This is a genomic window from Arthrobacter sp. S2(2024) (assembly GCF_036662515.1).
In the GTDB taxonomy this organism is placed as follows: Bacteria; Actinomycetota; Actinomycetes; order Actinomycetales; family Micrococcaceae; genus Arthrobacter.
In genome coordinates, this window is the sequence record NZ_JAYKZI010000007.1 from 55,291 (window position 1) to 112,961 (window position 57,671).

The 57,671-nt window shown below is 63.4% G+C and carries 50 protein-coding genes and 2 pseudogenes (2 of these 52 only partly in view); 18 read left to right on the forward strand and 34 right to left on the reverse strand.

Annotation, left to right across the window (positions count from 1 at the left end; genetic code table 11):
* The 5 genes from allB to VLA65_RS14840 all read right to left on the reverse strand — a co-directional run.
* A protein-coding gene (allB, locus tag VLA65_RS14820) for an allantoinase AllB (RefSeq protein WP_306962000.1) crosses the window boundary here: on the reverse strand, positions 1-453 show its beginning. It extends 909 nt beyond the left edge of the window; 453 of the gene's 1,362 nt are visible here — the first part of the coding sequence; it begins with the start codon at positions 451-453; its stop codon lies beyond the left edge, outside the window.
* Positions 446-1,684 (reverse strand): glycerate kinase, encoded by a 1,239-nt coding sequence (locus VLA65_RS14825; protein ID WP_332602952.1) that lies wholly within the window; start codon positions 1,682-1,684, stop codon positions 446-448. Before VLA65_RS14825 ends, allB begins: the two co-directional genes overlap by 8 nt.
* Before the next feature lie 22 nt (positions 1,685-1,706).
* Positions 1,707-3,485 (reverse strand): glyoxylate carboligase, encoded by a 1,779-nt coding sequence (gene gcl / locus VLA65_RS14830; protein WP_307055490.1) that lies wholly within the window; start codon positions 3,483-3,485, stop codon positions 1,707-1,709.
* Between the two features lie 132 nt (positions 3,486-3,617).
* Entirely contained in the window at positions 3,618-4,496 is an 879-nt protein-coding gene (locus tag VLA65_RS14835) for a 2-hydroxy-3-oxopropionate reductase (RefSeq protein WP_284991930.1), read from the reverse strand.
* Between the two features lie 122 nt (positions 4,497-4,618).
* Complete coding sequence (locus tag VLA65_RS14840; RefSeq protein ID WP_284752973.1) at positions 4,619-5,422, reverse strand: hydroxypyruvate isomerase family protein; 804 nt, start codon at positions 5,420-5,422, stop codon at positions 4,619-4,621.
* Positions 5,423-6,695: 1,273 nt separating this feature from the next.
* Here VLA65_RS14840 and VLA65_RS14845 point away from each other — a divergent pair.
* The 4 genes from VLA65_RS14845 to VLA65_RS14860 all read left to right on the forward strand — a co-directional run bounded on the left by VLA65_RS14845 (position 6,696) and on the right by VLA65_RS14860 (position 10,927).
* Complete coding sequence (locus VLA65_RS14845; RefSeq protein ID WP_306961992.1) at positions 6,696-6,872, forward strand: hypothetical protein; 177 nt, start codon at positions 6,696-6,698, stop codon at positions 6,870-6,872.
* A 695-nt stretch (positions 6,873-7,567) separates the two neighbouring features.
* Positions 7,568-9,067: a hypothetical protein gene (locus VLA65_RS14850; protein WP_332602953.1), complete on the forward strand. Its 1,500-nt coding sequence runs from the start codon at positions 7,568-7,570 to the stop codon at positions 9,065-9,067.
* Complete coding sequence (locus VLA65_RS14855; RefSeq protein ID WP_284991933.1) at positions 8,998-9,726, forward strand: ABC transporter ATP-binding protein; 729 nt, start codon at positions 8,998-9,000, stop codon at positions 9,724-9,726. The genes VLA65_RS14850 and VLA65_RS14855 overlap by 70 nt, the downstream gene beginning before the upstream one ends.
* A gap of 331 nt (positions 9,727-10,057) precedes the next feature.
* Positions 10,058-10,927: an ABC transporter permease gene (locus VLA65_RS14860; RefSeq protein WP_332602954.1), complete on the forward strand. Its 870-nt coding sequence runs from the start codon at positions 10,058-10,060 to the stop codon at positions 10,925-10,927.
* A gap of 289 nt (positions 10,928-11,216) precedes the next feature.
* Here the strand turns inward: VLA65_RS14860 and VLA65_RS14865 are convergent.
* From VLA65_RS14865 to VLA65_RS14890, 6 genes and pseudogenes are all read right to left on the reverse strand, one after another.
* Positions 11,217-11,321: pseudogene (locus VLA65_RS14865) on the reverse strand (type II toxin-antitoxin system Phd/YefM family antitoxin); the annotation flags it as partial.
* Between the two features lie 94 nt (positions 11,322-11,415).
* Positions 11,416-12,507 carry a type I restriction endonuclease gene (locus VLA65_RS14870; protein ID WP_307053944.1) on the reverse strand — a complete coding sequence of 364 codons (1,092 nt, stop codon included), beginning with the start codon at positions 12,505-12,507 and terminating at the stop codon, positions 11,416-11,418.
* Positions 12,508-12,587: 80 nt separating this feature from the next.
* On the reverse strand, positions 12,588-13,730 hold the full coding sequence (locus VLA65_RS14875) for a glycerate kinase (protein WP_332602955.1): 1,143 nt from the start codon (positions 13,728-13,730) through the stop codon (positions 12,588-12,590).
* Between the two features lies 1 nt (position 13,731).
* A complete protein-coding gene (gene dctA / locus VLA65_RS14880) occupies positions 13,732-15,138 on the reverse strand; it encodes a C4-dicarboxylate transporter DctA (protein ID WP_332602956.1) in 1,407 nt (468 codons plus the stop codon).
* Positions 15,139-15,232: 94 nt separating this feature from the next.
* Positions 15,233-16,378 (reverse strand): tartrate dehydrogenase, encoded by a 1,146-nt coding sequence (locus VLA65_RS14885; protein ID WP_332602957.1) that lies wholly within the window; start codon positions 16,376-16,378, stop codon positions 15,233-15,235.
* 140 nt (positions 16,379-16,518) lie between these two features.
* Positions 16,519-17,409 carry a LysR family transcriptional regulator gene (locus VLA65_RS14890; RefSeq protein ID WP_306961977.1) on the reverse strand — a complete coding sequence of 297 codons (891 nt, stop codon included), beginning with the start codon at positions 17,407-17,409 and terminating at the stop codon, positions 16,519-16,521.
* A gap of 190 nt (positions 17,410-17,599) precedes the next feature.
* Between VLA65_RS14890 and VLA65_RS14895 the strand changes: the two genes are divergently transcribed.
* Both VLA65_RS14895 and VLA65_RS14900 read left to right on the forward strand, forming a co-directional pair.
* Positions 17,600-19,108 (forward strand): HNH endonuclease, encoded by a 1,509-nt coding sequence (locus VLA65_RS14895; protein ID WP_332602958.1) that lies wholly within the window; start codon positions 17,600-17,602, stop codon positions 19,106-19,108.
* A 26-nt stretch (positions 19,109-19,134) separates the two neighbouring features.
* Positions 19,135-19,566: pseudogene (locus VLA65_RS14900) on the forward strand (homocysteine S-methyltransferase family protein); the annotation flags it as partial.
* A gap of 59 nt (positions 19,567-19,625) precedes the next feature.
* On the opposite strand, the gene mctP reads toward VLA65_RS14900, so the two are convergent.
* From mctP to VLA65_RS14915, 3 genes are all read right to left on the reverse strand, one after another.
* Positions 19,626-21,323 (reverse strand): monocarboxylate uptake permease MctP, encoded by a 1,698-nt coding sequence (gene mctP / locus VLA65_RS14905; RefSeq protein ID WP_332602959.1) that lies wholly within the window; start codon positions 21,321-21,323, stop codon positions 19,626-19,628.
* Positions 21,320-21,601 (reverse strand): DUF3311 domain-containing protein, encoded by a 282-nt coding sequence (locus VLA65_RS14910; RefSeq protein WP_284992064.1) that lies wholly within the window; start codon positions 21,599-21,601, stop codon positions 21,320-21,322. Before VLA65_RS14910 ends, mctP begins: the two co-directional genes overlap by 4 nt.
* 217 nt (positions 21,602-21,818) lie before the next feature.
* A complete protein-coding gene (locus tag VLA65_RS14915) occupies positions 21,819-24,308 on the reverse strand; it encodes a bifunctional YncE family protein/alkaline phosphatase family protein (protein ID WP_332602960.1) in 2,490 nt (829 codons plus the stop codon).
* A gap of 161 nt (positions 24,309-24,469) precedes the next feature.
* On the opposite strand from VLA65_RS14915, the gene VLA65_RS14920 reads away from it, so the two are divergent.
* Positions 24,470-26,275, forward strand: a complete 1,806-nt coding sequence (locus tag VLA65_RS14920) for a molybdopterin-dependent oxidoreductase (protein ID WP_332602961.1) — start codon at positions 24,470-24,472, stop codon at positions 26,273-26,275.
* Positions 26,276-26,301: 26 nt separating this feature from the next.
* On the opposite strand, the gene VLA65_RS14925 is transcribed toward VLA65_RS14920, so the two are convergent.
* The 4 genes from VLA65_RS14925 to VLA65_RS14940 all read right to left on the reverse strand — a co-directional run bounded on the left by VLA65_RS14925 (position 26,302) and on the right by VLA65_RS14940 (position 29,653).
* On the reverse strand, positions 26,302-27,498 hold the full coding sequence (locus VLA65_RS14925; RefSeq protein ID WP_332602962.1) for a type II toxin-antitoxin system HipA family toxin: 1,197 nt from the start codon (positions 27,496-27,498) through the stop codon (positions 26,302-26,304).
* Positions 27,498-27,695 carry a helix-turn-helix transcriptional regulator gene (locus VLA65_RS14930; protein WP_284992068.1) on the reverse strand — a complete coding sequence of 66 codons (198 nt, stop codon included), beginning with the start codon at positions 27,693-27,695 and terminating at the stop codon, positions 27,498-27,500. Before VLA65_RS14930 ends, VLA65_RS14925 begins: the two co-directional genes overlap by 1 nt.
* A gap of 192 nt (positions 27,696-27,887) precedes the next feature.
* Complete coding sequence (locus tag VLA65_RS14935; protein WP_332602963.1) at positions 27,888-28,211, reverse strand: DUF6221 family protein; 324 nt, start codon at positions 28,209-28,211, stop codon at positions 27,888-27,890.
* Between the two features lie 47 nt (positions 28,212-28,258).
* Positions 28,259-29,653, reverse strand: coding sequence for an ammonium transporter (locus VLA65_RS14940; RefSeq protein ID WP_307053934.1), 1,395 nt, complete (start codon positions 29,651-29,653; stop codon positions 28,259-28,261).
* A 383-nt stretch (positions 29,654-30,036) separates the two neighbouring features.
* Here VLA65_RS14940 and VLA65_RS14945 point away from each other — a divergent pair, with 383 nt between their 5' ends.
* The 3 genes from VLA65_RS14945 to VLA65_RS14955 all read left to right on the forward strand — a co-directional run bounded on the left by VLA65_RS14945 (position 30,037) and on the right by VLA65_RS14955 (position 32,232).
* On the forward strand, positions 30,037-30,774 hold the full coding sequence (locus VLA65_RS14945) for a glutamine amidotransferase (protein ID WP_059389389.1): 738 nt from the start codon (positions 30,037-30,039) through the stop codon (positions 30,772-30,774).
* Positions 30,775-30,802: 28 nt separating this feature from the next.
* Positions 30,803-31,108, forward strand: coding sequence for a putative quinol monooxygenase (locus tag VLA65_RS14950; RefSeq protein WP_059389390.1), 306 nt, complete (start codon positions 30,803-30,805; stop codon positions 31,106-31,108).
* Between the two features lie 173 nt (positions 31,109-31,281).
* Entirely contained in the window at positions 31,282-32,232 is a 951-nt protein-coding gene (locus VLA65_RS14955) for a serine hydrolase (protein WP_332602964.1), read from the forward strand.
* A gap of 296 nt (positions 32,233-32,528) precedes the next feature.
* Here VLA65_RS14955 and VLA65_RS14960 read toward each other — a convergent pair whose 3' ends face one another.
* The 8 genes from VLA65_RS14960 to VLA65_RS14995 all read right to left on the reverse strand — a co-directional run bounded on the left by VLA65_RS14960 (position 32,529) and on the right by VLA65_RS14995 (position 41,099).
* The gene (locus VLA65_RS14960; protein WP_332602965.1) at positions 32,529-33,161 is read right to left on the reverse strand and encodes a hypothetical protein; all 633 of its coding nucleotides are present in this window, start codon (positions 33,159-33,161) and stop codon (positions 32,529-32,531) included.
* 334 nt (positions 33,162-33,495) lie between these two features.
* On the reverse strand, positions 33,496-34,959 hold the full coding sequence (locus VLA65_RS14965) for an aromatic amino acid ammonia-lyase (protein ID WP_332602966.1): 1,464 nt from the start codon (positions 34,957-34,959) through the stop codon (positions 33,496-33,498).
* Between the two features lie 115 nt (positions 34,960-35,074).
* On the reverse strand, positions 35,075-36,817 hold the full coding sequence (locus VLA65_RS14970) for a urocanate hydratase (protein ID WP_332602967.1): 1,743 nt from the start codon (positions 36,815-36,817) through the stop codon (positions 35,075-35,077).
* Positions 36,818-36,862: 45 nt separating this feature from the next.
* On the reverse strand, positions 36,863-37,777 hold the full coding sequence (locus VLA65_RS14975; RefSeq protein WP_332602968.1) for an ABC transporter substrate-binding protein: 915 nt from the start codon (positions 37,775-37,777) through the stop codon (positions 36,863-36,865).
* 115 nt (positions 37,778-37,892) lie between these two features.
* Entirely contained in the window at positions 37,893-38,621 is a 729-nt protein-coding gene (locus VLA65_RS14980) for an ABC transporter permease (protein ID WP_332602969.1), read from the reverse strand.
* Positions 38,618-39,268 (reverse strand): ABC transporter permease, encoded by a 651-nt coding sequence (locus tag VLA65_RS14985; RefSeq protein ID WP_332602970.1) that lies wholly within the window; start codon positions 39,266-39,268, stop codon positions 38,618-38,620. Before VLA65_RS14985 ends, VLA65_RS14980 begins: the two co-directional genes overlap by 4 nt.
* Positions 39,265-40,371, reverse strand: coding sequence for an ABC transporter ATP-binding protein (locus VLA65_RS14990; protein WP_284989879.1), 1,107 nt, complete (start codon positions 40,369-40,371; stop codon positions 39,265-39,267). Before VLA65_RS14990 ends, VLA65_RS14985 begins: the two co-directional genes overlap by 4 nt.
* Positions 40,368-41,099: an IclR family transcriptional regulator gene (locus VLA65_RS14995; RefSeq protein WP_284989880.1), complete on the reverse strand. Its 732-nt coding sequence runs from the start codon at positions 41,097-41,099 to the stop codon at positions 40,368-40,370. The genes VLA65_RS14990 and VLA65_RS14995 overlap by 4 nt, the downstream gene beginning before the upstream one ends.
* 202 nt (positions 41,100-41,301) lie before the next feature.
* Between VLA65_RS14995 and VLA65_RS15000 the strand changes: the two genes are divergently transcribed.
* Positions 41,302-42,501, forward strand: a complete 1,200-nt coding sequence (locus VLA65_RS15000; RefSeq protein WP_332602971.1) for an allantoate amidohydrolase — start codon at positions 41,302-41,304, stop codon at positions 42,499-42,501.
* Positions 42,498-43,856 carry a formimidoylglutamate deiminase gene (locus VLA65_RS15005; protein ID WP_442880312.1) on the forward strand — a complete coding sequence of 453 codons (1,359 nt, stop codon included), beginning with the start codon at positions 42,498-42,500 and terminating at the stop codon, positions 43,854-43,856. The genes VLA65_RS15000 and VLA65_RS15005 overlap by 4 nt, the downstream gene beginning before the upstream one ends.
* Positions 43,857-44,084: 228 nt before the next feature.
* Here the strand turns inward: VLA65_RS15005 and VLA65_RS15010 are convergent, their stop codons facing one another.
* The 3 genes from VLA65_RS15010 to VLA65_RS15020 form a co-directional block, all read right to left on the reverse strand.
* Complete coding sequence (locus VLA65_RS15010; protein WP_332602972.1) at positions 44,085-44,318, reverse strand: hypothetical protein; 234 nt, start codon at positions 44,316-44,318, stop codon at positions 44,085-44,087.
* Positions 44,319-44,457: 139 nt separating this feature from the next.
* Positions 44,458-44,931, reverse strand: a complete 474-nt coding sequence (locus tag VLA65_RS15015; protein ID WP_332602973.1) for a sensor histidine kinase — start codon at positions 44,929-44,931, stop codon at positions 44,458-44,460.
* A gap of 140 nt (positions 44,932-45,071) precedes the next feature.
* On the reverse strand, positions 45,072-45,908 hold the full coding sequence (locus tag VLA65_RS15020) for an alpha/beta fold hydrolase (protein ID WP_307053922.1): 837 nt from the start codon (positions 45,906-45,908) through the stop codon (positions 45,072-45,074).
* A 174-nt stretch (positions 45,909-46,082) separates the two neighbouring features.
* On the opposite strand from VLA65_RS15020, the gene VLA65_RS15025 reads away from it, so the two are divergent.
* The 6 genes from VLA65_RS15025 (at position 46,083) to VLA65_RS15050 (ending at position 52,616) form a co-directional block, all read left to right on the forward strand.
* A complete protein-coding gene (locus tag VLA65_RS15025; RefSeq protein ID WP_332602974.1) occupies positions 46,083-47,123 on the forward strand; it encodes an LLM class flavin-dependent oxidoreductase in 1,041 nt (346 codons plus the stop codon).
* 125 nt (positions 47,124-47,248) lie between these two features.
* Entirely contained in the window at positions 47,249-48,982 is a 1,734-nt protein-coding gene (locus VLA65_RS15030; protein WP_332602975.1) for an ABC transporter ATP-binding protein, read from the forward strand.
* Positions 48,979-50,949: an ABC transporter ATP-binding protein gene (locus VLA65_RS15035; RefSeq protein ID WP_307053920.1), complete on the forward strand. Its 1,971-nt coding sequence runs from the start codon at positions 48,979-48,981 to the stop codon at positions 50,947-50,949. The genes VLA65_RS15030 and VLA65_RS15035 overlap by 4 nt, the downstream gene beginning before the upstream one ends.
* Positions 50,950-50,954: 5 nt before the next feature.
* Positions 50,955-51,716, forward strand: a complete 762-nt coding sequence (locus VLA65_RS15040; protein ID WP_284989964.1) for a formylglycine-generating enzyme family protein — start codon at positions 50,955-50,957, stop codon at positions 51,714-51,716.
* A 56-nt stretch (positions 51,717-51,772) separates the two neighbouring features.
* The gene (locus tag VLA65_RS15045; RefSeq protein ID WP_059389400.1) at positions 51,773-52,105 is read left to right on the forward strand and encodes an ArsR/SmtB family transcription factor; all 333 of its coding nucleotides are present in this window, start codon (positions 51,773-51,775) and stop codon (positions 52,103-52,105) included.
* Positions 52,106-52,118: 13 nt separating this feature from the next.
* Positions 52,119-52,616 (forward strand): SRPBCC family protein, encoded by a 498-nt coding sequence (locus VLA65_RS15050; RefSeq protein WP_284989888.1) that lies wholly within the window; start codon positions 52,119-52,121, stop codon positions 52,614-52,616.
* Between the two features lie 87 nt (positions 52,617-52,703).
* Here VLA65_RS15050 and VLA65_RS15055 read toward each other — a convergent pair whose 3' ends face one another.
* The 5 genes from VLA65_RS15055 to VLA65_RS15075 form a co-directional block, all read right to left on the reverse strand.
* A complete protein-coding gene (locus VLA65_RS15055) occupies positions 52,704-52,916 on the reverse strand; it encodes a hypothetical protein (RefSeq protein ID WP_059389402.1) in 213 nt (70 codons plus the stop codon).
* A gap of 148 nt (positions 52,917-53,064) precedes the next feature.
* Positions 53,065-53,952: an N-acetylglucosamine kinase gene (locus VLA65_RS15060; protein ID WP_332602976.1), complete on the reverse strand. Its 888-nt coding sequence runs from the start codon at positions 53,950-53,952 to the stop codon at positions 53,065-53,067.
* Positions 53,953-53,954: 2 nt separating this feature from the next.
* The gene (locus VLA65_RS15065) at positions 53,955-55,034 is read right to left on the reverse strand and encodes a family 43 glycosylhydrolase (RefSeq protein ID WP_059389404.1); all 1,080 of its coding nucleotides are present in this window, start codon (positions 55,032-55,034) and stop codon (positions 53,955-53,957) included.
* Positions 55,035-55,057: 23 nt separating this feature from the next.
* Positions 55,058-57,142 carry a hypothetical protein gene (locus VLA65_RS15070; RefSeq protein WP_332602977.1) on the reverse strand — a complete coding sequence of 695 codons (2,085 nt, stop codon included), beginning with the start codon at positions 57,140-57,142 and terminating at the stop codon, positions 55,058-55,060.
* Between the two features lie 73 nt (positions 57,143-57,215).
* A protein-coding gene (locus VLA65_RS15075; protein WP_059389407.1) for a glycoside hydrolase family 130 protein crosses the window boundary here: on the reverse strand, positions 57,216-57,671 show its 3' end. 627 nt of this gene lie beyond the right edge of the window; 456 of the gene's 1,083 nt are visible here — the last part of the coding sequence; its start codon lies beyond the right edge, outside the window; the stop codon is at positions 57,216-57,218.

The window sequence follows — 57,671 nt, forward strand, 5'->3', positions numbered from 1 at the left end:
GTCGTGCAACGGGCGGAGGTCCTTCTTGTTGCCCGGAATGGCGCCGCCCCAGAATCCGACGTCCACGAAGGCCTGGTCCTCGGCAACTTCGCGCTTGAGCTTGAGGCCTTCCACGTTGGTGGTGGGCGGGATGGAGTTCAGCGGCATGTCGATGATGGTGGTGACGCCGCCGGCTGCCGCAGCGCGCGTGGCGGAGGCGAAGCCTTCCCATTCGGTGCGGCCGGGCTCGTTGACGTGAACGTGGGTGTCAACGAGGCCGGGGATGAGGGTTTCGTCGTCGCCGAGCTCGATGATTTCGGTGCCCTGCAGGCCGTTGCCCAAAGGCTCGATAGCGACGATCACGCCGTTGCGGACGCCGACTTCGCGAGCGGTGATACCGGCGGTGGTGAGGATGCGCTGGCCGCGGATGACCAGGTCAAACGGGCCGTGTGCCGTGGTGGTTTCTTCAGACATGGAGTTGCTCCTTGGTCTCGGTTCGCGCTGCGTCTTGGGTGGATACCGCTTTTTCAGAGAGGCGCACGCCGATGTGCTTACCCAATTCTTCAAGCAGCGGCCCTGCTTCAGCTATACATTTCTCTACATTGGATTCGAGCTCGGTCAATGCGTGGACCGACTCGAAACCGGACTCCGAAAGTTGTTCCGGGCTCAGCGTACTGCGGCCGCAGACGGCAATCACGGGGATCCCCGAACGCGCCGCCGCCCGCGCCACGCCCATCGGCGTTTTGCCGAGCAGGCTTTGTTCGTCAAGGCTGCCTTCGCCGGTGATCACCAGGTCCGCGCCGGCCAACCGCTGCTCGAGTTCAGTGAATTCGAGCACGACGTCGATGCCCGGCCTGCGTGCCGCGCCCAGCGCCGCGATGGCGATGTAGCCGACGCCGCCTGCCGCACCAGCGCCCGGAGCCTGTGCGGCGTCCTGGGCTTCGGAGCCGATCTCGTTGGCGAGGACCTGGACGAAGTGGGCCAGAGCCGCGTCGAGCGAGGCGACGTCGTCCGGCGTCGCGCCCTTCTGCGGTCCGAAGATCGCGGCGGCGCCGGTGCGGCCCAAAAGGGGATTGTCGACGTCGGACGCCAGGACGAACTCGGTGACCTCCAAGCGGACGTCGAGGTTCGAGAAGTCGATCCGGTCCAGGCGGGCCAGGGCCGCGCCGCCGCCGGGGAGTTCGTTCCCTTCGGCGTCGAGTAGGACGGCGCCGAGGCCTTGCAGGACGCCGGCGCCGCCGTCGGTGTTGGCACTCCCGCCGACGCCGAGGATGATGTGCCGGCAGCCGAGGTCCAGGGCGGCGCGGATGAGTTCGCCCGTGCCCAGGCTTGTGGAGCTCTTGGCCGTTTCGGTAGACGGGGCGCTGCCGTCGCCGAAGCCCGGCAGCACCGCAAGCCCGGAGGCCGCAGCCATTTCAATGACGGCTTCCTCGCCGCGGACGGCGAACTCGGCCGTGATCGGCTGGCCCGTGGGTCCGGTGACCGTCGTGCTGCGGCGGGTGAAGCCGGAGCCGACGGCGGCGTCGAGAGTCCCCTCGCCGCCGTCGGCCACTGGAATGAGCGTGGTTTCAAAGCCCTCGGCTGGCAAACTCGCCGCTGCGCTGCCAGCGGCAAAACCTGCCCGCAATCCGGCGCTCAAGCGGCTGGCGACCTCGGGAGCTGACAGCGATCCCTTGAACTTGTCCGGGGCTATGACCACACGCATTCCGTACCTCCTTCAGTACTTACTAGTCCAGCATCGAGATGATCGAAGTGGGGGCGTCCGCCCCGCGCTCGGCCAGATCTTCGAACTCGTTCACACCGTTGATTTCAACGCCCATGGAGATGTTGGTGACCTTTTCAAGGATCACTTCAACCACCACGGGAACCTTGAACTCGCCCATGAGCGCCTTGGCCTTGTCGAAGGCGGCAGGCAGGTCGGACGGGTTTTCCACGCGGATGGCCTTGCAGCCCAGGCCTTCGGCGACCTTGACGTGGTCCACGCCGTAGCCGTTGGTTTCCGGGGAGTTGATGTTCTCGAACGCCAGGGACACGTTCTGTTCCATGTTGAAGCCGCGCTGCGATTGGCGGATCAGGCCCAGGTACGAGTTGTTCACCACCACGTGGATGTACGGCAGGTTGAACTGTGCGCCCACGGCCAGCTCTTCGATCATGAACTGGAAGTCGTAGTCACCGGACAGGGCAACAACGGTCTCGTCCGGCTTGCCGCGAACGACGCCGAGGGCGGCCGGGGCGGTCCAGCCCAGGGGGCCTGCCTGGCCGGCGTTGATCCACTTGCGCGGGCCGAACACGTGCAGCAGCTGCGCACCGGCGATCTGCGAAAGGCCGATGGTGGACACATACGTGGTGTCCTTGCCGAACGCCTTGTTCATCTCTTCGTACACGCGCTGCGGCTTGATCGGCACGTTCTCGAAGTGGGTCTTGCGCTGCAGCGATCCCTTGCGGGCGGTGCACTCGGCGACCCAAGCGGAGTAGTCCGGCAGGGACTTCGCTGCCTGGCGCTCGCGTGCCAGCTCGATCAGCCCGTCCAGCGCCGCACCGGCGTCGGACGCGATACCGAAGTCCGGCGAGAACACGCGGCCGATCTGCGTGGGCTCGATGTCGATGTGCACGAACTTGCGGCCCGCGGTGTACGTGTCCAGGCCGCCGGTGTGGCGGTTGGCCCAGCGGTTGCCGATGCCGATCACGAAGTCCGAGGCCAGCATGGTCTCGTTGCCGTAGCGGTGCGAGGTCTGCAGGCCCACCATGCCGGCCATCAGCACGTGGTCGTCCGGGATGGTGCCCCAGCCCATGAGGGTGGGGATGACCGGAACGTTCAGCAGTTCGGCCAGTTCAACCAGCTGCGCGGAGGCACCGGCGTTAATGATGCCGCCACCGGCGACGATCAGCGGGCGCTCAGCCGCGGTGAGCATGTCCAGCGCCTTTTCCAGCTGCTTGCGGCTGGCCTTCGGCTTTTCGACGACGATGGGCTCGTAGGCGTCGATGTCGAACTCGATCTCGGCCATCTGCACGTCGAACGGCAGGTCCAGCAGGACCGGGCCCGGACGGCCTGAGCGCATCAACTGGAAAGCCTTCTGGAAGGCGCCCGGAACCTGGCCCGGTTCCAGGATGGTCATGGCCATCTTGGTGACAGGCTTGGCGATGGACTCGATGTCCACGGCCTGGAAGTCTTCCTTGTGCAGCTTGGCAACGGGGGCCTGGCCGGTGATGCAGAGCATGGGGATGGAATCTGCCCAGGCTGCGTACAGGCCGGTGATCATGTCCGTTCCTGCAGGGCCCGAGGTGCCGATGCAGATACCGATGTTTCCGTCCGCCGCACGGGAGTAGCCGTCAGCCATGTGGCTGGCGCCTTCAACGTGGCGGGCCAGGGTGTGGCGGATGCCGCCGTGTGCCCGCATCGCGGAATAGAAGGGGTTGATTGCCGCGCCTGGCAGGCCGAACGCCTCGATGGCGCCTTCCTTTGCCAAGATGGCGACGGCTGCGTCTACAGTGCGCATCTTCGTCATGGTGTGCTCCTTGAAAAGTCTGTTTTTGCCCGCTTCGGGCGGATTTTTGGGTGTGTCTGGGGGAGCCGGCGTCGGAAATGCCCGACGCCGGCTGCTGGTTTTCGCTTGTTTCCGCCCTTTGGGGCGGGCGGCTTACTTGCGGCCGCTGAGCTGGAGGACCTGCTTGAAGAGGCCGGAGTGGTCGAGTCCGCCGTCGCCCTGGTTGACAGTGGCGGCGACGAGCTGTGCGACGACGGCGCCGAGCGGGATTGCGACGTTGGCTTCGCGGGCTGCGGAGGTGACGATGCCGAGGTCCTTGTGGTGGAGGGCCAGGCGGAAGCCGGGGTCGAAGTTGCGGTCGAGCATCTTCTGGCCCTTCTGGTCGAGGACCTTGGAGCCGGCCAAGCCGCCGCCGAGGACCTTGAGGGCTGCGTCCGTGTCCACGCCGTAGGCCTCAAGGAAGGCGATAGCCTCGCCGAGGACCTCGATGTTGACGGCCACGATCAGCTGGTTGGCTGCCTTGACGGTCTGGCCGGAGCCGGAGGGGCCGACGTGGACGATGGTCTTGCCGACGGCGTTGAGGACATCCAGTGCTGCTTCGAAGTCGTCTGCGTCGCCGCCGACCATGATGGAGAGGACGGCGTCGATGGCACCCTGTTCGCCACCGGAAACCGGGGCGTCGAGCGGGCGGATGCCGGCGGCGACGGCGTCTGCCGAGAGGCGGGCCGCGACGTCCGGGCGGATGCTGCTTGCGTCGATCCAGAGGGTGCCCTTCTTCGCGTTGGCGAAGACGCCGTCCGGGCCGCTGACGACACCTTCGACGTCGGGGGAGTCCGGCACCATGGTGATGACGACGTCGGCGTCCTTGACGGCGTCGGCGATGCTCGTGGCACCCTTGCCGCCTTCGGAGACGAGCTTGTCGATCTTGTCCTGGCTACGGTTGAAACCGGTGACGGAGTGGCCGGCCTTGACCAGGTTGATGGCCATGGGGAGGCCCATGATTCCGAGTCCGATAACTGCAACGTTGCTCATGATTTTCCTTACTGAAGTCTTTGTTTTAGCTCAAGTGTGCTGGACCCAACTAGCTCGCAGTTGATGTCGTTTTGAGGGCTCTAAACGACATCAACTGCTACTCAGTTGGGCTGTGGGGTTCGCTAGTGGGAGGTGGCGCGCTGGCGGATGGCCCAGCTGAAGGCCGTTTCCTGCGGTTCCTTGTATTCGAGGCCGATGTAGCCTTCGTAGCCGAGTTCGCGGCTGCGGGCGATCCATTCGCCGAGGGGAAGCTCGCCGGTTCCGGGAGCCCCGCGGCCGGGGTTGTCGGCGATCTGGATGTGGCCGAAGTCCTTGGCATGGTTTTCGATGACGGCTGCGACGTCGTCCCCGTTGACTGCCAGGTGGTAGAAGTCGGCGAGGAGCTTGACGTTCGTGGCGCCGGATTCTTCCTTGACGCGGGCGATCACCTTGAGGGCGTCGGCGGCCTTGAGAAGCGGGTACTTGGGGGCGCCGCTGACCGGTTCAAGGAGGACGGTGCCGCCGATGCGTGCGACGCCTTCCGCGGCACTGGCCAGGTTCTCGGCGCCGATGGCGTCCTGCTTCTCGGCCGATTCGCCGTCCACGCGGTTGCCGTAGAGCGCGTTGAATGCCTTGCAGCCCAGACGCTCGCCGATGCCTGCGACGACGTCGATGTTGTCCAGGAATTCGGAGGAGCGGGCGGGCCAGGAAACCAGGCCGCGGTCACCGCCGGGCATGTTGCCGGCGTTGAAGTTCAGGCCGGTGAGCTGAACGCCAGCGTCCTTGATGGCGTTCTCGAACTCGGTGACCTGGGCGTCTGACGGGACGGAAGTCTCAAAGGGCCACCAGAATTCGACGGCGTCAAAGCCGGCAGCCTTCGCGGCTGCGGGGCGCTCGAGCAGGGGCAGCTCCGTCAGGAGGATGGAGCAGTTCACTGTGTACGTCATCGTAGGTGTCCTTCCGGGGGAGGGCTTGGGATCTATCTTCCACTTGGCTTGTTCTCTTGGGCTAGTTCGCCTTTGTCGATTTCCGCTTTGTGGAATTTAGATTCTGCTTTATGAAAAGTTTAGGGAAGGAGGGGGTGGGAGTCAAGGGGGTGTCTTGCGGGGAGGGGGTTTGGGATACCAGGTGGCGGGGTTGGGTGGGCTGGGAGGGGGGTGGATGCGAAGTCCACTCTGGCCTCGCCGCCCGATGCGGACATCTCTCTACGTGTTCAGCCTCGATTTACACGGAGAAGCGCCACCGACCACACGGAGATTGCCCGATTCCACACTGAAATTTGGGTCTCCCAGCACTGAGTTTCCTCTTTTCTACACTGAGACGGCTTTTTCGCCCTTAGCCTTCCCGTATGGGTTTCGATTTCAAATCGGAACCACAGATGGATTGGGGGATTCGTGGAAAATCGCATCTTGATTGCTCGGGACGTCCCATCGGCAACACCCGCCCGTGGCCCGCTTGCGAGCATCCTGGGCCCCCTGCGATCAGAGCTGCGGTGTGCCCCTGCGCAAGGGGTTATTACCGGTGGCGGCGGTCTTCGGAATGGATCGAAATGCTCTATTACCTAGACGAACTCCTGACGGCTATGGACGCAACTCCGGGCCGACGCTGGTTCAACCTAGCAAGTGCGGTGCTCACCGTTGTGATATTCGGTGCACTCGCCAGAGCAGGCGTGTCGAGCTGGGTTATCGTCCCCGCGGTTTGCATCGAATTCTTATGCCATGGAGCCCTTGTTGCCGTCTGGGCCCGAAAAGACGCTTTCGATGCGTACAAACAAAGCGAACGCGCATGCGAACCCTAGTTATCCCTGTCGCCCCAGCGGTCGTAGCTAACTCCCCCAGAAAGGTTCCGAAAATGATCTTTTCATCAGCTATCCGCAGAACGGCCACTGCGCTCGTGCTCACGTGTGTCGCTGGCAGCACTATTGTCGGGCTCCTTCACGAACCGAAGACACCGCCTCTTGCCTGGACCTCCATAGCTATTGGCGCGGTTGCCCTGGTCCTAGTGCTCACGACAAGGCGAAGTCCGAAGCGCGATGCTGGTCTGTTCGCGATCAGCGGGATGGGTAGTGGCGTTTTCACGGGAGCGGCGACCGTTGGCTTCCCCGGGTCGATTCCGATATGGCTTTGGACAATCGGCGCGATCTGTCTTGGAACCATGTCTCTCGTCGTCGATGCTGAGGCCTCCGAAAACAAATCCGTCAGTAGTCTCTAGGTGCCGGCCATGGGAAGGCTATTCGTTCTCGCGCTGGGGTCGGTGGTGGTCCTGTTCGTGGAGCGCCTGATCTGGGGCCGAGAGCGGGCACCTCCGTACTTGAGCAAAGGACTCGTGTACCGCGACCCCGGTCCCGTTCCGTGCGATCGGCTCGGGGTGGAGAACATGTTCGATATTCATGTCTGACCAGAAACGCGGTCGGAATTCAAAGGCCGACCGGTAATTGAGAATGGGGAATCGAATGAAAATGGTTAGGAATGCAAGGAAGGTAGTTTCGGTAGGTGCGCTGACAGCGCTCATGGCAATTGGGGTCGCGTCGGGAGCGCAGGCCACTAGCGCATCGGGCACGGCGTATTTCGATAACGGGCAGCCGATCACGGCAAATATGTGGATTCAGCCGGTATCAAATGGCGGTTGTGGGAGTTTTTCCTCGTCGGCTGTGATGAACGTATCACCCAATTGGATTCGCAATACGACATCGTTCTATCAGTACGGTGTTGGGTCCATCAGCATCAAGGGTGTCAATGTATCGGGATCCGGAACCAGTAATCCGGCGACACTTCAGTGGACCAACAGTAACGGTGCTCGTGGATCATATCTGAGTGGCACAGTCTGCATGGGTTGGGGAGCGTTCTACTTGGGTGCGGATGTGGCGGCCACCGCTTACTATTACGGCAATTTGCGCACTGCCTCCGCGCGCGTATGACTAAGAGATCGGCACTGCAGAAATGAAAAGAAGCCTAGGTATATGCCGTCAAAAGTTGCAGAACATACGAAACGCCAAACTGTTTTCGGTGCTAATCGTGGCTATGCTTTTCCTGCCTGCCTGCAGTGCCGATCTCTCCGCACCCGCTAACGATGTGTCTGCCATACAAGGGGACTTGAAGAAGCTCGAGGGAACCAACGGCCTCATAAGGATGCCCGAGGGGGAGGGCCAAGAGCGTGGAGATCTGTACACTACGGCAGTGTACTCCGAGGACCTTGGGACCTACCTGCTGGCCGCGGACAGCGCCAACAGGACTGTCCGTGAAGCGCTCAGCGAGCAGTCCACAGTCGACCTGCCGACGCTATGGTCGGCGCTTAAGCTGATTAGGACTGCCGGCGCGGCTGTGCCTGCCGAATTACAGGAGAAATTGGCCAGTGCCTCGATGACTCCGACGCAACAGGATGTAGGCGCGGAAATCGCCGCGCTGTGGTTTTGGATCGATATCGGTAGGATGCAAGGCTGGTCCGCGATTGCTGCAAAGTCCTTTGGGGGAGAAGCGCTCGTACGGCTTGGCGCAATTGACGTCAACTCGATCGCGGAGAAGCCCTATCTTCTGTGGCGTCTCTTCGATTCCTATTCGGCTCTGCAAAAGGCGAAACCCAGTCAATTGGAACGAGCATTGAAGAACGTGGATTCCAGGAAGCTCCCTGGCGACTATGAGTCAACCCTTGACTTTCAAGCCGCTCTTGAAGTGAGAGCAACTCTTGGAAAGGATCTGGTCGTTCCAAATGACGCTAGAGAACATATCGTTAGGCTTCTGGATTCAAACCAGGTGCATGATGACGCGCTGATCGCCTCAATGCTGCGTTCCCTGGAATTGCTGAACGCTCAGACCGAGGCGCAACGACTTGTCAAGGACCGTATCGCACCCAGGGTTGACCAGACGACGGGACTTATCCGTTCATCGACTCTCGCCAAAGGCTCGGTCCACGGGACGTATCTTGCCGCAAGACTCCTCGACACTAACTTTCCAGAGGTCACGAGCGAAAGAACCAGAGACGAATTGGAACGGGTGTTGAAGGCACCTGGAACCGATCTGATCACCCAACTCAAGGCGCTTGTGGCGCTTAAGCGCTCCGGATCTTCATCCTGGGGGAGCTACGGTTCGATCATCGAGCAGGGAAGGGCAGCGCTTCCGGCTGCCGTGACATTCGCAAATCTCAGCGGGTACATCGGCCTGGTGGATGTTCTGGTGCAGCTTGAGCCTAATGCCCGGTTGGCGCGACTGGAGACGTTCGACGCAGACCCCGGGGTTGAACATCTACTTTCCGGAGCGCTAATGGCGCTCTCCAACTCCATGTACTTCTCAAACAGCGAAGAAGTGAGATCAATGTTTCCGGCCGTCCAGTCCGCTCTCCCGCAGCTCATCGGTTCATCCAGAGGAAAGGGCCTGAACTACTTTCGGGCGTTGACCGCCATGACGAATGCAAGTCGGTCCGGACTTGGATCAAACGACTTCGACAAGGCGGCCGAGGAACTGCGGATTCTGAAAGGCTGTAAAGAATTCCCGTCTCTGTATCGGATGGAACCAGACAAAGCGTCACCATGCAGCCTCTCGATTTCAGCTGCCATGATCGCGGTCCCGGGTGCCTACGATTTCGGGGAGAACAAGTGACTTCGGTACTTCGTCTTGAGAACATCACCAAGTCTTTTTCAGATGAACGCGGGACCCGACAGTTGGTCCTTTCTGGAGTCAGCCTGAACGTCCAGGCAGGTGAAATCGTCTGGCTGCGAGGTGAATCGGGTTCGGGGAAGTCAACCATCCTGAATATCTCCGGACTTCTATCGACCCCCGATGCCGGCAAAGTGTGGATCAACGGTAACGACAGAACCGATGCATCGTCCCGGACGGCTAGTCGTGTCCGCTCGAGCGAAATTGGAATGGTGTTTCAGAGCAGCAACCTTCTTCCCGAACTTACGGCGCTGGAAAATGTTCTCCTTGCCAGCAGCAAGCCCATGACACGCGCAACGATTACGGAGCAGTTGGAACGCTTCGGTCTTGCGGCGGTCGCTGACCGGCAAGCGAAGAGGCTTTCCGGCGGCCAGCAACAAAGAGTCGCGTTTTGCCGCGCACTGATCAACGAACCATCGCTGCTACTAGCGGACGAACCAAGTTCGGGTCTTGACGCGCCAAACACTGAAGCCATCCTGGACGCCATGCGAAGGGGCGCCGACGGCGGGTGCGGTGTCCTCGTCGCTTCCCATGACGAAGTCTTCCAGCATGTGGCCCACCGTCAGCTTCCGATGAAGGAGTTGCTCCTTGAACAGAAATAGAGCCTTTGCTGCGAGGTCGGTGCGGCTTTCTCTCTCGAAATTGAGGCCACTCGCGGTCCTGATGAGTCTTGGCATCGCGGTATTCATATTCGCCGACAGCATCGTTGGGGCAGGCATAAGTTCATACTCAAACAAGATCAGCACCAACTCCGCACTGAATTATGTGGAGGTGACTTCAGTCGGTCCAGACTCAGCTCGCGAGATCACTGACGACTCGTTGTCCCGGTTCGACCAAATCGATCATGTGGTGGGATCCTTCGGCTGGGCACAAATTGACCTCGCCATAGAGGACCCAGCGAACTGGCCGTCACCGAACAACCCAGGCGCGTTCATGGGTACGCCATTCATCAGCGGCATCACCCCGAAAATACTGCTCGGCGACGTCTCCGAAGACGGCCCTGGGGAAGGCCAGATCTTGCTCCCCGACAAGGGTCAGGGCCAGAAATACACCGAGCTGCTCGGCAAGGAAATGGGCTTCGTGTACACGAAGGAAATCGGCCCCGGCAAAGGCGAACCCGGTTCCATATCGCTCCGCGTCTCAGGTATCTATGACAACTCGTCGCCGGGCACAGATGGCTCGCAGGCCGCATACGTATCCAGCAAGGTACTTCAGTCAACACTCGCCAATGCCCGGCCGAATGCCAAAGCGCTCGCCTATCCTCGCGCATATGTGCGCGTTGACTCAGCGGATGAAGTGGTCAACGTGCAAAACCAAGTCCGAGCCCTCGGGTACTCCGTGAACAGCGTAGCGGGCCAAATCCGGTCCCTGTCAGGCCTCTTCGCTCTTCTTGCCCTTGTCAGCTGGGTGATCGGTGGCTTCCTGATCATCTTTTGCCTCGGCGTCGGGGTGTCCGTTGGCGGCAGTTGGATCAAGCAGCGGGCCCGCGAAGTGGGTCTCCTTAAAGCCATCGGCTGGTCGGGGGCCTCGATAGCAGGGGTTTACATGGTCGAGTTGGCTGCAGTGGGCCTCATCATTGGCGTGACGGGGGCGCTCCTGGGAACTCTTTGCTCCGTCATAGGAACGGCGGTCTTCAACGGACTGCAGCTCGACCTCCTGCCGGTGACCGCATGGGCCATGCCCAACTGGCTGCTCGTGCTCGGAGCACTCCTCTGCGTTCCTTTGTTCTTGTGCCTTGGAGCCCTCGGCCACGTCGCAAGACTCGCCCGGCTCGACGCGGATTCCTCGCTGAGGGACCTGTAGATCCCCTAGTGCCCCAGACTCCGAGCAAACCGCCCCCGACCGCGTTTTCCGCCGTCGGGGGCGGTCCGAATACTTCGGTTTGGCGCGAAGTGTCCGCGACGTATTTGCCGGTCTTGAACCAGACGAAGCACGGAGTTCCTGTCCTTGACCATAAGGACACCGAACTCGAAGCCAGGATCTCGTCCAGATCTGCCCGGAATATCTCACTGTCCACGCGCGGCAGGTGCCGGCGGCTGGCGATCAGTCGTTCTGTTTGGCGGCCGCGTCGGTGTACGGGCTGGAGCTCAGCCACCTCGTGGCCTTCGCGGGTAACGATCAGCGTTTCGCCACGAGCGACCCGCTCAAGCACTTCGTCGCCATGGTTCCTTAGCTCGCGCACCGTCACAGTTCCCACGCACCAAGTGTGTCATCGCTGATGCGGGGTTCGACAGCAAACCTCGTTGTAAACGTGTCCATTCAAGTCGGCGCCGCCACCCAGCCGACAGCTGCTACAGGTAGCCCTTCACACTGGCGCGAAGAGCGTCAGCGTGTTCGTAGATGTCTTCAAGGGAGTCGATGGGAACACGCCGCTCCTCTTTGTGTTCGTCGAAGAGTCCGATGTACTTCTGTGTTCGGTTGAAATGCAGGCGTGCTATCGGCCTGCGGTTATTGTCATCCAGAAGTACGGCGAAGTACGACTTGGCATCGCGTTGGAAGACCCTTGAGGGCTTTACGTCGCTGCATACGATCGCCCGGACAATCTGGTAGCCCTCGATTTCTTCGAGTGTGGTCTCAATACCATCGGCCTCGGCGAGGTCGGATTCAACCACCGGCTCACTCGTCACCTTCGGAAGAATTGCCGAATCGTCGATCTGCGTAAAGGTCTGAGAGCCGAGGGCTTTCTTAAGACGTTCATTGGCCTGATCGTTGAGAAACTGCTTCGATGCCTTTTTGACGAGCGAAGTGAACTGCTCGCGCACACGCTGCGTATATGGGCCGGTGTACACCCGTGTGGTCAAGAACTTGACCCACTCGTCTTCAGGCTCGCGGAACTGGGCGGCCAGTGTCCGTTTTAGCTCGCCGATGTATTTCAGTTCGCCAGCTGCGTTGATGATCGAGTCAAGATCGAAGACATCTTTTGAGAGTTTCTGGAGTTCAGGCAGGAGCGAATCATCGATGTCATTGAGATCCAGCACCAAGAACGGCTTTTCGTCCATACGGTTCGGAGCATCGAGATCAGTGAAGAACTGATACACCTCGCCATTGGTGAGTATGGCAATCCGCGCATTTGTGACTGCAAAGTAGCGGAATAGTTGGGAAGCGTGTTCGATCCTTACCGGTCCAATGGACTTCTTGCACTCGATGAGGATCTGAATCTCGCCATCCTTCACGATGGCGTAGTCGATCTTCTCGCCTTTCTTGATTCCCACATCCGCTGTGAACTCCGGCACGACCTCAAGAGGGTTGAAAACGTCGTAGCCGAGGATCGTTGAGATGAACGGCATGACGAATGCGTTCTTCGTTGCTTCCTCGGTCTGAATAGCCTCGCGCTGCTGACGCACCTTTGCGGCAAGCGCCGAGAGCCGTTCTGCGAATTCCATGTGTCCCCCTTGACCAATCCGACATTGAGCCAACCGTAGACCCGCGGCAGCAAGAGATCACGGAAGTCGGGCGTGTCTGTTTACATGCCACCTAAGCGCCCAAGCCCCTCCCCAATCTCCCGCCCGATCCGCCGCAGCAGTTCCACCGAAAGCCCAGGATCCTTCGACGAGTCCAGATCCGTGTAGTCCGTCAGCGTGTAGACACGCGAGAGCGACATCTCGGGCCACCGCTCCCGCGGCAGCAACGAGCGGCCCGCGACGGCGATGATCGGCCGGGTGCCCGAGCGGCGCGCGACGGCGGCCGGCAGCTTTCCGGCGAGGGTCTGCTCGTCGATGCTGCCCTCGCCCGTGATGACGACGTCGCAGCCGTCCTTGCGGGTGTCGAAGTCCAGGAGGTCCAGGAAGTAGTCCGCCCCGGATACTTGGGAAGCGCCAAGCAACAGGCACGCAAAGCCGATCCCGCCGGCGCTTCCGGCGCCGGGATGCTCGGCAAGGGAAGCCGCATTCTCAAACCCGCCCGAAGTGAGCACGGAGACAAAGTGCGTCAGACCGGCGTCGAGCGCTGCAACATCCGCAAGCGATCCGCCCTTCTGCGGACCGAAAACCGCCGGCGCACCGTCCGGCCCGCAGAGCGGGTTATGCACATCGCTCGCGACAATCAGCTCCACACCAATCAGCCCAGGAGGCGCATCCACAGAATGCACACGGCCAAGGTTCTGCCCGTTGCCCTCCAAAGAATGGCCGGAAGCATCGAGGAAGCGGAAGCCCAGGGCCGTGAGCATGCCCATTCCTCCGTCGGTGCTCGCGCTTCCGCCCAGCGCCAGCACGATCCGCGCCGGCCTCAACGAAAGGGCAAAGAGAACAGACTCGCCAAAGCCTCGGCTCGACGCATCAAGCGGCAAGAGCCGCCCGTCCGGCAACAGTCCCAAACCGCACGTGTTCGCCACCTCCACAACAGCAGTGACGCCGTCGAACGCGATGCTCGCCTTGACGGGTTGTCCGGTCGGCCCCGGGACCACCAAAGCGTGGCGGGCGAACCCGGAGGCGACGGCGGCATCCACGCTGCCGTCACCTCCGTCCGCCAGCGGCAGCAGCTCACACTGCACCGCTCCGGCGGAACGGAGCCCTGTTGCCAGGGCGTCCGCCACCTCGCCGGCGGTGAGGCTGCCTTTGAACTTGTCGGGCGCGATGAGGACGCCCATCGGGGCAGTTGGGTTGCTCATGTCAGATGGATTCCGAGTAGGCGGGACGGCGGTCGGCGGGCTGAAAAGGCTCGACGGCGGCAGCGGGCGCGGGAACTTCAGCCACCTGAATCGGCTCCACAAGTTCGCCCGCGAAGACGCGGCGGACACGGTCGGCGTCGAGGGTGCGGTCCCACCAGGCGATGAACAGCGTCGCGACAGCGTTGCCGGTGAAGTTTACGAGGGCACGGCATTCGGACATGAACTTGTCGATGCCGAAGATGAGCATGATGCCCGCGGCCGGGATGGTACCGATGGTGGCCAACGTTGCGGTGAGGGCGATGAAACCGCCGCCCGCGACGCCCGCAGCACCCTTGGACGTAAGCAGCATGACGGCGATGAGGCCCAACTGCTGGCCGATGCTCAGGTGCGTGTTGGTGGCCTGGGCGATATATACGGCGGCCAGGGAAAGGTAGATCGCGGCGCCGTCGAGGTTGAAGCTGTAGCCGGTAGGGACAACAAGCCCCACGGTCTCCTTCTTAACCCCTGCGTGCTCGAGTTTGCGGATCAGGCCCGGCAGTGCAGGTTCGGCGGTCGAGGTGCCCAGAATGATCAGGTATTCCTCTTTGAAGTGCCTGATCATCGTGAAAATGTTGAGCCTCAGGAAGGCCATGACGGAGCCGAGGACCACCACGACAAAGAGGATCGAAGTGACATAGAAGAGTGCGATCAGTCCGCCCATGCTGGTCAGGGAGGACACGCCGTACTTGCCGACCGCGAAGGCCATGGCGCCGAATGCACCCAGCGGCGCGGCCTTCATGATGAAGCCCAGGATCTTGAACATCACACCGGTGAGCCGCTGCACGCCGTCGAGCACGGGCGCGCCAAGCTTGCCCATCGCGTTCAACGCGATGCCGAAGACAACCGCGATGAAGATGATCTGGAGGATATCGCCCGCAATGAAGGGCTGGACGATGCTTGTGGGGATGATGTTGGTCAGGAACTGCCACCATTCCTGGTGCGCACCGGCGTCGATGAGTTTCGCGGCGGCATCAGTGGTCTTGATGGTGCCGGCCGCGGCGTTGACGCCCTCGCCCAGCCGGAAGATGTTGATCGCGACAAGGCCGAACACGAGCGCACAAATGGTGCCGAGCTGGAAGTAGGTGAGGGCCTTCAGGCCTGTCATCCCGACCTTCTTCAGGTCCGCTACGCTCGCGATCCCGCCGACGATTGTCAGGAAGACGATCGGGCCAATGAGCATCCTCATCGCATTGACGAACGTGGTCCCGATCGGTTCCATGGCGATGCCCGCGGTCGGCGCGAGCCAGCCGAGCAGGACGCCAATGAGAATGGCGGTCAGAACCCAGAAATACAGTTGCCGGTACCACGCTGTTTTGACGCGCCGGGTCTTGGGTGCCGGAGCTGCGCCGGCTTTGTTGATGTGTTCCATGATTCCTACCTCATTGTGGAATGTCTGTGGAGAAAGTTGGAGGGACCTCCGCGGGACGTACGACGGCGGCCGGCCAGCCGCCGTCGTACGTCACTCATCGAAGGCTGGCGCTAAGCGGCGTCCCGAGGGTCCCAACGCGAGCTCGCGAGTGTTGGGGAGGGACCTCCGCGGCCTTGATGATCGCTTCGGTGACGTCGTCCGTGGTGGCTTCGCCGCCGACGTCGCGCGTCAAGAATCCGGCGGCTGTGGTCTGTTCGATGGCCGCCTCGACCAGGCGCGCTTCTTCGCGCAGGCCGAAGTGGTCCAGCATCAACGCGGCGCTGGCGATGGCCCCGATGGGGTTGCTGATGCCCTTGCCTGCGATGTCCGGTGCGGAACCGTGGACCGGCTCAAACATCGACGGGAAGCGGCGCTCCGGGTTCAGGTTGGCGCTCGCGGCGAGGCCAAGGCTGCCGGCGAGTGCCGAGCCGAGGTCCGAGAGGATGTCGGCGTTCAGGTTGGACGCGACCACCACCGACAATTCCTCCGGGTGGAGGATGAACTTGGCGCTCATGGCGTCAACCAGGACGCTCTCGGTCCGGACGTCAGGGTAGTCGAGGGCGACGCGGTTGAAGGTTTCGTCCCAGAGGACCATGCCGTACTGCTGGGCGTTCGACTTGGTGACGGACGAGACCTTCTTGACCGTGCGGGTCCGTGCGAGATCGAACGCGAAACGCATGATGCGCTCGCAGCCCTTCTCCGTGAACAGCGCGGTTTGCAGCGCAACTTCGTTGCCCGGGCCGCGACCGCTCAGGTTGCGTCCGCCAAGTCCGGCGTATTCGCCTTCGCTGTTTTCGCGGACAACGATCCAGTCGAGCTCGGTGTTGTCAGCCTTGCGGAGCGGGGACTCGATGCCGGGGAGGAACTTGACCGGGCGGATGTTGGCCCACTGGTCGAAGTTCTGGGTGATGTTCAGGCGTAGGCCCCAGAGGCTGATGTGGTCCGGGACGTTTTCCCAGCCGACGGCTCCGAAGTAGATGGCGTCGAAGTCCTTGAGGGCGTCCAGGCCCTTGGGGTCCATCATCTGGCCGGTCTTCTCGTAGTAGCCGCAGCCCCACGGGAATTCGGTCCATTCAAAGGCGAACTTGCCGTTGGAGTTTGCGGCCAGGGCGTCCAGGACGCGGCGGCCTGCGGAGACAACTTCCTTTCCGACGCCGTCTGCGGGGATTGATGCGATGCTGAATTTCTGGGTGGCGCTCATGCCTACCTCCTCGTTGAGTTTGTTAGCAGAGTCACACTGCCTTCCTCTTCAAGTAGACGGGCGGCGGGTAGGTGGCGTCCAAGACTTAGTTTCGATACGGCTGATAGGTAGCGCCTATCTTTTCTTTGCAGTCGAGCGCGCTAATCTTCGGTGTGCTCCGCAGCGACCTGCAAGAACGCCTTGGCCGCGGGAGTGAGGTTGTCCTTGCGGCTGAGCACCGCGACGTCCAGGTGGCTCACTGGTTCGATGAGCATTGTGCGCAGGCCGGCTTTGTGCGCGGTAGGAGCCCACGACGACGGCATCACCGCGTGCCCGACGCCCGCCAAAACGAGGGGCAAGATGGAGGTCCGGTGGGCGACTTCGACGACGATCTCCACCTGTACGCCGTGCGCCAGCGCATCATCCACGAGCCAACGCATAAGGGAGCCTCGCTGGCTCGCAATGATGCGCTGTCCCCCGAGATCCTCACGTTGGATGGCCGATTGCTCGGCGCCGAAGGTGTCGGCCTGCGGGTTGACGATCAGGATGAGCGGTTGTTTTTCGAGTTCGAGGACCTCGACGCCGGGGACCAAGATGGGCGTAGGCGAGCCGGCCAGCCCGATTTCGGAGCTGCCGTTCCGGACCGATTCGATCACTTCTTCGGGCGTGAAGGCAGCACTGACGTTGAGCCGGACCGCCGGGTACGCCTTGGTGAAGGCGGCGATCATAGACGTCAGCGGCTCGATGCCCGGCGAAGGCATAGTGATGATGTCGAGCCGGCCGCTCCTGATGCCTCGGAGTGACTGAACAGCTGATTGTGCGGCGTCGAGGTCCCGCATGACGAGTCTGGCCGGCCCGACCAATTCCTTGCCGGCTTCGCTGAGGACCGCCCTGCGGCCGATGCGGTGGAACAGCGGAACGCCGACTTCCTTCTCGAGGCTCGCGATGGTTTGGGAAAGCGACGGTTGTGCGATCAGCAAATGCTCGGCGGCGCGGTTGAACCCGTCATGGTCGACGACGGCGAGGAAGTACTTTAGTTTTCGTGTGTCCATGATGGGGCTCCTCTGGCTGGACTTCCGAATCGATCGATAGCCTACGCCTATCAGTGGCCCTGGCGACGGCCGGGCTGTCTGGTGTCCTTCGCTGGCCCGCCCCAAAAAAACCGGGCCCCTTCTCAAGATTTTTCGCCCGGGCGTGGTTCTCGGGCCTAATAATGTCGTAGGTCCCTGCGAGGCTCTTCTTATGGCCGGCACTCGGGGAAAACAGCTGATCGGGACGGGCGCGCCGTCGGGCAGCGCGGGTCCTCATGTTGCTGCCGTGCCGGGCGTCCGGATGCGGGACCTGATCTACGCCGTGAGATCGCTTCGCCCGGCCGCTGCCTTTGCGCCGGTCGGCGGCACCGAACTGGCCGACCCCGCAGAACTGATCGACCAGCTGCGTGCCCTGGAGGATTTGAAGTCCGCGGCCGCCGCTGCCCAAGCCCGGATCACGGTCGCGTTCGATGCCGCCCAGCGCAGCGCCGACGCGGCGGCAGGTGTTCCGGCCGACGAACGCGGCCTCGGCGTCGCGGCGCAGATCGCCCTTGCCCGGCGGGAGTCGCCCGCCCGCGGATCCCGGCTCTCCGGACTGGCGAAGGCGCTCGTCACCGAAATGCCGCGCACCCTCGCCGCCCTGGACACCGGCCGGCTCAACGAATGGCGCTCGACGCTGTTGGTGAAGGAAACGGCCTGCCTGTCCGACGAGGACCGGCGCGCCGTGGACGAGGAACTGGCCGCCGACACAGGGACCTTCGACGGCGCCGGAGACAAGGCCATCATCGCCGCGGCGCGGGCCGCGGCCTACCGGCGCGACCCCCGCTCCGTCACGCAACGCTCGGCCCGTGCCGCCGAGGAACGTCACGTGTCCCTGCGCCCGGCCCCGGACACCATGACCTACCTGACCGCCCTGCTTCCCGTCGCCCAAGGCGTGGCCGTGCACGCGGCCCTGACCCGGCACGCCGACACCCTGCGCTCAACCGGGGACACCCGGACCCGGGGGCAGATCATGGCCGACGCGCTCGTCGAACGCACCACCGGCACCCCCGGCGGGATCAGCGGGGTTGAGGTCCAGCTCGTCATGACCGACCGCACCCTGTTCCAAGGCGAGAGCGAACCGGCCCGGCTCCCCGGCTACGGCATCGTGCCCGCTGGTTGGGCGAGGACACTACTCAGCACCACCGGCAACACCAAGGATGGCCGGTCCGGCCAGGACCACGCCGAAGAGACGCACGACTTCACGGTCTGGCTCCGTCGCCTGTTCACGGCCCCCGGAACCGGTGAACTCGTCGCCGTCGATTCCCGGTCCCGGTTTTTCCCGCCCGGGCTGCGGCGCTTCATCCAGGCCCGCGACGACACCTGCCGGACACCCTACTGCGACGCACCGATCCGCCACTTCGACCACATCATCCCCTGGCACGACGACGGCCCCACCAGCCTGAACAACGGGGCGGGCCTGTGCGAGGCATGCAACCACACCAAAGAACTCAACGGCTGGACAGCACAAACCAGACCAGCAAAAACCAGGACAGCAAGAACCAGCCCCGGCGGGCGGCATGTCCTCGAAATCCGCACCCCCACCGGACATACCTACCGATCCACAGCACCACCCCTGCCAGGAACGCGTTTGAACGGAGACCCGCCCGTCATGGCGGCACACTATTTCGGGGACCTGTTTCGTGGGCGCCACCAACGAGAACTCCGCCAACCAGCCTAGGCAAACAAACCCGGCAGAAGGATCGTAGGGTCTTGTTGGAACAGCCTCAGCTGATCAAGCAGGTACATCGCGACTATTTCGACGCCGGCGCCGAAATCGCCATCGCGTCGAGCTACCAGGCCACGCCCCAAGGATTTGCCGGGCGCGGCATTGCCGAGGCGGAAGCCTTGGAGCTGGTGGCCTTAAGCGTTCGCTTGGCGGACGAGGCCCGGAGCGAGCACTTGGCGGAAAACCCGGATGCGGCGCCCTTGCTGATTGCCGGATCTGTCGGCCCTTATGGAGCGTATCTCGCGGACGGTTCCGAGTATCGGGGCGACTACGTCCTCACCCAGCGCGAGTTCAAGGAGTTCCATCGGCCGCGGATGGGGGCGCTTGTGGAGGCCCGGGTGGACCTGCTGGCCTGTGAGACGCTGCCTTCCTTCGCGGAGGCTGAGGCCCTTCTGGCGCTCGTGCCGGACGACGCCGCGGGATATCGCTGCTGTGGCAATGTCGATGAAGCGCTAGCGCACAGATCCACTCAGAACGCTGGACCTCCCGTTTCGCCCAGTGGGTACTCGCGTTGGAGTTGGGCAACCTTGGGATCGTCCTCGTCAGCCCCGTAGTCCGAGTTCCGGGTGATGTCCTTCCCGTCGGGGAGCTTCATCGCGCGGAAGACCAGCGATAGGACGGCAGCAACAATGAGGTTGATGGCAAACGCGACGACCGCGATGTAGACCTGCACATTGGTGCCCGGGATGGCGGCGATGGAGCCGCCGAAGTTGGCCTTCGTCACGGGGTTGACCACGTTGTATGCCGCGACGGTGCCGTAGATGATCCCGGCGACCCACCCTGCGAACAGCGCCCAGCGGTGGAACCATCGGGTGTAGAGCCCAGCCACGATCGCCGGGAAGGTCTGCAGGATCCATATACCGCCGAGGAGCTGCATATTGATGGCGGCGGACTGGTCCATGGCGATGACGAAGATCAGCGCCCCGAACTTCACCACGAGCGAGGCGATCTTGGAGACCTTCGCTTCCTGCCGCGGGTCGGCGTCGGGCCGGATCAGGTCGCGGTAAATATTGCGGGTGAACAGGTTGGCGGCAGCGATCGACATGATGGCCGCCGGGACCAAGGCGCCGATGGCGATAGCCGCCAAAGCGATCCCTGCAAACCACGAGGGGAAGTTGTCCAGGAACAGCTGCGGAACTACAAGCTGTGGATTGACGGCACCGTTCAGGTCAATCGGCTTGGTGCCCGCAGAGATGGCCGCGTAACCCAGGAGGGCAAGGAATCCCAGCATGAGCGAATACAGCGGAAGGACCGCGGCGTTCTTGCGGATGGTGTTCCTGCTCTTCGTCGCCAGGACTCCAGTGACCGAGTGCGGGTACATGAACAGCGCCATGGCCGAGCCAAGGGCCAGCGTCCAGTATGCCGAGTAACTGGCGGCACCCGGGATGAAGACGCCGGCGGGTTTGCCCGTGGCCGGGCTGACGGCGTCGAGTTTCGTCTGGGCTGCACCGAAGATGTTGTCCCAGCCCCCGAACTTGATCGGCAGGTAGATCACAGCGACGATGACCGCGAGGTAGATCAGCAGGTCCTTCACGACGGCGATGAGCGCCGGCGCCCGAAGGCCCGAGGTGTAGGTGTAGGCGGCCAAGACCACGAATGCGATGATCAACGGTAAGTCAGTCAGCAGCACATTCTCCGCGCTTCCGAGGCCCAGCACGGTGAGCACCGCCTTGATGCCGACCAGTTGCAGCGCGATATAGGGCATGGTCGCAACGATGCCCGTGAGGGCCACAGCAACCGTCAGCGCCCTGCTGCCATAGCGCCCGCCAACGAAGTCCGCCGGCGTGACGAAGCCGTGCCGGTGCGAGACCGACCACAAACGGCTCATCAACAGGAAGACGATCGGGTAGAGCACGATCGTGTACGGCACCGCGAAGAAACCACTCACGGCGCCGGTGGCCCACATCGCGGCCGGCACAGCCACGAAGGTGTAAGCCGTGTAGAGGTCCCCGCCCAGGAGGAACCACGTGACCCAGGTTCCGAAACCGCGGCCACCGAGGCCCCACTCATCGAGACTGTGCAGGCCCGTTTCCTTGCCCGCGCGCCAACGCGCCGCGAAGAAGCCCAGCACCGCCACCAGGATAAAGAGCACGACGACGACGGTGAGCGCGACGCCGTTGACGGGCCGATCCCCCGTGGTCGCCAGAGGGACGGCGAGCCCGCTCATTGTTCTTCCTCCCGAGTGCGTGCGCCCCGCGCGACCTCGCGGCGGCGACGGTCTTCCTTGGTTACCAGCCGGTAGGAGACGCCCACCATGGCCGCGGTGATCGGAACCCAGAGCATTTGGTACCAGTAAAAGAACGGCATACCTGCGAGCCGCGGCTGGTCAATCGAATACGCCGGGACGAACAGCGGAACCAGAATGGAGATGGCCAGCAGGATTCCGGCCGCAATATACGGACCGGGCCTTGCGGGCCCCCGGGTTGGCACATCGGGAGTTGACATGGACGCCTCCTCGTAGAGACGGCCCCCGGAGCGGGATGGGCTTCCCGGGACGTGCCGGTGGCCTGGCGGACCATATTTGTACCGGTCCATCAACAGAATAGATTCTGGACTAATTCTTTGACAGGGGAGTGTGCCCGTTTTTTATCCAAGGCTCAGCGCAGGCGCGGCGAAGGGCGGCCACCCGATTCTGGTGACCGCCCTGCCAAAGAGGATCTGGCTAGCCGTCAGGATCCTTCGCAGCCGGCTGGCTGCTGGAACCGGAGCCGATCACGCTGTGTTGGGGTTCGGGCATCTTCGAGTCAGCACCGTTCACTGACTGCCAGATGGACTTATTGAACAGCTGCTCATCGATCTTGTCTTCGGTGGCAGTGTCCTGGGTGGCCACCTGCGGGGCCATCGGAGCGTTTGCCCCGTTGACGGTGGTCATGTCGTAGCTGGGCTTGAGCGCGGTGTACGGCGTGTTGTCAGGCTTGGCCGTGAACGATGCGTTCATGGGAGTGGCGAACGCGTCGAACTGGGTCAGCGGACCGATGCCGGCAATGAGGCCGATGGTACGGACCATTGACGCCGTGCTGTAGAAGGTCGAATCGACTTTCCCTGTCTGGGTGTACGGGCTGATGGCCAGCGCCAAGGTGCGGTGCGCATCCACATGGTCCGGGCCGTTCTGAGCGTCATCCTCCGTGACGAAGATGGCGGTGTCCTTCCAGGCGGAAGAGTGGGACACGGTGTCCACCAGCTTGCCGAGCGCGTAGTCGTTGTCCGCGACATAAGCCTTTGGCGTGGGGGCGCCAACACGGGTGGCTTGGGTGTGGTCATTCGGCAGGCGCACGAACTGGACCGTGGGAACCGTTCCGGATGTCACTTGGGACTGGAAGTCGTTGGCCCATTCTTCAATACGTGGGGTACCGCAGCCAGGCTTCAGCGGCGCGAACGATCCCGCCGAATCAGGGCAGTTCAGGTCGTAACCGTGGTAGTTGTGGTCGGTCTGCGCATCCAGGACGGGGTCCGCGGCGTTGAACGTGCCGGCATTATTGGAAACGTAGAAGCCGTAGTTGCGGAAACTGACGCCTGCCTTGGCGAGCCGCTGCCAGACATACGTGTTGTCAGGCTGTTGGGCCGCGATTTCAGGGGCATTTCCTTCGCTGGGATACGGTGCCTTGCGGCCCGAGTAGTTGGCCGGCCACATCTGCTCGGCGTACGGGTTCGAGTTGGCAGAGGCCACCCAATTCCATCCGTTGGCGCTCACTTCAGCATCGGCGTAGAAGTTGTCAATGGTGGTGAACTTCTTGGAGAGGGCCCGCATATTCGGTGCGGACTCATCGCCGAAGAGGTTCAGCGAGGGATCTCCGTTGCCCTTGCCGAGGCTTCCAAGCACCTGGTCGTAGGTGCGGTTTTCCTTGACCACGTAGATCACGTGTTTGATGGGACTCTCTTGACCCGGTTGGCGCGGGATGATGTTGCCGCCGGCGGTGTCCGGGCGATTGTTGTTTTTGACCTGCTCGGTGGCCTTCTGCAGCTGACCGCCCTCCGGCACGCTGAAACTGCTCAGTGTGCCAACGATCATCGATCCGCTGTACTGGTTTTCGGCGGCCGGAGCGGTTGACTCGGGGTTTGGGTGGCCAGGTCCGTTGTTTGGCCCGGCGCCTAGCCCTTTCGCGTTGGTGACATGCAATGTCCCGTCGCTGAAGGCCAGCGAACTCGGGTACCAGCCCACAGGCACCACACCAGCGACTGCCTTCTGGGCGAGGTCGACGACGGCGACGTCGTTGTTACCGGAGTTGCTCACGAACAGGCGGTGGCCGGCTTCGTCCAAGGCCAGTCCGGTGGGATTGGTTCCCACCGGTGCGCCCTTTTCAGGTGCGACGCTGATATTCGTGCTTGTACCGGCGGCGGTGTCGACAACGGAGACGGTGTCGTCGTCGCCGTTGGCAACGTAAAGCGTGTGGCCGTCCTTCGACAGGACGGATTTGTTGGGATGGAGACCCACCGTGACGGTGCGGGAAACCTTCGGTTCGGCGCCTGTAATGTCCACCGCGGAGATGTCCGGGGCGCCCTGGTTGGTGACGAACGCCGTCGTGCCGTCCGGGGAAACGGCGACCGAAAGCGGCCGGTGACCGGCCGGCGTCGTCGAGACGTTTCCGGTGGCGAGGTCGACGACGGACACGGCGTCAGCGAGCTGATCTGCGACCACCAGCCGCTTGCCGTCGGGCGTGATCGCCAATCCGGCCGGAAAGAGATTGACTGCCTTGCCCGCGGGCGTCGTGGTGGGCAGCTGGATGGGCGCCCCTTCGGCCAGCTTGCCGCCGGAGTAGCCGTAGGTGCGGATCTTGGAGTTTGCTGCCGCGCTGGCGTAAAGCTTGGTGCCGTCGGGGCTCCACGCCAAGCCCATGTAGAGGGATTCCGGGGACTTGTAGGAGATGGTCTGGTCTACCTCGTGGTCTGCGAGATCCACGAGTTGCAGCGACTGCGTACCTTGACCGTTGTTCGTGACGGCGAGCCGCTTGCCGTCGGGGGAGATGGCGGAGTTCAGCGGGAGGTCCCCAAGTGAGGTCTGCTGTCCGGTCGGCGTGACGCGCATGCCGATTGAAGTGACTGCCGTTCCGTCCTCGTGGGGGCCGGCGAAGGTGGAGACCGCCGCGAACGCAGCGCTGCCGACCAGCACACAAGACAATGTTCCGATGATGACCGGGATTGTTTTGAATTTCATGCTCCCAAAGCTAGGAGCCCCGAAACACGTTGGTCCGACTCGCAGGGAACCATCAGCTAAATCATCAGTGAACTGATGAAGCGGGGCGGGACAGTGTGGATTCGCCAAGGGCGACGATCCAGTTTCATCATCCAACCCCGCCGGGGTCTAGGCTCGGCCTCATGACAGCTGACAAACCGATGCCGCAGGATCCGATGCAGGACCCGCAGCGGAGGGGTCCGACGTCGCAAGCCGGACCCGGTGCCGAGGGCAGCTTCCGGAGTGAATTGAAGCGCGGGGAGGACGTCATCGACCCGATGACCTTCGCCGGTTCGCTTCCGCAGGATCGCGGCATCGCCCCGCGTGTTCGGATCAGCCCCACCAAGTGGTTCAATCTGCTCTGGTTGATTCCGATCGGCTTCGTGCTGCTCATCGTCGCGGTCGCCGTCGCGAAAGGGATCCGCGGGCTGCCCCCCGTCGAGTCGTTCCTGAAGACCTATCCGGGAGCCTCAAAGCTGCCGGAGGGCGCCCCCGTCGGCTTTCCAGCCTGGCTGGGGTGGCAACACTTCCTCAACATGTTCTTCCTGATCTTCATCATCCGTTCGGGTGCACAGATACTCACGGACCACCCGCGACTGTATTGGACGCGACATTCGACGCCGGGACGGGATTGGTTCCGGGTACAGAAGCCAGTACCCGAAGATCCACTGTGGACGGCTAAGAAGGATTCGATCAGCCTCCCTCTGCAGGTCGGCCTGCCGGGGCTACGGCACTCGATCGGACTCGCGCGCTGGTGGCACCTTGGGATAGACACGCTATGGCTGGTCAACGGAGTCGTCTTTTTCGTGCTGTTGTTCGCGACGGGCCAGTGGATGCGCGTGGTCCCGCTGAGCTGGGACGTCATCCCCAACTCGATCTCGGTTGTCATCCAATACCTCTCCTTGGAATGGCCTACCGAGAGCGGATGGGCCAACTACAACAGCCTGCAACTGATCGCCTACTTCATCACGATCTTCATCGCTGCACCCCTGGCCCTCATCACCGGGCTAGGCATGTCCCCGGCGCTCTCCACGCGGTTTCGGCGTATCAGCTCGGTCTTCAACATCCAGATGGCACGTTCCTTGCACTTCCTGGTGCTGTGCTGGTTCCTGTTGTTCATCGTCCTTCACGTGGCTCTGGTTCTCACTACCGGGGCGCTGGAGAACCTCAACCACATGTACGCGGGGCGCAACGATCAGTCTTGGACGGGGTTCTGGATTTTCGCTGCCTCGATGGTGGTCATCATCGTCGGCTGGGTCGCTGCTACTCCGCTCACCATTCGGCATCCGCGGCTCGTCCAGAGGGCCGGTTACGCCCTTATCGGCCCGGCACAGCGGTTGTTCGAGCACATCGACTCACGCCCGGGGCAGTACACGGAGAAGGACATCTCGCCGCGCCTCTGGCTGAACGGCCAGTATCCCGAATCCGACGAGTACAAGAATCTCTTTGACAACGATTTCCGGGACTACCGCTTGCGCATCAACGGGCTCGTGGGCAATCCGGTCGAGTTGAGCCTCGCCGAGCTGCGAGCAATGGATTACCACGAGCAGATTACGCAACACTTCTGCATCCAGGGCTGGTCGGGAGTAGCCAAATGGGGAGGGGTGTCGATGCAGGCCATCCTCGACTTGGTCAAGCCGGCACCCGAAGCAAAGTGGGTGGTGTTCTATTCGTTGGGTGAGGGGCCGGATAAGGGCGACTACTACGATGCGCATCCGATCGAGCAGATGGGCTATCAGCTCACCATGCTCGCCTATGACATGAACGGCGCGCCGCTGTCGTACGGACACGGGGCGCCACTTCGGCTGCGCAACGAAGTGCAGCTCGGCTTCAAGATGGTCAAATGGATCAAGGGCATCGAGTTCGTAGCGGACTTCTCCGACGTGGGTGGCGGATTCGGCGGCTACAACGAAGACCACGAGTTCTTCGGATACCGGCAGTCGATCTAGCAGGCCTCAGAGTGTGGGTGCGCCAGTCAGCCCGCCAGCTCTCCTCTCCGGAACCTCAACTCCCGCAGGGCGCCTCGGAGCGGTGACCCGGTGAACGGTAGGTCCTCCAACTTGACCTTTCCAGAAGCTGACAGGGCCAATGCATTGGCGCCGGCGGCGGCGCGTTGTGGTAGGCCGAGGGCCAACGCGAAATCGGCCCAGTGCTTCGCCTTGAGGTTTTTGGTTTTCCCGGACAACGGCAACGCGAGCGAGTCGTCTCCGTATAACAGCGTGCATGGAATGTCATAGATCGGGGCCATAACGAATCCTCCGTGCCGGTCCCCGAGGATCGAGAGATTCTTGGCATGGAGATCGCCATTCCCGGTCAGCCAGGCAAAGACGAACTGCAGGTACAGATTGCGGCTTGCCACGAGTGGGGCCTTGCACTGCCCGGCCAGCGCAGCAGCGACGTCCTCCGACGTCACGGAAAACTTGGAAGCCGGTGGCAGGCCCATGACCTGGGCTCCGTCTTCCATGGGCAGGCGCACCCAGGAGCGATCCTTGTCCTGCACGCGGTCGAAGCGTTCCACCAGCAACCCAGGCAGCCCGTGCATGTCGGCGATGATATGGCTCTTCGCTACAGGGATCTTGAGATCCTTGGCGGCGGAAAGGTGCAGCGCTTCGTTTACCAGCAAGTGTGCGTGGTTGGGCGGGTCGAGTTTGAGCAGATACCGCTGCCCCCGGAGAGACAGTGGTGTGGTCAGCATGGAGGCACTTGCCTTGTCCTGTACTCCGGGGATGGCATGGCGGTCCACTGCATTGGCGAGGGCGGCAAAGTCCAGTTCCTCGGGCCTGGATGTGTCGGCAAGGGGTGCCGGTTCGGTGGGAATTTCGCCGCTAGGGACCACTTGGACGTCTCCTGGCACGTCGGCGCCGACTGCGAGCAGGAGGGTGAGTTCGTCGTCGAAGCTGGTTTTGGTAGCGTCCCTGAGCACGCTCAGCCGATGCCCCTCCGGCAGCAGGCCCGCGAAGAACGGCGGAAGAGCGCCAGCGGGAGTCTCGACGGGATGGTCCGTCACGGGCAGCGAACTGGCAACCGCGGGCAAACCGGATGTCAGGTACTCCGCCGCGTAGGAAAAACTGACCCCGCCCTGGCCAGTGCGGGCAAGGTGGCCCGCCAGGACGCCGCCTTTGTGAACGTCCGCTGCACGAACGAACTTCAACTCCTCGAAATCGTCGGCCATCAGACTGCTGCCATGTGCAGGCCGACGGCGTTGGCTACGGCCACGACGGCCCCCAGCGAAGGATTTCCGGTGGCGGTCTCAATCGCCCGCACGGTCCTTTCGGAAGTCCCGGCAAGGTCGGCAAGGTCAGCTTGCGTGATTCCAGCCTCTTTGCGGGCTTTCCGGATGGTGGCCGCAATCGCCGCTAGGTCTTCCACGAGTCTCCGATGATCCGGCACGATGTTGCCGATTTGACAGTATTCTTGGTCAATTCTGAACCATTTTGCCAAGATCGGCAAGATGCTGCCGAAAGTAATGATTTTGCTTGTTGTGAAGCCGTCAAAACCTCATTTCGGCAAGATCTTGCCGATTTGTGCTTGGAAGCCTAGTCCGCGATGGGCGGGCCGGGGCTACGTCCCCGCCAGCCATTCCGGTTCGAAGTCCGGATGGTCCGAATAGGGCAGCGCGAGGGCATTCAGAGATTTCGTGGTCCATTCGATCGATTCCGGGATCCACTGGGGGGTGTCCCCAAGCGTGCCGCGAACCATCGTGGCCAGGGCCGTCTGCCGTGCGGATTCCACGATGCTGAGCAGCCTTCTTTTTGATTCGCATTCCAAGAGAAGGCGCCGCTCGTACCATTTGCCCGCCTCGGAGACGGAACGGTCGCCGAGGAGTTTCCGCGCCGCAGCCTCGTCCTCGTCCAGGCGGTCCGAGAGGAAATCGACGATATCCACAAGTTGAGCGTACGCGTCCCTTGCAGTGGCGGAAATGCCCGCCTCGCCTAAGCCGGGTCGGTTTGCTTTTCGCGCTGGAGCTCGACGGCGGCGGCGGGCGACGAGGCGACGGCGGCGGCACGGGCTGAAACCGGGGCGGCGGTGGCTCGGGCCGTGACGGGGATGTTGACGTGGGGGAGGGCGGCAACGTGAGGGATGGCGTTGAAGTGGCTCCGGGACATGCTGCCGAACTCGTAGGCGGTCTCGGCGTGCTCTGACAAGTCCACGCCAGCCACCTCGGCTTCGTGGCTGACCCGGAATCCAACGGTCTTGTGGATGACCAGGGCGATGATCGCCGTCATGATTCCAGATACTGCAAGGGTGACAAGAATGGCGACGATCTGCGCCACGAGCTGCTGGAGTCCGCCTCCGTAAAACAGTCCTCCGCCCTTGCCGTTGACCGGCAGCGCGATGAATCCGAGCGCGAGCGTGCCCACGAGCCCGCCACCAAGGTGGACGCCCACGACGTCGAGGGAGTCATCGAAGCCGAACTTGTGTTTCAGGTCGACAAACACGGCGCAGGCTGCGCCGGCCACCAGACCCAGGCCAAGGGCTGCGGCTGGAGCCACGTTGGCGCAGGCCGGAGTGATAGCCACGAGGCCGGCAACGACGCCGGATGCGGCGCCCAAGGATGTGGGGTGGCCGTGCCGGATCTTCTCGGTGACCAACCAGCTGAGCATGGCACCAGCCGGGGCTACAAGGGTGTTGACCCAGATCAAGCCGGCCTGCGCCGACGTCGTGGCCGCGCCGGCATTGAAACCGAACCAACCGAACCACAAGAGGCCGGCGCCAAGCATGATGAAGGGGAGGTTGTGCGGGCGGTGGTTCGGGTCTTTTCCAAAGCCGTGCCGCTTGCCCAGGATCAACGCTAGGACAAACGCGGCAGCGCCGGAGCTGATTTCCACCACTGTGCCACCTGCGAAGTCGATCACCTGGCCGAAGACCGAGCTGATGGCTCCGCCGGGGCTGAGCAGGCCGCCGCCCCAGACCATGAAAGCCAAGGGACAGTACACGAGGGTGATCCAGATGGGGACGAAGATGACCCAGGAAGTGAATTTGGCGCGGTCGGCGATAGCGCCGCTGATCAAGGCCACGGTGACGATAGCGAACGTAGCGCTGAAGCCGAGCTTGATGAGATCGGTGGAACCGACCAGGTCTGCCGAGCCGAAGCTGCTGAACGGGTTACCGAAGATCCCCAGTACGCTCTTGCCGCTGATCATCGAGTAGCCCCACAGGATCCACACGGCGCCTACGATTCCCGCGGAGATGAAGCTCATCATGATCATGTTGAGGGAGGCCTTGGCCCGGGTCATGCCGCTGTAGAAGAGGCCGAGTGCCGGGGTCATGAGCAGTGCAAGTGCCGCCGACACCATCACCCAAACGTTTTCCGCAGTGATATCCACGTGCGTTTCCCTTCTTATCGGAATGCCTAGGAGGGCCGCCGTAGCGTGGCCCCGTTCTTCCCCTGCCCAATATTTCCGGTTCCGTGTTTCAAGCAATGCGAGGAAAAATTGCGGGGACGTTACATAACTTGCCTCGGCGTGAAGAACGCATGACGGGCATGTTTCAGGAATGTTAACGGCCCCCCGGCGGGGACGCGAGGCCACCTGGAGAGGGTGGCGAGGATCCCCGTGATTCCGCGGATTCCCGAGTCAACGGAGGTGAAATCCTTTCACCCGGCCGGAATTCGGGACATTTCTCGCACGTGAACGGCGGCTCACCGCCCCGAAAAGGATGTTTCAGCCGAACGCTGGCGCGTCACGGGTACCGGGCGCACACTTAGCCTGTGAAGCCGTTTCTCCTGCTCGCATCTCGCGCCGAAGACGCCGCCGCCGAGGAAGAGTACCAGGCGTATCTTCGTTTTGGAGGGCTCGCTCCCGAGCAGCTACAGCGCATCCGAATGGAGGCGGCGCCCCTGCCGCCGCTCAGGCTCTCCGACTATTCCGGCGTGATCGTGGGAGGCAGCCCCTTCACTTCGAGCGACTCGCCGGAGCACAAGAGCCCGGTCCAGAAACGGGTGGAGAAGGAACTCGCGCAGTTGCTGGACACGATTGTTGCCGCCGACTTTCCCTTCCTGGGGGCCTGCTACGGAGTGGGAACCTTGGGACTTCACCAGGGGGCCGTGATTGACCGTACCTATGGTGAAGGACTCGGCGGGGTAACCATCAAACTCACAGCGGAGGGCATCCAGGACCCGCTCCTCCAAGGCATATCCGAGCGCTTTGTCGCCTTTACCGGCCATAAGGAAGCCTGCACGGTCCTGCCGGGGCACGCGGTGCTACTCGCTGGTTCGGCCGCCTGCCCGGTGCAGATGTTCCGGATCAAGAAGAACCTTTATGCCACTCAATTCCATCCGGAGCTCGACGCCGAAGGCCTCGTCACACGGATCGACACCTATCGCCACGCCGGATACTTCCCGCCTGAGGCTGCTGAGCAGCTGATGGCCGACGCCCGGAAGATCACCGCGACCGAACCAATGAAGATCCTCGGCAACTTTGTCCGCCGGTACGCGATTCCCCAATAACGTCGGAGGAATGAAGCACAATGGGCCCATGACTTTTGCAAACGTAGGAAGCCTCGGCACGAAACCCGGCCAACGCGACGCCGTTGTATCCATCCTGCTCAGACCGAAACCGGAGCTCCGGGGCGCGGGCTGCCTCCTCTACGAGGTGGGCGTCAACGAAGAATCGCCGGACACGGTCTTTGTCTGCGAACTCTGGGAATCGGCGGAAGCACACCAAGGTTCGCTGAAGCTGGACAGCGTCCGGGCCGCGATAAGTGAGGCAATGCCACTGCTGTCCGGTGAGATGGGCGGCACCCGGTTCACGGTATTGGGCTCGCCGATCCGTGACGCCTGATATTCACCCAGGCGACACGTGGCTGATGGACAGGATTTTCATAGCTCTCACATAGCTGCGGTAGCTACGGTTGGTTCATTATGGAAGAGCGAGAGCCCCGTCGTCCCGGCCAAGGGTCCGGACGAAAGAGAAGTCGGTGGAACAGCTGGAGTCCCCGCCGACGTCGATCGGCCTTGCTGACAGCCTTCGCCGCCATTCTGGCCTTGACCCTGACGGCCACGGTCTACTCGGCTGCGCACGCCCGCTCATCCGTCTCCCGAACCGTGTCGGCGGTAGCCAGCGCCACGCCGTCGGCAGCTGTTCCAACCGCCTCCCCGACGGCAGCGGCCCCGACGACGGCAGCCGCCGCACCGCCGTCGACCGCGGCCGAGACTCCGAGCGCCGCCCTAGCCGTCGCCGCTCCCGCAGCCGCAGCGCCGGCCGCGCCGGCTACCGGCGTGACTCCCGCGTTGGACTCGGAGATCAACGCCATCATCGACGCGAACAGCCAGTACCAGATCGGCGTCACCCTGATCGACCTGTCCGATGGCTCAAGCCATCAGTACGGGGTCCAGGCGCCGTTCGAGGCAGCAAGCACCGCAAAGGTCCTGGCTGCCGCCGCGTACTATCACCTCGTCGAAACGGGCGCAGTGTCCCTTGACGATCCCTTGGGCGACTATACGGCTGGATTCCAGATCAAAGAGATGATCCAGGACAGCGACAACGACTCCTGGTCCTTGATCATGGACGCGGTTGGCTTTTCGGAACTCCAGTCCTATGCCGCATCGATCGGCGTCAGCTATGACCCCATGAACAACACGCTGACTCCAAGCGAAATGGCAAGCATCATGGCCGGGCTCTACGGCGGGAAGCTGTTGAACCAGCAAGACACCGCACAGCTCTTGTCCTACATGCAGAACACAAACTACGAATCGCTCATCCCCGCCGCGGTGCCAGCCGGAATCACTGTTTTCCACAAGTACGGACTGCTCGTCGACGAACTCCACGACGCCAGCATCCTCACCAACGGGACCAACTCCTACGCCTTCGTGGTCTACACCAAAGGCCAGGACGAGAGCGATATCCCGGCCCGTACCGACATCTTCCACCAGCTCACCCAGGCTGTGGTGAACGCCCTGTTCTAAAGGGAGGCGTTCCTACCTTCAGCATCATGACGCCGGCCGTGCAGTCAGATTGACTGCGCGGCCGGCGTCCTTGTTCCCTTATGGGCGCTGAGCGCCTGTCGCGATGCTATCTATATACCTCCCTTCTGCATGGGGTCGGGCCAATTTCCTATGATCCGGCCGGTTGATGTCTTCGTGGCCCGGATTGCGTGGTTGCTACTGGTTTGGACTTGCATTGTCTTTCTCCTGACTGAGACTTGGTCCCGCGCTGTTTAGCGCAGATGGTCGTGCCTGCCACGGGGACAGGGTTGACCTGTTCAGTCGGGAGTTGACCCCGGATCGAACGCAGGTTCGGCTGCGGGGACTTGCCCACCGTCGGGGACGGGGCTGCTGTGGACCGGTGGCGCCAGTGCACGTTGTTCAGGGAGGTCCGCCGCGCCGTTGGCGGCCGAGCCGCCTTGCGATTCCGACGTCGAGCCAGACTCTTGGGGCGGTGCCACCGGAGGGAACTGTTTGCCGGGCGGAGGGCCGCCCGGAAGCTGAGGCATTTCCGTCGTCGCCAGCACTGCCGGGGGCAGGACAACGAGGTCGGCCAGAATGAATCCGGGGATCCGCATGCTCGTCGCCGCTCCGCGTCCGGGGATTGGCAAAAGCATGGGATATGCCAACGCGTGTTCGCCTTCGGCCCGAGCCCTCAACGGAACGCCCGGGACGGCGCCGATTGGAAGGCCTCGTCCCGGAGGATCCAGGACACCCGGCAATGGCGGCAATGGCGGCGGCAAGGCCGGCCCTGGAGGCAGTTGGGGTACCGAAGGCAACCCGGGCAACGCCGGAATTGTGCCGACCACCGTATCAACCAAGGAGCTCGCGGGATCAGTGAGCGCGGTCACAACGGGAGTCGCCGTGGAGCCGGGCAGTTGGCTGACCACGGTTCCGGGAAGGGCAGACACTTGCGTCGGACTAGGAATGGCGGACAACAGGCCGTGGGCCACCGGCCCGATCGGATCGGGCAACGGGGACGGGAGCAGGGAGGATGAAAGGGGAATGGTTGGAGCTGAGGGAACGGCAGGGACAGCCGGAATCGTCGGCAGGACGCTAGCTGCCTGCGAAGGACCGGCCAGCCATAGCAACCACGCCAATGCGCCAAAAACGGCGAGAAGAACGGGGCGAACCAAAGAAACGCGACGGCACCCCAGAGACCCAGCCAAACACGCCACCTCCCCAGTGCGGTGTTTGGATATTAAGGTACGCCCGTCCGGGGCGACAGTAAATAGCTAAGCACGCTTAGTGACCGAACTCCGGAAGGATCGCCAGGTGGGACGCGGCATCGACGTCGGGGCGGAGATCCCGGTCCTGCACGTCGGCGGGCAACGATAGACCGGCGTCGAGGGCTTTTCGGAACCGAGGACTCGTAAATTCTCCTCGTGTCCTGCCCTGCAGCCTGAGCGCCCGCGATGCGCAAAGGAGTTCGATGCCAACCACCGTAGAAAGCGCCCGCACGGTGGAATCCATGCGGGAGCTGGCCACGCTCGCGAAGCTGGCATCCTCTTCGGCGCCCAACGAGAGCACCACGGTTTGCAGGCTCACGGGCTGGGCATTGGCCCGAATTCGGCCCACCGCTGCGGCTGCCACGTATTCCAGCATCATGACGCCGGACTGGCCGGCGTCGTCGCCCGCAAGGAATCGGTGCAGCCCCGTGTACGCCGGGTCGCAGAGCAAGCTGATCCTCCGAAGGTTCGTGGCGCACGCCGCACCGATGGCCAGTTCCAGGGCATCAATGCGGCGGGCGAGGTTGGTCATCTGGAAGAGGCCGTGGTGGGCTACTCCATTGCTGCCCTCCTCTGCGGAACCGAACACTAGGGGGTTTTCATGACCGGCCACAACCAAGCGTTCCAAAAGGGTACCGAGCGCGTCCAACTCCTCGACCACCGAGCCGAGGGCCTGAGGCAGGGTGCGCAAGCAGTACGGGTCCTGGATCCTCGCCGGCGCACCGCTGCCTTCCACGAGGCCGAGCAGAACCCCAGCCACCTCGGTGACTGCGGGCGAATCAGCTGCCCGCGCGACTTCAGGGCTCAATGCCTCGGGATTCCCGGACATTGCAGCGAAGGACAAGGCGCTCACCGTGGTCAGGTTTTCCACGAGCGTGGCGAGTCTTTGGTGGGCGAGTGTGGCCTGGGCGATAGTGAGCGCGCTGGAGCTGATGAAGGGAAGTGCGTCCTCGGTGGCCCAGGTTTCCAGCGGCGCGGGGACGTCCTGGCCCTCCATGGTGGGGCGCTCACCGAGGAGGGTGAGGGCCGTTCCCGCCAGCGCAGCCAGGTCCGCTGTGCCGATTCCGCCGAATTCCCGCACCTCCGGCAAAGCGTCGGCGTTGAGCATGTCCACCACTGCGTCGGCCACAGATGGGCTGATGCCGGACGAGCCCGCGGCAAGCTGCGAGAGCCTGATGACAAGCATGGCCCTGACGGTTTCCTGGTCAAGGACGCGTCCGGCGTCGACGGCATGGCTGCGCAAGAGGTTCAAGCCGTGGACGTTGGCGTCCTTGTTCGCGGCGTCCAATGCCACGGAGCGGTTGGCCCCGACGCCTGTTGACCGCCCATAGACGGGTCGGGACAGTGCCGTCGCACGAGCGGACCGTTGGGATGCGGCCATCCGGTCAACCGCCGACGGCGCCAACGTCACCTTTGTTCCGTCCCCTGCCACGGCCGCGATGTCGCTCAGGTGCAGCCGTTTGCCGTCGATTTCGATCATGGAGGTGATCCTTCCTCAGATGTGCAGTTGACCTTCCCAACTAGCTTGCAGTTGTTGTCGTTTTGGGGTCCCATAACGACATCTAATGCGAGTTAGTTGGGGGTGTGGGGTCTGGTTAGTTGGTTTCCGTCATGGTCGGGTTCATGGGGATGCGGACGCCGCGTTCGTGGGCGACTTCGATGGCGCGGTCGTAGCCGGCGTCGGCGTGGCGGATGACGCCCATGCCGGGGTCGTTGGTGAGGAGGCGTTCGAGTTTCTGCGCGGCGAGCTCGGTGCCGTCGGCGACGGAGACCTGGCCGGTGTGGATGGAGCGGCCGATGCCCACGCCGCCGCCGTGGTGGATGGAGACCCAGGTCGCGCCGGAGGACGCGGCGGTCAGGGCGTTGAGCAGGGGCCAGTCGGCGATCGCGTCGGAGCCGTCCTTCATGGACTCCGTTTCCCGGTACGGGGAGGCCACGGAGCCGGAGTCCAGGTGGTCCCGGCCGATCACGATCGGGGCCTTGACCTTGCCCTCGGCGACGAGCTGGTTGAACAGCAGCCCGGCCTTGGCGCGTTCCCCGTAGCCGAGCCAGCAGATCCGGGCCGGGAGGCCTTCGAACTCGACCCGTTCGGCGGCGGCGTCGAGCCATTTGTGCAGGTGGGTGTTCTCCGGGAACAGTTCCTTGATGGCCTTGTCGGTGACGGCGATGTCTTCGGGGTCACCGGAGAGCGCGACCCAGCGGAACGGGCCCAGTCCTTCGCAGAACAGGGGCCGGATGTAGGCCGGGACGAAGCCGGGGAACTCGAACGCCCGGCCGTAGCCGCCCTTGCGGGCCTCGTCGCGGATCGAGTTGCCGTAATCGAAGACCTCGGCCCCGGCGTCCTGGAACTCGACCATGGCCTGGACGTGCCGGGCCATGGAGGCCTGGGCTTTCTTGGTGAACCCTTCCGGGTCCGCTTCGGCCTCGGTGTGCCACTCGTCCACGGTGATGCCTTCGGGCAGGTAGGAGAGCGGGTCGTGCGCGGAGGTCTGGTCCGTCACGACGTCGATGGTCAGTTCCCCGGCCCGGTGGCGGGCCAGCAGTTCGGGGAAGACTTCGGCGGCGTTGCCGACATAGCCGACGGACCAGCCGCGGCGCTCGGCCTTGGCTTTCTGGACTTTGGCGATCGCGGTGTCCAGGTCGGTTTCGACCTCGTCCAGGTAGCGCTTGCCGACCCGGCGGCGCAGCCGGGACTCGTCGACGTCCACGATCAGGCAGGCCCCGTCGTTCAGGGTCACCGCGAGCGGCTGGGCCCCGCCCATGCCACCGCACCCGCCGGTCAGCGTCAGCGTTCCCGCGAGCGGGCCCTCGGTGGAACCCTCCGGGGCCGGCGCCGGGTGGCGGCCTGCGGCGGCGAGTTTGTTCCCGACGGCGGCGAAGGTTTCGTAGGTGCCCTGCAGGATGCCCTGGGTGCCGATGTAGATCCAGGACCCGGCGGTCATCTGCCCGTACATCATCAGGCCCTCTGCCTCCAGGCGGCGGAACTCCGGCCACGTCGCCCAGTCCCCCACCAGGTTCGAGTTCGCCAAAAGCACCCGCGGCGCCCACTCGTTCGTGCGGAACACGCCCACGGGCTTGCCGGACTGCACCAGCAGCGTCTCGTCCTTCTCCATGGTCTCCAGGGTCCGGGTGATCGCGTCGAACGCGGCCCAGGACCGGGCAGCCCGGCCCGTGCCGCCATACACGACCAGGTCATCCGGACGCTCGGCAACCTCCGGGTCCAGGTTGTTCATCAACATGCGCAACGGCGCTTCGGTCTGCCAGCTCTTCGCGGTCAGCTCCGTGCCGCGCGCGGCCTTGACCGGACGGGCTCCGGTAGTGAAATCAGCGGGTGCCATTCTTCGTACTCCTTGGTGAGCGGGACTAGTTGCTTCGTGCTCGAACTAGGCCAAGTTCTTGGACTTGAGCCAGTCCTGGGCGATCTGTCCCATGTCCTCGAACTTGGCGGTCCTGCCGTTCATCTGGATCAGGTCATCGGTGGTCAACGCGGCAGATACCCTGTCCAGCACGCCCTTGACGGTGTCGCTGGCCTTCTTCTGGTTGATGACGGGAACGATGTTCTCGGACAAGAACAGATTCTTGTTGTCTTCCAGGGCAACCAGGTTGTTGGCGGCGATGGCGGGATCGGTGCTGAAGAGGTCGGCAACCTGTACCTGACCGGAAAGGAGGGCGTTCAGCGTGAGCGGACCGCCGGCGTCGAGCGCTGAGAACTCCTTGAAGTCGAGGTTGTAGACGGACTTCAGGCCGGCAACGCCGTTAATACGGGTCTTCCACTCCGGCGGGCCGCCCAGGACGAGGTCCTTGGCAGCAGGCTGAAGGTCGCTGATGGACTTGAGGTTGTACTTGTCGGCGGTTTCTTTCTTGACCGCCAAGACGTCCTTGTCCTGTGCCTTGGATGCCGTCAGCTGCGTGAGACCGGACGGAATCTTGGTGCTCAGCTCTTTGGTGACCTCATCCGAGGTTACCGCTTTGGTGGAGGCATCGAGGTACTGCAGCAGCGCGCCGCCATACTCTGGCATGAGGTCGATGGAACCGTCCTTCAGTGCCGGGATGGTGACTTCGCGGCTGCCGATGCTGGGCTTCTCCGTGACCTGGACGCCCTTCGACTTGAGGGCCTCGGCGTAGATCTTGGCAATGAGCTGGCTTTCCGGGAAATCCGCGGAGCCGACGATGATGCTGTCCGTCGATCCTGCGGCCTGGGAGTTGTTGTTGGTGGAGCTCATGGGATCCCCACCACAAGCGCTCAGGGCGATGGCGGTGGCAGCCGCCAGGGCGAAACCAGTCAGGTACTTTTTCATGTCAATTCTCTCTGGGAGGGCCGTTGCAGGGCATGCGGTGGCCAAGTGGGGGTGGTTTGAACGGTGTTGCCGCCGTAGGGCAGGGCGCCCGACGGCGATGAAGCGGGGGAGCTGCTTAGACCGTGACGGGGGTTTTCACGGTGTCAGCCGCCGCGGCCGGGGCGGCCGCCTTGCCGGTGCGCCGGGTCAGTCCGGGTGAGACGACCCTGCGGGTGATGAAGGCGAGCAATTGGTCGAAGAACAGGGCCAGCAGCGCAACCAGCACGGCTCCGGCCACCATCTGGCTGTAATCGTTCTGGGCCTTGCCGTCGATCAGCAGCCGTCCGAGGCCGCCGAGCGAAATGTACGCGGCGATGGTCGCCGTCGAGATGATCTGCAGCAATGCGCTGCGGACCCCGGACAGCATGAGCGGGAGCGAGCAAGGGAGCTGGATGTCCGTGAGGATCTTCATGGTGCGGAAGCCCATGCCCTTGGCGGCGTCGACGGCGGCAGCGTCCACCGCGCGGACACCGGCGTACGTGTTGGTCAGGATGGGTGGGACCGCGAGGAGCACCAGGACGATGAGGCTCGGCAGGATGTAGCCCATTTTGGACGGGAACGCGGGCGAGATCAGCAGGACCAACAGAATCAGCAGGCCCACGCTGGGGAGGGCGCGGAGGGCGTTGGCCAGGCCCGCGATCATGAAGACGCCCTTGCCTGTGACTCCGATGTAGATACCGAGCGGAACGGCGATGATGGCCGCGACGACGAGGGCAATGAGGGAGTAGAGCAGGTGTTCGCCGATCAGGGTGGGGATGCCGTCGGCGCCGCTCCAGTGTGCGGGATTGAACAAGTAGTTGATCATGATGCCACCACCTTGGGGGTCCACGGTGTCAGCCACCGGTTGAGGAGGATGATCAGTCCGTCAAGGATCATGGCCAGGACCACGCAGAGGATGATGCCGGCGATGATCGGGGTGAAGAACCGCAACTGGAAGCCTTGGGTGAAGAGCGAGCCGAGCTGCGGGATGCCGAGCAATGCTGCCACGGAAACAAGGCTCACGTTGGAGACTGCCGCGACGCGGAGTCCGGCACTGATGACCGGGACGCCCACGGGTAGCTCCACTTTCACCAGGCTCTGGTATCCGCGGTAGCCCATCGCCTTGGCGGCTTGGACCGTGTCTTCCGGCACGGAATCCAGGGCGTCGGCTACGACGCGTACCAGCAGCGCCACGGTATAGATGGTCAGAGCTGCCACGATGTTGAGGGGATCCAGGATCTTGGTGCCAAGGGCCAGCGGCAACAGGACGAACAGGGCGAGGGAAGGGACTGTGTAAAGCAGGCCCGCCACGCCTACCAGAAGGGGATAGATCCGGCGGCTGCGGTGTGCCCACCAGCCAAGGGGCAATGCGATCAGCAGGCCGAGGATAAGGGGAGTGACGGCGAGCAGCACGTGCCAACCGAGGAGGAAGACGATGTTGTCGGACTGACGGCCGAGCCATTCAAAGTTCATCGCGCCGTCTCCAAGTGCGGCTCGGCCTCGATCGCCTTGACGACGTCGGTGGCCGTCACTGTGCCGATAAGCTCGCCGTGTTCGTTGACGACGACGCCGCGCCGGCTGGGGGAGGAAAGTGCGGCGTCGAGCAACTGGCGCATGGTCCCGGACGACGACGCGGAGGTGCCGCTGAGGTTGAGGTGCTCCCTCGTGAGCTCGCCCTTGATGAGGTCCGCTTGTGCCCAGCCGAGCGGCTTCCGCAGCGGGTCGACCACCAGCACCCAGGCCCCCGTGGCCTTGCTCTGGGCCTCGGCGGCAGATGCGCCGAGGGTGACCACGGCTTCTTCGGAAACGGCAACCGTGCCGGCCGCGTTGGTGAAGCCGAGGGAACGGTAGCCACGGTCACGTCCCACGAAGTCGGCCACGAATTCGTCAGCCGGGGACGTCAGCAGCTCCGACGGCGTGGCCATCTGGGCGAGTTTTCCGCCGACACGCATCACGGCAACCTGGTCGCCGAGCTTGAGGGCCTCATCGATGTCGTGGGTGACCATGATGATGGTCTTGCCGATCTCGCGCTGCAGTCGGAGGAACTCCTCCTGGAGCTGTGCGCGGACCACGGGGTCAACGGCACTGAAGGGTTCGTCCATGAGCATGAAGGCCGGATCCGAAGCCAAAGCCCGGGCCACGCCCACGCGCTGCTGCTGTCCACCGGACAGTTGCCACGGGTAGCGCTTGGCGAAGCTCGCGGGGAGTCCGACGCGCTCCATGAGCTCGAGGGCTTTCATCCGGGCCTTTTGCCTGCTCTCGCCGAGCAGCACGGGCATCGTTGCCACGTTGTCGACGATAGTGCGGTGCGGAAAGAGGCCGGCGTGCTGGATGACGTAGCCGATCCGGCGGCGCAGCAACGCAGCGTCCATGCCCGACGTCGGCTGGTCATCGAGGTAGATGGTGCCGCTGGTGGGTTCGATGAGGCGGTTGATCATCCTGAGGGACGTGGTCTTGCCACAGCCGGACGGGCCAACCAAGATGGTCAGCTTGCCGGTGGGCGCCTCGAGGTTCAGGCCGTCGACGGCGACCGTCCCGTCCGGGTACGCCTTGGTGACATTTTCAAACTTGATCATTTCTTTTCCATGCTTTCCTGGGGCACTTCATGGTCTCCGGAGGGTTCCACGAGGATGTTGTTCGCCACCCTCGCCAGTTCCTCGCCAAATGTCTGGGCCTTCGCCTCGCCCAAGCGGTAGCTCGGTGCGACGATGCTGAGGGCTGCCACGGTGCGGCCGCCGATCACGATGGGTGCGGCGACGGCCGTAATGTCGTCTTCTACGCCGCTTCGCACGATGGCGAAGCCGCGACCGTTCTGCCCGCCAGTGAGGACCTTCCCGGCGGCGGATCCTTCCAGCGGAATGCTCCTGCCGACCCAACTGGTGTGCCGGACAGAGTGCGTACCTTCGACAATGGCGATGTAGATTCCGGTTTCCCCAGGACCAGGAATGCTCAAATAGCAGGACTCGCCCGTGTCGGCCACCAGCCTCTTCATATGCGGTGTGCACAGAGACACGAGGGATTCCTGTCCGAGCGCGAGTGCTCCCAACTGGATGACACTGGCGCCGGGCCGGAAGTTTCCGCTCGGGTCCCGCTTCACGAATCCGCTGCCCTCCAGTGTGCGGAGGAGCCGGAGTGCGGTGCTGGCCGACAAGTCAACAACGCGTGCGGCGTCGCTCAAGCTGATGGCGCCATCGGTACAGACCGCGCTCAGGAGGGCCAACGCCCTTTCGACCGTCCGGGTGGAAGAGTCTGCTGCCACTGACTGACCTGCTTTCAAGTGGTCTGAATCACCATGTCTTGCCACTTAGTAAAAATCAACTTTCATCGAATGGCAATAGATTTCGTGAAATTACCTGAGATTCCGGGATTTGAGACGCTTGGTGGGAACAAGCCGTTTCGACGGTGTTTCAAGCCTGTTAATTGTCACGGTTCTGCGCTCAAGGTCTTGTCATGGGGTGACAAGTGGTTTTTACTTGGTGGCAGTCTTCATTCATCGGAGGAACAACGTGGAAACCGTCAATCAGCTCCTTGACTCAATCAAGGACGTGGGCCGAGATGCGGTTCGCGGAGGATACTCAAGGGCTGTCTACTCGACGCCCGAGCTCGACCTCAGGCACTGGTTCATCGAACAAGCCCAACAGCGCGGCCTCGACGTCGAGACCGACCGTAACGGCATTATCTGGGCCTGGTGGGGAAAGCCCCAGGACGGTGCCCTCGTCACCGGCAGCCACCTCGACTCCGTCCCGGGCGGGGGTGCCTTTGACGGGCCGCTCGGAGTCGCGTCCGCACTCGCCGCCGTCGACGTTCTTGCCTCTCGAGGCGTCAAGCCGAAGCGTTCGCTGGCCATCACGGTCTTCCCGGAAGAAGAAGGATCCCGCTTTGGCGTGGCCTGCTTGGGCTCGCGGCTCCTGGCCGGCGCCATCGACGTCGACAAGGCGCTGAACCTGCGCGACGTCGACGGCGACACTTTCGCCGACGTCGCCCGGAGCAATGGCCTGGATCCCCGGCACGTGGGTCCCGACCCGGAAGCCATGGCGCGAATCGGCGACTTCGTCGAACTGCATGTGGAACAGGGGAAGGGACTCGGCCAAAGCGGGCCGGCCATCGCCGTCGGCAGCTCCATCCTGGGCCACGGCCGCTGGAAGCTGAGCGTCAGCGGCCAAGGCAACCACGCCGGGACTACCCTCATGGCCGACCGCGCCGACCCGATGGTAGCGGCCGCGCAGATCGTCGTTGCCGTCCGTGATGCGGCCGCGAAACAGGCTGATGCGAGGGCCACCGTGGGGCGCTTGACCCCGGTTCCCGGCGGCACCAACGTGATTGCCTCCCGCGTTGATCTGTGGCTTGACGCCCGCCATCCCGACGATGCCGTGACGGCACAACTGATCGAATCGATCTACCGTGCGGCCCGGGAAATCGCGGCAGGTGAGGGATGCACTGTCACCCTCACCGAGGAGTCCTACAGCGACACCGTCCATTTCGATCCCGGGCTGAGCCGACGCATCGGCGAGCTCCTGCCGGGCGCGCCGGTGCTGGCGACCGGCGCCGGGCACGACGCCGGAGTCTTGGCTGGACATGTCCCCTCGGCGATGCTGTTCGTCCGCAACCCGAGCGGAATCTCGCACTCCCCGGAAGAGTACGTGGCCGACGAGGACGCCTTAGCCGGCGCCGTCGCCCTCGCCGACGTTCTGGAGGGGCTCCTGTGAGCGGGATCTGGTGCGAGGCGGCGCTTGTAAACGCCGACGGCGGTTCTGTCGCGGGCGCTTCTGCTGTGGCCGCGAGCGTCCGCTTGGAGGTGGACAACGGCCGGATCTCCGGGATCTTTACCGGCGTCGAGCCCGAAAGCGGTGACCGGATACTGAACGGCGTCGTCTTCCCCGCCGCGGCCAACGCCCATTCACACGCTTTTCACCGGATCCTGCGCGGACGGACGCATGACGGTCGCGGTGACTTCTGGGTCTGGCGGGAGCAAATGTACCGGAGCGCTGCGGAACTGACACCGGAGAAGTACGAGAAGCTCGCCACGGCAGTGTTCGCCGAAATGGTGGTGTCCGGCTTCAGCAGCGTGGCGGAGTTCCACTATGTCCATCACCAGCCGGAAGGAACGCCCTACCCGGAGCCGCACGCGATGGAATTGGCGTTGGCCAGGGCAGCCGTGGCGGCCGGGATCCGGCTGACATTGCTGGACACCCTGTACCTCGCGGGAGGCATCGGGACGCCGCTGAGCCCGGAACAGGCACGGTTTGGCGACGCCGATGCGCAGGCCTGGTTGGATCGGCTCGCATCACTGCGGGCCGCGATGGCACGGAGCTTTCCGCCGGAAATGGTCGGCGTGGGGGCCGCCCTGCATTCCATCCGAGGAGTGCCCGAGGAGGCGCTCAAGACTGTAGCCCGGCAGTTGCCCACCGATATTCCGCTGCACATCCACCTCAGTGAACAACCGGCTGAGAACGAGGCCTGCCTGCAGGCTTATGGCGTCACGCCTGCCGGGCTTCTTGCCCGCCACGGCCTGCTGTCCCGGCGGCTCTCCGCCGTCCACGCGACCCACCTGACGCCGGACGACATCCAACTCCTCGGAGATGCGGGATCCACGGTGGTGATGTGTCCCAGCACCGAGGCCGATCTAGCTGACGGGATCGGCCCGGCACGCGCCCTGTCCGACGCCGGCTCGACCATCGCGCTAGGTACCGACCAACACGCCGTGATCGATCCCTGGGTTGAAATGCGGACCTTGGAACACGGGGAACGCCTCGGCTCCGGCCAGCGGGGCAGGTTTTCACCGCAGGAACTGCTCCACGCGGCCACCATCGGCGCAACTGGATCCATGGCCACGCCCATTGCGTCGGCACTAGAGGTAGCTGCGGTGTGCGATCTCATGGCTGTGGCTCCGGACTCGGTGCGAACCGCGGGTTCCATGCCCCAGCAGTTCGCGTTCAGCGCGACGGCGAGCGACGTCACCGCCGTCGTCATTGCCGGTGAACTGGTGGCTTCGAATGGCGTCCATGTCCGGCTGGGGTCTCCGGGCGGGCTGCTCACCGAGGCGTTGAAGGAGTTCTCCTAGGGGCCTTCCTTAAGGGCTTTCCTGGGGCGATATGACCGGGACTCCTTGGTTCAGCTCGCTCACCCCAGACGCTCGCTCACTTATGTGGTTGTTTTCCGGATCCCTCGCTCACATCTAGTGAGCGAGGGATCCCGGAATTGGCCCTATATGTGAGCCGGCGTCGGCCGGCGAAACGGGCTTAGTTGTGAGCGGGCGTCGGCCGGAACGGCCCGCGTTTCGCGCTAAAAACTATTCGGGGTTATCCGCCATGTGGAGGACTTCTTCGAATACGGCGGACTGGGCGCGCTCAATCTCGGGGGAATCCGCGGTGCTCACGGCGATCCAGACGTCGCCCGCGGAGAGTAGCTTGGCGGTGATGTGCTGCGAAACAATGTCGGATGGCGCCTCCCATCCAACGCCCGCGGCCAGAAAACGCAGGGCAAGCGATTGGGCCGGAGCGAGTGAACCACCATTGGCCACCACCAGCAGGCGTCCGCCCTGGCGAATCGCGCGGATTTGTACGGGGTCATTCGCCTTTCATACCAGATTCACTTGAATAGCGAACCAGCAGCGCCGAAACCGACGACGGCGGGTGCCTGCCGCCGTCGGGCATCGACGCCTATCAGTCGAGCGGCAAAGTGACGGTGACGCAGGTACCCTTGCCTGGGCTGGAGACGACCGAGACGTCGCCGCCCACTTCGCTGACGGCGATGGACATGAGGCGGAGCCCGAATCCGTGGTGTGCGCCCGCGGGAGTCGCCTGGCTGTCGAAGCCCGCGCCGTTGTCCGTGACAGTCAGCCGGATCCCGTGGTACACAGCGGCCAAGCGGACGGTGACGTCGTGGGCATGCGCATACTTGAAGGCGTTGCTGAGCACTTCCTTGGCGGCGTGGTAGAGCAAGGAAGCGGAGCCGGACGAGATTTCGACACCGTGGTGCGGCGTCTCCCAATGGATTTCGGTCCCTTGGCGGCGGAGCGGTGAGGCCAAGCGGTCGATGCAGCCGGCGAGCCCCAAAGCGTGGAAGTCAATGGGTTGCTGATCGGTGATTACGCCATTGATGGCGGTGACCTCGTCCAGGGCTGTTGTTGTCTTCATGGCCGGTCCTGCTCCCCTTGCAGCTTTAGTGCTTTCGCCGGCGAATGGGTTCCGCCTGTGCTTGCATTAAGACTGGACCAGAGGCGTTAAGGTTCCCGCGATATTCAGTTAGTTTCGCCCTAATTTTTTGTCAGGAATCCCTACTTCGCGAGGAAGCCGAGCAAAGCCTGGTTGATCTCGGCGCCATGCGTCCACAGCAGGCCGTGCGGGGCGCCGTCGATTTCGACATATTCGGCACTGGGGAGCGCTTCGGCGAACCTCCGGCCGGTGACGTCGATGGGGAGGATGTTGTCCGCGGTGCCGTGCACGATCAGGGCGGGAACGTCGATCTTGGGGATGTCGGCCCTGAAATCCGTGAGCCACGTGGGCTGCGCCGCCACCGAAGCGTAGGCGCCTGACTGGGCTGCCAGGTTCCAACTGGCGGCGACTGCCTCGTGGCTCAGGCGGTGCGTTCCGAGGAAAGTGGAGGCGTTGTAGAAGTTGTTGAAGAATTCGGTGAAGAAAGCATAGCGATCGGAAATGACGGCTTCCGTGAGACCGTCGAACACTGACTGCGGGACTCCTCCGGGGTTGTCCGCCGCCTGTAGGAGGAACGGCTCCAAGGATGCGAGGAACACTGCTTTCGCCACCCGGGCCGAGCCGTAGGTGCTGATGTAGCGTGCCACTTCGCCGGTACCCATCGAGAAGCCAACCAGGACGGCATCGTTCACATCGATGGTGTTCAGGAGGGTGTTGAGGTCCGCGGCGAAGGTGTCGTAGTCGTAGCCGACGGTCGGCTTGCTGGACTTGCCGAAGCCGCGGCGGTCGTAGGTGATGACGCGGTAGCCGGCGTCGAGCAGTGCGGCGGCCTGCTTCTCCCAGGACGAACCGTCCAAGGGGTAGCCGTGGATAAGGACCACTGCCTGGCCGGTCCCGTGGTCCTCGTAGTAGATCTCGATCTCGGTGCTGTTTTCATTTCCGACGGTGATGTAAGCCATGACTACGGTCCTTTCGTAGCGGATCTTGCCGAGCGTCTCCAGCCTACTGTCCGGGTACGACGCCGGCACGCTCCGCGCCATCATGACGCTCGCTCAGGTATGTGGGGGTTGCGGCGGACGCTCGCTCACTAACGGCTCGGGAATGAATCCAAATACTTGAATGTTCAATTAATTATGGATTTTGGAATCTTCACTTTCGGTGAGCTATCCCGCGACATCAAGACCGGAGCCTCCCTGTCACCGCACCAGCGGGTCAAGGACATCATTGAGCTGGCGAAGCTTGCCGAGCAGGCAGGACTATCGTTCCTGGGCCTGGGGGAGCATCATCGGCACGATTTCGCCCTCTCTGCCCCGGAAATGGTGCTCGCGGCCATCGCTCGGGAAACCACCAACCTTCGGCTGGGCACCGCCGTCACGGTTCTCTCCACCCAGGACCCTGTCCGGCTCTTCGAGCAGTTCTCCACGCTGGATCTAATTTCGGGCGGGCGGGCAGAGATCATTGCCGGCCGTGGCGCCTTTGTGGAGTCGTACTCCTTGTTTGGCCACAGATTGGAGGACTATGACGAGCTGTTCGAAGAGAAGCTGAACATGTTGCTCGCGCTGCGTGACAACGACAACCTTCGCTGGGAGGGAAGCTTGACCCAAACCGTCTCCGGGATGGACATAGCGCCGCGTCCGATCCAGGAAAAGTTGCCCATCTGGGTGGGCGTGGGCGGTACTCCGCAGAGTTTCGTCCGGGCGGGGCGGTTGGGCCTGCCGTTGTTTATCGCTCTGCTGTCCGGGCCGGCACGATTCCGCCGGTTCGTGGAACTGTACCGGGAGACCGCTGAAGACGCGGGACACGACGGTGCCGCCCTGCCAGTCGGCGCGGGTGGCCATTTCTATGTGGCGCCGACGTCGCAGCAGGCACGGGACACCTTCTACCCCTACTATCGCGCCTACTTCGAGCAGAACATGCCCCGGCCAGTTGACCATTTCCCGCGGAACACCTTCGATGAATGGACCGAACCGGGTGGCGGCCTGCTTGTGGGAAGCCCCCAACAGCTCGTCGAAAAGCTACTGGAAATTCATAGCGCCCTCGGTAACACGCGGTATCTGGCTCAGGTCGGTCTCGGCGGGTTGCCTTTCGCCGAGACGGCGCGGTCCATCGAGCTCCTGGCCACCGAAATCATCCCCGCAGTGAATCGCGAGATCGGCGTTGCTCTTGCGCGGTAAGCCCCACGATCTGAGCGAGGGTTGGACCTGATCGCCCGCCACGCTTCGCCCTGAGGGAAAGCTCTAGTTGCCCCCAGCAACCAGTCGTAGACTGGCCTTCGAATCACTACGTGAGTTGGAGAACGATGCTCTGGAAACTTCTCGTTCAGTACCTGCGGCCACATCGGCGGCTACTGATCGCCGTCGTCATTTTCCAGTTGGCGCAGTCCATCGCGTCGCTGTATTTGCCCACACTGAATGCCGACATCATTGACGAAGGCGTGGCCAAGGGGGATACCGGGTACATCCTGGGCACCGGCAGCCTCATGTTGCTCATCACCCTCCTGCAGATCGCGTGTTCGATCACAGCGGTGTATTTCGGCGCCAAAGCCGCCATGGGCTTGGGACGGGACCTGCGCGGGGCCATTTTCACCAGGGTGGGGGAGTTCTCCGAGCAGGAGGTCACCCGTTTCGGCGCTCCCTCGCTGATCACCCGCTCCACCAACGACGTGCAGCAAGTCCAACAGCTCGTCCTGATGTCCTGCACCCTCATGGTGGCGGCGCCCATGCTCAGCATCGGCGGGGTGATCATGGCCGTCCGGCAGGATGCGCAGTTGTCCTGGCTGATTGCCGTGAGCGTCCCCGTGCTGCTCGTTGCGGTGGGCCTCATTGTCAGCCGGATGGTTCCGCTGTTCCGCAAGATGCAGGTCCGGATCGACACCGTGAACCGGGTGCTCCGCGAACAGCTCGCCGGCATCCGCGTGGTACGTGCGTTCGTGCGCGAGGACATGGAGACGGAACGCTTCGCCTCCGCGAACCGGGACGTCACGGAGATGGCGTTGCGCGCGGGGCGGCTCATGGCCCTCATGTTCCCGGTGGTGATGCTGGTGCTCAACGTCTCCAGCGTGGCCGTGATCTGGTTCGGATCGTTCCGGATCGATGACGGATCCATGCAGGTAGGAACCTTGATCGCCTTCCTGAGCTACCTCATGCAGATTCTCATGTCCGTCATGATGGCTACGTTCATGGCCGTCATGATCCCGCGTGCGGCTGTGTCGGCGGACCGCATCGGGCAGGTGTTGGAGACCCAATCGAGCGTGCGGCCTCCCGCGAACCCGGTGACGGAGACCGCCGGCCGCGGCGAGCTGGAATTGCTCGACGTCGGATTCGCCTACCCGGGTGCCGAGCAGCCCGTCCTGAGCGGCATCAGCTTCCGGGCACGCGCTGGCCAGACGACGGCCATCATCGGCAGCACGGGCGCGGGCAAGACCACCTTGGTGAACTTGCTGCCACGGCTCTTCGACGCGAGCAGCGGCTCGGTGCGGATCGACGACGTCGACGTCCGCGAACTGCACCCGGACCTCTTGTGGGGGCACATCGGGCTGGTCCCGCAAAAGCCCTACCTGTTCTCCGGCACGGTGCGCAGCAACCTGCTCTATGGCAAGCCCGACGCCACCGAGGAAGAACTCTGGCGGGCCCTCTCCATTGCGCAGGCCCAGGACTTCGTCGAGGAGATGGAAGGCGGGCTTGACGCTCCGATCTCGCAAGGCGGCACCAACGTTTCCGGCGGTCAGCGGCAGCGCCTGGCAATCGCCCGGGCACTCGTGAAGCAGCCCGAGCTCTACATCTTCGACGACTCCTTCTCCTCGCTGGACACTGCCACCGATGCCAGGCTTCGCCAGGCACTCAAGCGCCACACTTCGGGCGCCACCATGGTCATCATTGCGCAGCGGGTGTCCAGCATCGCGGACGCCGAGCAGATTCTGGTGCTCGACGACGGGCGGCTGGTGGGGCGCGGAACCCACGAAGAGTTGCTTGAGACTTCCGAAACGTACCGCGAGATAGTTTCCTCGCAACTGGCAGCGGAGGAGGCGGCATGAGCAGCACAGCAGGCACCGCCAACCGCCCGCAGCGTCCCCCGATGGGACCAGGCCGTGGCGGACCGTTCGCGGGAATGAGCATCCCGGCCGAAAAGGCCATGAACTTCCTGCCCTCGGCCAAGCGGCTCCTGGGTACGCTGCGGCCCGAGCGCTTGTGGCTGACCCTGGTCCTCTTCCTCGCCGTGGCCAGCGTGACGCTGTCCGTGATCGGTCCCCGGCTTCTCGGCGAGGGCACCAACTTGATCTTCGCCGGCGTCGTCTCCAAGCAGCTTCCCGCCGGAGTAAGCAAGCAACAGGTCATCGACGGGCTGCGCGCTTCCGGCCAGGGCGCCAAAGCGGACATGTTGAAGGGCATGGACCTGACTCCCGGCGTCGGAATCGACTTCGGGGCGTTGTCCTCGATCCTGCTGTGGGTGCTGGTCCTGTATGTCCTGGCCTCAGCGTTCGGCTGGATCCAGGCGTACGTGCTCAACGGCGTCGTGCAGCGAACCGTGTACCGGCTCCGCGAGCAGATCGAAGCGAAAATCAACCGGCTCCCGCTGCGCTATTTCGATTCAGTGCAGCGTGGTGAACTGCTCAGCCGCGTGACCAACGACGTCGACAACATTTCGCAAAGCCTCCAACAGTCCATCAGCCAGGCAGTCACGTCCCTGCTGACAGTGGCCGGCGTCATCTTCATGATGTTCCTGCTCTCGCCGATCCTGGCGCTGATCACCCTGGTCACAGTGCCGTTGACGCTCGTGACCACCGTGCTGATTGCCAAGCGCTCGCAGAAGCTGTTCGTGGCCCAGTGGAAGAACACCGGCGAGCTGAACGGCCAGATCGAAGAAACCTACACCGGCCACGCGCTCGTGAAGGTGTTCGGCCGCCAGCGCGAAGTGGAGGAGCGCTTCCGCGAGAAGAACGCAGAACTGTTCTCGGCCAGCTTCGGCGCCCAGTTCATCAGCGGCTTGATCATGCCGGCACTGACATTCATCGGCAACCTCGTCTATGTGGGGATCGCCGTGGTGGGTGGCCTTCAGGTAGCTTCGGGCGCCATGCAGTTGGGCGATGTCCAGGCCTTCATCCAGTACTCACGGCAGTTCACGCAGCCCCTGGCCCAGCTTGGGTCAATGGCCAATCTGCTTCAGTCCGGCGTCGCGTCCGCCGAGCGAGTCTTCGCGCTGCTCGACACCGAGGAGCAAAGCGCTGATCCTGAGCCCTCCGCTGTTCCCGAGGTGACGCGCGGACGCTTGGTGTTCGAGAACATTTCCTTCTCCTACTCGCCGGACAAGCCGTTGATCCAGAATCTGAGCCTGGTGGCCGAGCCCGGCCAGTCTGTGGCGATCGTCGGGCCAACCGGGGCGGGCAAGACCACCCTGGTGAACCTGATGATGCGCTTCTACGAGCTCGACGCCGGGCGGATAACGCTCGACGGCGTCGACGTCGCCTCGATGTCCCGCTACGAGTTGCGCTCGCGGATGGGCATGGTACTCCAGGACACCTGGCTGTTCGGCGGTACCATCCGGGACAACATCGCCTATGGACGGCCAGACGCCACCGAAGCCGAGATTCTGGAGGCGGCACAAGCAACGTACGTAGATCGCTTCGTCCACTCCCTCCCGGAGGGCTACGACACAGTGCTCGACGACGAGGGCAGCAACGTTTCCGCCGGTGAGAAGCAGTTGCTCACCATCGCCCGGGCGTTCCTGGCCCGTCCGTCGGTCTTGATCCTGGACGAGGCCACGAGCTCCGTGGACACCCGGACCGAGGTCCTGGTCCAGAAGGCCATGAATGCCCTGCGGTCTGACCGGACCAGCTTTGTGATCGCGCACCGCCTGTCCACGATCCGCGACGCCAACCTCATCCTGGTGATGGAGGCCGGGCAGATTGTGGAACAGGGCACCCATGCGGAGCTGCTGGCCTCCGGTGGCGCGTACTCGCGGCTCTACGAAGCCCAGTTCGCGGCGCCGGTGGCGGAGGTCTGAGGCTCATCAAACCGCCAGACCTCCTCAGCCTGCCTGGTGGGCAGATTGGACTCCGGGACGCGCGCAGCGGCCGCACCAACTCGGTGGACCTTGTCGCCTTCGAGATTGGAAGGACAGCGGTCACTCGAGCCGAGTTTGCCGGGGTCAAGAATGACCCCAGCCGTGGTCACTCTCCAAACGCGCCGGCACACGGTGTCACCTGGCTTGAGGCCATCGACTGGTGCAATGCGGCATCTGAAGCGGAAGGCATCAGCCCGGCCTATGCCCGCACCGGACGAAACGTCGAATGGAACGTCGCGGCCAACGGCTACCGGCTGCCCACAGAGGCGGAATGGGAATACGCATGCCGTGCCGGATCGGTTGGCCCGCACTATGGTCCGCTCAATGAGATTGCCTGGACCGCGAAGGATGGGCTGTCCGCGCCCAGCGACGGGGCGCTTAAAGCTCCCAACGGGTTCGGCGCCTACGACACGCTCGGCAATGTCTGGGAATGGTGCTGGGACTATGCGGATCCCGCGAGATACGGCGACTACAGGGCATTCCGTGGCGGTGGCTGGGCTGACGACGCCTGGAATGTGCGTGCGTCGGTGCGGCGCGGCAGTGCTCCTGATGCCGTCTTGGAAGACGTGGGCTTCCGGGTGGCTCGGGGCGCCTGTGGTGCACCAATGGCAAAGTCCGGGCAGGGTTGGTCGGACGAAGCCGATAGAAGCCGGGCAAGAGTACGCGGCCCGATTCCGTTCGGCTGGACTCCGCTGAAGTTCGACTAGTGCAAAGTATCCATGCCCGTTGACACCCCTCCGCCATCGGAATATCCTACAACCAAATGGTTGTAGATCAGCTCAGCGAAACCGAACTTGACCGCCTGTTCCAGGCACTTGCCGATGCCACGCGCCGGGATATCGTCCGGCGGGTGACTGTCGGGGAATATTCAGTGTCCGGCTTGGCTGCCCTCTACGCCATGAGCTTCGCCGCCGTCCAGAAACACGTGGCGGTTTTGGAGCGCGCCTCCCTTGTAACGAAGGAGAAGCGTGGAAGGGAGCAGATCGTGCGGGGTAACCATGATGGCTTGCAGAAAGCCCGCCAGCTGCTCGATGAGTACGAGGCGATCTGGCGGCAGCGCGTCGAGCGGATCGCAGACATCCTCGCCGAAAAATAGGAAGGGTTCCGCAATGACGGTTATCAGTTCCACCCAGAATCCCGAAGCGTTGACCTTGACCCTCGTCGCTGAGTTCGATGCCAGCCCCGAACAGGTCTGGCAAATCTGGGAAGACCCGCGCCAGCTTGAGCGCTGGTGGGGTCCGCCCACGTGGCCGGCCACGTTCGAGCAGTACGAGTTCGAGCCGGGCGGGAAGGCCAGCTATTACATGACGGGTCCCGACGGCGAGAAGCCCCGCGGCTGGTGGCGCATCACGTCCGTCCAAGCTCCGAACAGGCTGGAGTTCGACGACGGTTTTGCCGACGAAAATGGCGCACCCGTCGAGGAGATAGGTGCCGGCCACGCGATCGTGACCATCGAGGAGACAGGCGACCGCACCCGCATGACCATCCTGTCCATCTTCGAATCAGAAGAACAGATGAAGAAGATGATCGACATGGGTATGGAGGAGGGAATGAAGGAGGCCGCCGGCCAGATCGACGCGCTCCTTTCGGAGCACTCCCGCGCCTGACCCTTCACTTCGAACAAGCCCGGAAAAGCGAACGACGGCGGGAGGTGACTCCCGCCGTCGTCGTCGCTTCGTGCCTCGAAGGTGCCGTTACAGGGACTGCGCGTCGAAGGACGTGGCCTTGGCAGCGCTGCCGGTCAGGCTGACAGTGAAGGTGTTGGGCCCGCTGCAGGTGACCGCGATGCTGGCCTTGGAGGTGTTGTGGCGCACCGAGAAGTCGTGCACCAGTGCGTCCAGCGTGTGGTGGGTGGTTGAGCGGTCCCAAATCTTGAGGGTTACGGAGTCGGCAGTTTCAAACGTCATTGTTCAGTGCTTCCATTCATGAATCCGGATATCCGGCCATCGCGCCAGTGCGAAGGCCGCCGTACAGCTTTTCCATAGTGCACAGCGAGGCGCGGACTGCTCAAGCCAGAACGGCGTTTGTTGCTAGTGAGACTCATCACAGCGGTGCCTAGTGGGACGCAAGATGCAGAGCGCCGAAGACCGGATCCTGGGTCAGAACCTGCAGAGTGTGGAGACCCCGGGCAGCAAGGGCTATCCGCATGGCCGCCTGCAAAGTGGGCTGGTTCATCCCTAGGCCACCGCCAAGGACGATGGGCCCCTCGATGTTCAATTGCCCAGCGCATTTCGCCGCCGACGAGGCAAGATCGGCCCCTGCCTGGAGGATCATGTCCAAGGAAGCGGTATGCCCCGAGGCCGCGCACTCGAAGACAATCGGTGATTTCGACGCCCAAAACTCGCGTCCCGCGTCGCCATGGAAAGGGGCGATCAAACCTTCCGGGCCGAGGAGTCCACAAGATTTCATAAGCGCCTTCGTCAGTTCGTCCGGGCGCAGGCCGCTGTTCATGCGTTCGAGGCTGTACCTCACCGCTTCTCGACCGAACCAGTATCCGCTGCCTTCGTCGCCAAGCAAGTAGCCCCAGCCGCCCGCGCGCGCCTCGTCCTCGCCGTTAGTGCCCCAGGCCGCGGATCCGGTGCCGGCGATCACGGCGATTCCCGTGCTGCAACCTGCGGCCGCCAGCAGGAGGCGCGTGTCATGGACAACGGAGACGACGGCGTCGGGAGCCAATGGTTGGATCAGTTCCGTCAGCGCGTTCGCATCTTCGGGGGTGTCGATCCCTCCGGAACCAACCACCACCCGCGCAACGGACCCTCCCTGGAGGGTGGCGAAGACGCCCTCCAGATTGCGGCGGGCCTCGGCACGGCTCACGTTCTGGACATTGGCGCTGCCGCCGGAAGTATCGGCGACGGCGGTGCCATTCAGCCATTTGATGCCGCGCGTCTTCGAACCGCCGATGTCCAAACCTACGACCGCGCCGATGGTGCTGGGGTGCGTCACTCTTAGCCCTGGTCTGCCCGGTAGAAATACATCTCCCGCGATCCGGACGGGGCATCCCAGCCTTGGGCGAACATCCAGGTTCCGCCGAACTTGAGCAGGCCGCCCCAAGCCAGCGAGCCTCCCCTGTGCATCGCCTTCTGGGTGAACGGTTCGTTCACGTCGTAGAGCGCCTGCGCTGCGGAAAATTGGCCGTCTGCGTCGCCGTAGAAGAAGTCCAGGACCAGCTTGCCACCGTCGGTCCCGGGGTTGCCGCCGTCGTCGACAATGGCGCAAGCCACTTCGTGCAGTGAGCCGCCCAGCGGCCCAAGGTCCAGGTACTCCTGCGGTTCAAACGTCCAGTTCACCATGTCCGTGGACCGTCCCACATGCGTGGTCCCCCCGCAGCCCTCGGACAGATACATCAGGTAGTGCCCACCGATCTTGACGGCGTCGCCCTGGGCGTTCCGGGGGATGACCGCCCCCTTCGCCCAGAACCGCGAAACCTCGTAAGGGACAGCCAGGCCGAGCTTTTCCCAGTGGATCAAGTCGTCGGACACCGCGACATTGATGTCGCAGCCGACGTCGCCCAGGGGATAGACATCCGGGTCTTGGCCGGCCTGCTCCTCGCCGCGGTCGATCGTCCAGATCCCGTTGTAGAACATGTAGTAGCGGCCATTGGCGTGGTACACCTTGGGATCTTCGCAGCCAAGGATCTCATTGTCCTGGGTGGGGTAGATCACCGGGTTGGAGGGGCTGTCCTGCCACCCGGTTTCGGGATGGTAGACGGCGACGCCGATACGGCTCGAGACCGATTCCTTGCGGGGGGATGCGCGGTAGAAGAGGTAGAGCTTGCCGTCCCGCTCCATGACGGAGGGATTGAAGATTGAATCCGCGGTCCAGCCGATGCCGGTCGGATCGGCCCAGTCCTGGACTTGCCGGAACGTCAGGGAATCGTCCTTGCGGAACGGGCCCACCGCCCATTCCGGGTGCTCGGGATACGCGGCGGAAAACTGGTCGGTAGAAATGGTGTCGGTCAGCGGATTGCTGAACGTGAGTGCTCCCTCGTAGCTGTGGAGCAAGGCTTCTTTGGTGATTTTCTGCATGGTTCTTCCTGTGGTGATAAGTGTCAGTTGCGGACCAGCGTTACCCAGGTGAATCCACCCGGGGCTACAGTGACGCGGCCGGAGTGGTCGGCGCCGTTCTGGTCTGGGCCCGGTGTGACGGGCTGGCCGGAAGCGTCAAAGGCCTCCTGGCTCAAATGGAACCCTTGGGGCATGTCCACTTTTCGATCGGTGCTTCCCGTCGCCGCGCTGATGTACAGGGTCGATTGGCCTCCGGAACCGGAGACGGAAACCGAGGAAATCTGCGGCTGCAGCAGCACGCCGTCGATCGACACGTCGCTTCCGGCCTTGGCGGTCAGGCTGTCCTGGCCCGCCGGGATTGCGTGGTCAAGGGAGAACGGGAAGAGCTTGCCCGGAGCTGCCGTGATGCCTTGCTCCCAGGCGCCACCGTTGGGCGTGCTGCCGAGGAATGTGGTCCCGGATGTCCACGACGTCGTGCCGGCGGCTTCCGGGCGCTGGTTCACGATCGGGTATGCGTTCCGTGCCTGGTCCGAGACCGGGACCGTGATCTTCAGGGTGCCGCCCGCGTTGAGGGCGACGTATGCGCCGCCGGACCAGTTCGCCTCACCGGTCCATGCGGAGGCGGGTTTGACGACTGCGCCGCCGCTGATGGTGCCGGTCTCGGCCTCGGCCACCTTGAGTCCGTCCGTCCCCACGGTGCTGCTGATCCCCAAGGCCTTGGCCTTGAGCTCCGGGTTGGCGTCCAAGGCGAGCATGGACAACAACGTGTGGATGGTGGATTCCGCCCCGGAGTTGGGGTTGACGCGTCCGTCGGTTTCGATGCCGTCGATCGCGGTACCTGTTGCCGGGTTGTAGGCGGGCTTTCCACTGCGGTTGGCACCGAAGTACCAGCCGGCAGCAACTGCCGCGACGTCCAGCAGGCCGGGAGCATTAGCGGCTCTTGCGGTCGCCACGAGTCCTTCGACCCGCGAGTCCACGCCATAGGCTATCTGCCCCTCACCCGGGGTCGGGCTCCAGGCATTGTCCGGTCCACCGGCGGCGAGGAGCTGCGGAGTGAATTGGGCGGAGTCCTTCACGGCAGCCGTCAACAGATCGGGGCGATGCAGTACCGGGGACGCGTTCGCGACGGCGGCCGCGGCTATTCCGCCCCAAGCGTGCCAGAGTGTCCGGGACTGGTTCCACGGAAGAATCGCGCCGAAGGGCCACTGCTGAACTGATCCCGAGGACATCCCGGCGACACCTTCGGTGAGCTGGTTCAGCGCGGTGGCGGCAGCTCCGTCGTCGGGCGCGGCCTTTGAGTAGGCGGAGAGTCCGAGCACGGCTTCCGCCGAGGCGTCCGCCCCTCCGGTGATCAGCCAGGCAGGGACCTTGGCACCGTCGGCAACGTCGTACTTCCCGTACTTGGCGAGCGACTGCTTGTTCAGGGACCCGACGGCGAGATCAAGCCTGGACTGCAGGAAGGCGGCAAACTGGGGATCGGCAGACTTGAACGCCGCATACCCTTCGCCCAGCGCCCACACGGTCCGGGCAAGCCAGTAGGACTCGGCCGAGTCGCTGGGGTCGGGAAGTTCCACAGGCTTGGCGCTCGGCGTCAGTGTGCCATCGGCTTGCTGCCACAAGACTACGTTGCCGGCATTGGGGCCGGATGTTGTCTGCAAATACGCCAGCTCGCGCAACAGGTCGAAGGCGCGGGTGCGGCTCGAGGCATCGCCGGTCTGCTGCCAATGGCGCAAGTAGACGACGGCGGTGCGCGCAATGTCGTCCGCGTTGAAGGCTCCCTGGCTCCAGTTGCCCGTGGCCGGGTCCTTGGAACCTCCGCCTACCCGCGTGTAACTGCCGTCGGCATTCTTGTTGGCGTACGTCCACGGTGCTTGTGCCGCGGGATGTTCACCGATCTGGTACGTCGTGTGGCCCTCCACGGCATGCAGGGGAACGATGTCCAGCAGGAAATTCAGGTGGGACAGGTTGGTCAACGGCGCCTGCGGTGCCGCGGCCGGCGCCTGCGGTGCCGCGGCCGGAACCGGCTGCGTCGCCGAGGCCACGCCTGCCCCGGCCAGGAGCATCGACAGCGTTGCAACAACTGCCACCGGGGCGGATTTCAGCCGTGCATAAACAAGGGGAGGTGTCATGTCTAACTCCTAGGGGGCATGGAAGAAGGGCTGGACTAATGAAGCGGTACTGCTTCTAGGCGCGGTACTGCTTTTACGCGCGGTCCAGGCGTGCCACGCCGATCTTCGAATCAGCCATGCCATAGAAGACGAACAGTTGCTCGCCGATCTTCTCTATCGCCGTGGGGAAAACGACGTTGGGGACGATTCCCGAGATCTCGTCTTCCGTTTCCGGTGCCAGGAGCGGCTTGTCGCTGCGGGCGATGACGATCGAGGGATCGTCACTGTCGAGGATCATCGCAGCGGCTGTGTAGTTGACGTTCTGCTGGTGGTCGAAGGCGGACTTTTCCATCGATCCGGAAACGCCGTGGTAGATCAGGAGCCAGCCCTCGTCGACCCGGATAGGTGCCGGTCCGCCGCCGATCTTGAGTTCTTCGAAAGGGAACTCACTCAGGGCCACGAGCTTGTGCTTGCGCATGTGGACGAGGTTGCGGATGTCCTTCTCGACGTCGGCAACTGCGACGTAGGAAATCCAGATACCCGGGCGGTT

Excerpts from the sequence above, each read along its gene's own strand:
- VLA65_RS14825 (WP_332602952.1), bottom strand. The coding sequence starts at position 1,684 with ATGCGTGTGGTCATAGCCCCGGACAAGTTCAAGGGATCGCTGTCAGCT.
- VLA65_RS14965 (WP_332602966.1), bottom strand. The coding sequence starts at position 34,959 with ATGATCGAAATCGACGGCAAACGGCTGCACCTGAGCGACATCGCGGCC.
- VLA65_RS15015 (WP_332602973.1), bottom strand. The coding sequence starts at position 44,931 with ATGAAGACAACAACAGCCCTGGACGAGGTCACCGCCATCAATGGCGTA.
- VLA65_RS14870 (WP_307053944.1), bottom strand. The coding sequence starts at position 12,507 with ATGGAATTCGCAGAACGGCTCTCGGCGCTTGCCGCAAAGGTGCGTCAG.
- VLA65_RS14835 (WP_284991930.1), bottom strand. The coding sequence starts at position 4,496 with ATGAGCAACGTTGCAGTTATCGGACTCGGAATCATGGGCCTCCCCATG.
- VLA65_RS14915 (WP_332602960.1), bottom strand. The coding sequence starts at position 24,308 with ATGAAATTCAAAACAATCCCGGTCATCATCGGAACATTGTCTTGTGTG.
- VLA65_RS15025 (WP_332602974.1), top strand. The coding sequence starts at position 46,083 with ATGGATTTTGGAATCTTCACTTTCGGTGAGCTATCCCGCGACATCAAG.
- VLA65_RS14895 (WP_332602958.1), top strand. The coding sequence starts at position 17,600 with ATGGCCGGCACTCGGGGAAAACAGCTGATCGGGACGGGCGCGCCGTCG.
- VLA65_RS15055 (WP_059389402.1), bottom strand. The coding sequence starts at position 52,916 with ATGACGTTTGAAACTGCCGACTCCGTAACCCTCAAGATTTGGGACCGC.
- VLA65_RS14970 (WP_332602967.1), bottom strand. The coding sequence starts at position 36,817 with ATGGCACCCGCTGATTTCACTACCGGAGCCCGTCCGGTCAAGGCCGCG.
- VLA65_RS15020 (WP_307053922.1), bottom strand. The coding sequence starts at position 45,908 with ATGGCTTACATCACCGTCGGAAATGAAAACAGCACCGAGATCGAGATC.
- VLA65_RS14985 (WP_332602970.1), bottom strand. The coding sequence starts at position 39,268 with ATGAACTTTGAATGGCTCGGCCGTCAGTCCGACAACATCGTCTTCCTC.
- VLA65_RS14860 (WP_332602954.1), top strand. The coding sequence starts at position 10,058 with ATGGGTACGCCATTCATCAGCGGCATCACCCCGAAAATACTGCTCGGC.
- VLA65_RS14890 (WP_306961977.1), bottom strand. The coding sequence starts at position 17,409 with ATGGACACACGAAAACTAAAGTACTTCCTCGCCGTCGTCGACCATGAC.
- VLA65_RS14840 (WP_284752973.1), bottom strand. The coding sequence starts at position 5,422 with ATGACGTACACAGTGAACTGCTCCATCCTCCTGACGGAGCTGCCCCTG.
- VLA65_RS14855 (WP_284991933.1), top strand. The coding sequence starts at position 8,998 with ATGCAGCCTCTCGATTTCAGCTGCCATGATCGCGGTCCCGGGTGCCTA.
- VLA65_RS14910 (WP_284992064.1), bottom strand. The coding sequence starts at position 21,601 with ATGTCAACTCCCGATGTGCCAACCCGGGGGCCCGCAAGGCCCGGTCCG.
- VLA65_RS14875 (WP_332602955.1), bottom strand. The coding sequence starts at position 13,730 with ATGAGCAACCCAACTGCCCCGATGGGCGTCCTCATCGCGCCCGACAAG.
- VLA65_RS14920 (WP_332602961.1), top strand. The coding sequence starts at position 24,470 with ATGACAGCTGACAAACCGATGCCGCAGGATCCGATGCAGGACCCGCAG.
- VLA65_RS15030 (WP_332602975.1), top strand. The coding sequence starts at position 47,249 with ATGCTCTGGAAACTTCTCGTTCAGTACCTGCGGCCACATCGGCGGCTA.
- VLA65_RS14975 (WP_332602968.1), bottom strand. The coding sequence starts at position 37,777 with ATGAAAAAGTACCTGACTGGTTTCGCCCTGGCGGCTGCCACCGCCATC.
- mctP (WP_332602959.1), bottom strand. The coding sequence starts at position 21,323 with ATGAGCGGGCTCGCCGTCCCTCTGGCGACCACGGGGGATCGGCCCGTC.
- VLA65_RS14990 (WP_284989879.1), bottom strand. The coding sequence starts at position 40,371 with ATGATCAAGTTTGAAAATGTCACCAAGGCGTACCCGGACGGGACGGTC.
- gcl (WP_307055490.1), bottom strand. The coding sequence starts at position 3,485 with ATGACGAAGATGCGCACTGTAGACGCAGCCGTCGCCATCTTGGCAAAG.
- VLA65_RS14845 (WP_306961992.1), top strand. The coding sequence starts at position 6,696 with ATGGGAAGGCTATTCGTTCTCGCGCTGGGGTCGGTGGTGGTCCTGTTC.
- VLA65_RS14885 (WP_332602957.1), bottom strand. The coding sequence starts at position 16,378 with ATGAGCGCCACCCAGAAATTCAGCATCGCATCAATCCCCGCAGACGGC.
- VLA65_RS15065 (WP_059389404.1), bottom strand. The coding sequence starts at position 55,034 with ATGCAGAAAATCACCAAAGAAGCCTTGCTCCACAGCTACGAGGGAGCA.
- VLA65_RS15045 (WP_059389400.1), top strand. The coding sequence starts at position 51,773 with ATGGTTGTAGATCAGCTCAGCGAAACCGAACTTGACCGCCTGTTCCAG.
- VLA65_RS15050 (WP_284989888.1), top strand. The coding sequence starts at position 52,119 with ATGACGGTTATCAGTTCCACCCAGAATCCCGAAGCGTTGACCTTGACC.
- VLA65_RS14950 (WP_059389390.1), top strand. The coding sequence starts at position 30,803 with ATGACTTTTGCAAACGTAGGAAGCCTCGGCACGAAACCCGGCCAACGC.
- VLA65_RS15070 (WP_332602977.1), bottom strand. The coding sequence starts at position 57,142 with ATGACACCTCCCCTTGTTTATGCACGGCTGAAATCCGCCCCGGTGGCA.
- VLA65_RS14980 (WP_332602969.1), bottom strand. The coding sequence starts at position 38,621 with ATGATCAACTACTTGTTCAATCCCGCACACTGGAGCGGCGCCGACGGC.
- dctA (WP_332602956.1), bottom strand. The coding sequence starts at position 15,138 with ATGGAACACATCAACAAAGCCGGCGCAGCTCCGGCACCCAAGACCCGG.
- VLA65_RS15035 (WP_307053920.1), top strand. The coding sequence starts at position 48,979 with ATGAGCAGCACAGCAGGCACCGCCAACCGCCCGCAGCGTCCCCCGATG.
- VLA65_RS14925 (WP_332602962.1), bottom strand. The coding sequence starts at position 27,498 with ATGGCCGACGATTTCGAGGAGTTGAAGTTCGTTCGTGCAGCGGACGTT.